The organism is Lentzea sp. NPDC059081 (genome assembly GCF_042738015.1).
Classification (GTDB): domain Bacteria; phylum Actinomycetota; class Actinomycetes; order Mycobacteriales; family Pseudonocardiaceae; genus Lentzea.
Window position 1 is genome coordinate 1 of sequence record NZ_JBHYGW010000032.1, and the last position, 55,727, is coordinate 55,727.

Consider the following 55,727-nt stretch of genomic DNA (forward strand, 5'->3'; position numbering starts at 1 on the left):
CACCCCCTTTCTCTGGGTGTGTTCGTGTGTGGGCGTTGCTCGGGTGCCGCGAGGTGCCCTGCTGAGCGTGGATTACCTCGCCGACGTTCCGAGACGCGCCACTAGTTCGCCGGGGAGCCTTCTTCGCGCGGCGGTTCCGGCGTGGTGTCCGGGACCTCTTCGCGCAGGTCGTGGGCGATCTTCTTGGCCTCGTCGATGAGCTGCTGCGACTCGTCGAGGCGGCTCTCGTCCGGCGGCGTCAGGTGGATCTCGTCCGACGTCGTGCGGCGCGGCTCGTCCGCGGCGGCGCGGTCGGTCTCGGCCGGTGCCGCGAGGTCGTCGGCGGCCGGCGTGGCGAGGTCTTCTTCCGGTGCGGTCACGGCTGGAGGATCACCGGATCCGCCGGTCGCCAAACTCAGGCCAGCAGGCTCCGGACGTGCTCCGCGAGCCGGTGCGCGATCTCCGGGTCCCACTCGTCGTCCTCGGCGGGCGCGGGGGTCTGACCGGCCACGACGCGTTCGCCGAGCAGGCGCCGCTCGGCGGGCGTGAAGTCGGTGATCGCCCGGCGCAGCAACGGCAGGGCGTCGTCGAACGCCTCGCCGCGCAGGCCCGTCAGCCACTCGTCGATGAGCCCGAACAGGCGCGGGTCGGCCGCCAGCAGGGTGGCCGAGCCGCGCAGGAAGCCCGCCACGAACGACGTGGCGACGCTGCGGTGCAGGCGGGCGGCCACGTCGTCGCTGGTCAGCTCCCCCGCCTCCCAGAGCAGCCTGGTCGCCCTGCCCGTCGGCAGGCCGTGCGCCTCGCCCTTGACCACCGCGTGGAGCGCTCGCCACCAGGTCTTCTGGTGGTCCTCGTCGGCGGCGAGGCGGGTGGCCTCGTGGGCGCCGTCGATCGTGGCGAGCGCGTTCTCGGCCGTCTCGTCGTCGATGCCGCGGCAGGCGATCGGGAGGCCGACCGCGCCTCGGGTGAGCAGGCCGTGCAGGGCGACGCGCAGCAGCTCCGGGTCGGTGCCGCGGACCGAGCCGTAGCGGACCGTGCGGGCGAGATCGGGCAGGGCCGCCAGGAGTTCGAGGGCGTCGGTGGCCATGGCGGCGGTCCGGTCGAGCGCGTTGCGAGCCTCGGTGACGGCCTTCGGCAGCTCACAGCCCACGGACCTGGTCAGCGTCGCGGCGGCGTCGGCCACCCGCGCGGCGTCCTTGGCGGCCTGGGTCAGGACGTTCTCGGCGGCCGTGTGGACCGTCGTGCCGTGGCGCGCGGCGACCGCGACGGACACCGCGAAGACCGGGTCCCAGCGCAGCTGCCAGGTCTCGGCGAACGTGCCGAGCGAGTTGGAGCGGTCCTGCTTGCCCCACGGGACGCCGAGAACGTCCAGCCGCTGCAGGAGTTTCGAGCGTTCGCGGTCGGTGTCCTTGCGCAGGTCGAGCTTGAGCTGCTTGGGCTGGACGTCCGCGGGCAGGCGCAGTCGTCGTTGCAGGCGTTGGAGATCCGCCGCGAGCGGGGAGCGCGGGACGGCATCGCCGACCTCGCCGAGGCGTTCGCCGACGACGAGCTTGCGGTGCACCAGCCGGAGGTGGATCTCCTCGCCGCCGCACAGCACCGCGAGCGCGGCCTCGTTCACCTCGCTCAGCCCGGCGCTCGGGCGTTCCCTGAGCGCGGCCAGGGTCTCCGCGAGCCGGACGGCTTCCACGGCGCTCGCGGTCGACGCCGGCAGGTCCTCCTCCCGCAGCACCGCGGCGGCCTTGGCGAACCAGCGCGGCACCACGTCGTCCTGGTGCTGCCACAGATGCGCGTACCAGCCCGGCGAGTCGACGCCCGCGCCGTAGCCCGACTCCGCGGCGAGCTGGCCGTGGCTCCACGGGACCCAGGTGCCGGAGATCTTGCGGCGCCGCAGGCCCTTCAGCAACGCCGTGTCCGCGGCGACGGTCGGTTTGGTCATCAGCGCCGGGACGTGCCAGGCACCGCACACGACCACGATCGGGCCGTCGGTCTCCTTGCGCGCCTTGCGGATCGTCTGACGCATGAACGCTTCCCGTCGCAGGGTGCGTTCGCCGACCTCGGCCTCGAACTCGCCGCGCACCGCCACCATGGCCTCGGCGATGGCGTCGGCGAGGTCGAGCGGGTCGGTCGCACTGTGCTCGACGACGTCCTCCCACCAGCGCTCCGGGTCGTCGAAACCGGCGGCCTCGGCGAGCAGGCCGATGGGGTCGACGTTCCCGCTCGGGCCGTCGTCGCCGATCGACGCCGCGGCCGGCAGGTCGAAGAACCGGGCGGTGGTGCCGTTCTCGTCGGCGTAGCGCAGGGCCTGCCACTCCGGCGAGAACTCCGCGAACGGCCAGAACGCGGCGTTCTCGGGGTCGGTCTCGTCGTGCAGCAGGATCGCGACCGGCGGCGTGAGGGCGTGGACGTGCTCCAGGAGCCCGTCCGCCTCGGGTGGGCCCTCGATCAGGACGAGCGCCGGCCGGGTCTGCTCCAGCGCCCGCCGGACCATCCTGGCCGAGCCCGGTCCGTGGTGCCGGATGCCGAGCAGGACCGGCTCGGTGCCCACGTCAGCGCCCGTTCTAGGCACCGCTGACGTCCAGGCAGGCCCGGTAGAGGTCGCGCCACTCGGCGCGCTCCTTCAGCACCGTCTCCAGGTACTCCTGCCACACCGTCGCGTCCGACACCCTGTCCTTGATCACCGACCCGATGAGCCCGCTCGCCAGCTCGTCCGCGCCCAGCGTGCCGTCGCCGAAGTGCCCGGCGAGCGCCATGCCGTTCGCGATGACCGAGATGGCCTCGGCCGTGGACAGGCTGCCGCTCGGCTTCTTCAGCTGCGTGCGACCGTCCACCGTGGACCCGCCGCGCAGCTCGCGGAAGATCCGCACGACCCGGCGCACCTCGTCGAGCGCGGGCGGTTCGGCTGGCAGCTGCAGCGCCTTGCCGAGCTGCTGCGCGCGCGTGACGACGATCTCGACCTCGGCGTCCTCGGTCGCGGGCGGCGGCAGCACGACGGTGTTGAAGCGCCGGGCGAGCGCCGACGACATCTGGTTGACGCCGCGGTCGCGGTCGTTGGCCGTCGCGATGACCGTGAACCCCGGCACGGCCTGGACCTGCGAGCTCAGCTCCGGCACCGGCAGCGACTTCTCGCTGAGGATCGTGATGAACGAGTCCTGCACCTCGGACGGCATGCGGGTCAGCTCCTCGACCCTGACCACCGACCCCTGCCGCATGCCCTTCATCACCGGGCTCGGCACCAGCGCGTTCTCGCTCGGGCCCTCGGCGATCAGGCGGGCGTAGTTCCAGCCGTAGCGGACCTGGTCCTCGCTCGTGCCGGCGGTGCCCTGCACCACCAGCGTCGAGTCGCCGCTGATCGCCGCCGCGAGGTGCTCGGACAGCCACGACTTGGCCGTGCCCGGCACCCCCACGAGCAGCAGCGCCCTGTCCGTGACGAGCGTGCCGACCGCGACCTCGACGAGCCGCCGAGAGCCGACGTACTTCGGCGTGATCACCGTGCCGTCCGCCAGCGTGCCGCCGAGCACGTACGTCACCACGGCCTGCGGCGACAGGCGCCAGTTCGGCGGCCGCTGCCGGTCGTCCTGCGCCGCGACGGCCTCCAGCTCGGCGGCGTACTGCTGTTCGGCCGTCGGCCTGAGCACGGCGGTCACGGGACCTCCTGGGTCGGTGGTGCGAACGATTCGCGCAGGCGGATCCGGAGTCCGAGGACCTCCAGCTCCAGGGAGCTCTCCGGCCAGCGACGGGTCAGAGCCTCCCAGCTGGCGCCGAGCAGGTCGGCGTCGCCCCGAGCCAGCAGCACGTTGGGCGGCCTGCCGGACCGCCAGCGCGGGTCGGGCAGGGCGGCGTAGCGGTGCAGCAACGCGCGGGTGGTCTCCGGCGACCAGGGCGCCGGCAGCTGGGAGCACGCGTGGTCGAGCAGGTCGTAGTGCCAGTTCTTCGACACGGCCACGACCGCCTGCTCGGCGACCTCGGCCGGCAGCGCCGCGAGCATCTCGAGCTGCTCCATGCCGGTCAGCGTCTCGGCGGCCGCGACGGCCCACGGACGTGGGTCCTGCGCGGCGGCGAGCTGGTCCGCGGCACCTCTCAGCAACGCGGCGGCCCACGGCCCCCTGCGGAGGATGCCGGCGGCCTTGGCGTCGTCGGCCTTGAGCGTCGAGGTCCAGTACGACGGCGGCACGCTCGCGGCCGCCGCCCGGATGCGCCCGGCCACGCCCTTCTCGGACCCGTCGCGCATGAGGTCGCGCTCCTCCTGCGCGTCGGCCGGCCGCGTCCACAGCTCGTCCGGCCGCACGTCGAGACCGTCGGCCGTGAGCCGGAGGCCGTGCCGCAGCCGATGGGCGGCGCGAGCGGCCAACCGCGTGCGCCGCAGCTTGCGCAGGAGCCGCAGTGCCTCGTCGTGCACGGCCGCCGCCCGGTCGTCGAGCGCCGCTTCGAGCAGCCGCTCGTCCTGCTCGTTGAGACCGGTCTCCAGCGCGCTGACCAGCACCTGGCGGTCGGCCGAACGACGGGAGGCCTCGAACTCGCTGACGATGAACCCGCCGACCCCGAGCGGATCGGCCTTGCGCTTGCGGCGCAGCGCCCTGACCCGCTGGGCGCTGGGCAGGTCGAGGATCTCCTCCAGCGGCACCTCGTCGACGAGCGGCGCCTGCCCGCTCGCCCAGGACCAGCCGGGGCGGGTGTTCGCGAGCCAGCGCCCCCGGACGCCCAGCACCTCGACCACGGCGGCACGGAGACCCGGCCGCGCGGTGCCGAGGGCGAGCAGGGCGGGCAGCATGCGGTGCTCGGCGACGACGCCACCGGCCTTGGCCAGCGCGCACCACTCGGTGAGCAGGACCTCGTCGTCGAGGCTCATGATCGCTTCGAGGACGGCCTTCGCGGCCGGGCGCGGGAACACGGCGGTCTCGACCGGGGCGAGCGGCACGGGGTCGGCCTGCGCCGCCGGCGGCAGCGTGGCGCCGAACGCGGCCACGCCGAGGGCGGCGCAGGCGGAGAGGAGCTCGGTCGGGTCGCCGCCGCCCCTCGCCGTGCCGATGAGGAGGTTCTGGACGGTGGCGGACCAGTCGGCCTTCACGCAACCACCTCCGGGGTGCAGAGGACGTGGCAGGGCGACGCGAGGCCGGGGCGGGAGGCGCGGCGGAACCGCGCAACCGGGAGACGCGCCGAGGTGCCGAGCGACGTTGCGGCGCGGGGTGGGGCGAGCGCGACCCGGCGGACACCGCTCGACTCCGGGACCTCGCGGCGGACGCGAGATGCCGGCCCAACCGCGCCTCCTGCCCGGTTCGGCTCGCGAGCGGGGCGAAGCCGCCCGAACGCAGGCGCCGTCGGTGCGCACGGACGCCGGTCGGTGAGAACCCGGCGGGCCGAGGCGGAGCCGCGGGTCTCGACGGCGGTCACGCGACCACCTCCAGCTTGCCGTCCACCGTGATCGCGCCCAGCCGCAGCGCGTGGCCGTCCCACAGCCCCCACGCGTCGAACGGCACGCCGCCCGTCAGCGCCAGCGCCATGTCCAGGCCGCTGTCGTCGCGCACCGGCAGCGCGTGGCCCGAGCCGTCGGCCAGCGAGCCGCCGCAGAGCCGGACGGCGGCGCAGCCGAGCGGGAACAGGCGTTGCCACGGGTCGGCCACCAGCATCGGCTCCAGGGAGGCCAGGGCGGCGCGCCACGAGTCCGGTGCGGGCACCGGGTCCGGGGTCTTCGAGCCCTCCAGATCGCCCAGGGCGACGCGGTCGGACCCCGGGTAGGGGTGGACCAGGGCGGAGGACTCCAGGCCGTGCGGCAGCAGCGGTACGGGGGCGCCCACGGCCGAGTGGCGGATGGCGACCACCCAGTGCCCGGACTCCCGGCCCCAGCACCACTGGCGGACGGTGCGGACGCGGCCATCGTCGGTCTCCAGGCGCAGCAGGGCCACCCAGCGGTCGAACACGCCCGGCGTGGCGCGCACGGTCTCCTCCGGGACCGTCACGCCCAGGCGGGAGCGCGGCTGGACGAAGCAGAGCAGGTGCAGGCCGCCGAGGCGGTCGGCCACGTCGGAGGTCCAGCGCGGGCCCGAGCGCGCCACGATCTCCTGGATCTCGGCCACGGCACCGGCCACGCCGGGGACCTGGGCGTCGATCATGCGCGCGATGAACGCCTGCCACCACGAGGCCGGGCGGCCCGGCAGCGACGCGACGCCCGCCGACGCCACGTCGAGCAGCCAGTCGCGCAGGCCGTCGATGCCCGACGACATCGCCGCGGCCCTGCGGTCGGCGGTCTTCTCCCGAGCGCGCTGCCGCCGGGCGACGGCCTCCGGCGACGAGTCGAGCTCACGCGCCGCGCGGCGCTGGGTCCACTCCTCCACCCAGTCGGGCGGCAGCGCGTCGGGGAGGTCGAGCTCCTGCAGCGAGATGGCGTGCTTGCAGGGGAACTTGCGGGACGGGCAGCTGCACTTGGCCGAGCCCGCGGCCAGGTCGACGCACACGCGGTACGGCACGGAGCCGGAGCCCGTGTAGAGGCCCCACAGCACCGGCAGGGCCTTGCCCAGGCCCTGCCAGCGCGTCGGAACGGCTCGTGTCCTCACGAGACCAAAGTAGCGAGGACCTCCGACAGAAAATCAGGCCGGACCGCGACGGGCCCAAGTCCAGGCGTACGCCGGGTCCTCACAGGCCTCCGCCGCCTCGCCGAGCTCCAGCGGGCGGAAGGTGTCGACCATGACCGCGGTCTCGTCGAAGTAGTCCACGCCCAGCGACGCCTCGACAGCTCCCGGCTGCGGTCCGTGCGTGCAGCCGGACGGGTGCAGCGAGAGGGAGCCGATCCCGATGCCCGACCCCTTGCGGGCCTCGTAGTTGCCGCCGACGTAGAACATCAGCTCGTCCGAGTCGACGTTCGCGTGGTTGTACGGCACCGGCACGGCCAGCGGGTGGTAGTCCACCTTGCGCGGCACGAACGAGCACACGACGAAGTTCGGGCCCTCGAACGTCTGGTGCACGGGCGGCGGCTGGTGCACGCGGCCGGTGATCGGCTCGAAGTCGCGGATGTTGAACGCCCACGGGTACAGGTGCCCGTCCCAGCCCACCACGTCGAACGGGTGGTTGGCGTAGGTGAACCTGGTCAGCCCCGCCCGGTGCCGCACGAGCACGTCGACGTCGGTCCCCTCGACCAGCAACGGCTCCACCGGACCGCGGACGTCCCGCTCGCAGTACGGCGAGTGCTCCAGGAACTGGCCGGCCTTCGACAGGTACCGCTTGGGCGGCCCGATGTGCCCCGTCGCCTCCAGCACCAGCAACGACATCGGCGCTGCCGGCACCACCCGGTACGTGCACGACGTCGGGATCACGACGTAGTCGCCGTCCGCGACCTCCAGCGCGCCGTAGATCGTCTCGATGACGCCCGACCCGCTCTGCACGTACAGCAGCTCGTCGCCGAAGGCGTTGCGGTACAACGGCGACGGCGCGGTGGCCACCACGAAACCGATGGTCACGTCCGGGTTGCCGAACAGCTTCCGCCGCCCGGTCACCGCGTCGACCTCGTCGGAAGCCCAGGTCAGGTCCTGCGTCTTGAACGCGCGCGGCTTCAGCGGCAGGTTCGGGGAGACCACCCCGCGCTCGTCCTTCACCGTCTCCGCGTTCACGATCGCGGTCGGCAAATAACGGTGGTAGAGCAGGGCCGAGTCGGCCGAGAACCCCTCGACTCCCATGAGCTCTTCCGCGTAGAGCCCACCGTCCGGTTTGCGGAACTGGGTGTGGCGCTTCCGGGGGATCTCCCCGACCTGGCGGTAGTGGGCCATGACGTCTCCGAAAACTGTCTCTGGGGCGTCCGTTTATCGGACATCTTTGTTCACTTACCGATACCCGGCTAGCGTGTCAGCCGTGTCAAGCGCTGTCGAACTCCGTGCGCCCGGTCCGCGCGGTACTCCGCCCCTGCTCGCGAGGCTTGTGGACGATGCCGCGCTGTTCCCTCCGGGGAACGCGTCGATGTCCGACGCGGTGCGCGGTCACCTCGACGGACGAGTCGGCGAGTGGTCCGGCGTCATGGGTCTTTTCCTGTGCCCCGCCTCGCGTCTCGCCGAACTGATCACCGAGCTCATCAAGGTCAAACCACCGAAGCCGATCGCGCTGTCCCTCGTGATCGACACGGGTCTCGGCGGCGTGCCGAAGGCCGTGTCCATCGTCGAGAGCCGCAGCGAGCTCCTGGCCCTGCGCATGGTCGAGATGCCCGCACCGTCCGATGTGGACGAGGTGTGGCTCGAGCGCGTGTCGGAGTTCGTCCCCGAGGACGTCATCCGCGTCGTCGAACCCCGCCGCGGTGGAGCCGAGTGGCTCGACGGCGTCCGCAGGGTGATCGAGCACGGCAGCTGGCCCAAGCTCCGCTGCGGTGGCCTGAGCACCGAGAACTTCCCCAGCGTCGAGGAGGTCGCCGACTTCCTGGCCGTCGTGAGCGGTGGCGGTGTCGCGTTCAAGGCGACCGCCGGCCTGCACAAGGCCGTCCGCTACACCGACGAGCAGGGCTTCACCCACCACGGCTTCCTGAACCTGCTCGTCGCCACGGCGCGCAGCCTGAGCGGCCGCGACGTCCGCGAGGCCCTCGCGAGCACCGACGCCGAGGCGCTCACCGCCGAGGCCAAGGCGCTCAGCGACCAGGCGGCGCACGCCGTCCGCGGGGTGTTCGCGAGCTACGGCTCGTGCTCGCTCGCCGAACCGGTCGCCGACCTCGAGGAGCTTGGACTGCTGTGAGCTGGATCAGCGACCCGGACTTCACCGAGGACCAGCCGTTCGGACCGCAGACCCTGCCCTACGGCGTCGTCGACGGGGGCGTGGCCGTCCGCGTCGGCGGCCGGGCGTTGCTCCTGAAGAGCCTCGCGCTGGGCAAGTGCAGCGAGTTCGTCCAGGGCGACTCGCTCGACCCGCTGCTGAACGCGGGCCGGCCGATCTGGAGCGTGCTGCGGGCCAAGCTGCGCGAGATCGTCTCGGCGAGCTCCGCCCCCAAGGGCGCCGAGCTGGTCGGGATCGAGACCGCGAAGCTGCCGTTCACCGTCGGCGACTACGTGGACTTCTACTCGAGCAGGCACCACGCCGAGAACGTCGGCCGCATGTTCCGCCCGGACGGCGACGCGCTCACGCCGAACTGGACGCACCTCCCGATCGGCTACCACGGCCGCGCGGGCACGGTGTACGTCTCCGGCACCGACATCAAGCGGCCCAACGGCCAGAAGCGCGGCAGCGAGGGCCCGAAGTTCGGCCCCTCGGAGCGGCTCGACATCGAGGCCGAGGTCGGCTTCGTCTGCGGTGGCCCCGTGGCCGCGAACGTCTCGACCAGCCGCGCGGCCGAGCACGTCTTCGGCGTCGCGCTGGTCAACGACTGGTCGGCGCGCGACATCCAGGCGTGGGAGTACCAGCCGCTCGGCCCGTTCCTGGCCAAATCGTTCGCCACGTCGATCGGCGCGTGGATCACGCCGCTCGAAGCGTTCTCGGTTGCCCGCGTCCCGACGCCGCCGCTGCCGAACAAGGTGCACGACTACCTGACGTCCGACCAGCCGTGGGGCCTGGACATCACCATCACGGTCGAGCTGAACGACACGATCGTCTCGCGACCCCCGTTCCGGGAAATGTCGTGGTCGTTTGTGCAACAGCTCGCCCACATGACGGTGAACGGGGCTACGGTGCGCCCAGGTGATCTGTTCGCGTCCGGCACGGTCTCCGGACCGGAGAAGGACGAGCGCGGCTCGTTCCTCGAGCTCAGCTGGGGTGGCAAGGAACCGTTCAAGCTCGACGACGGCTCCACGAGGTCCTTCCTGGAAGACGGCGACACGGTCAGGCTGACCGCGACCGCTCCCGGTGAGGGCGGTTCCGTGGTGGGTCTCGCCGAGGTGGTGGGCACGATTCGGAGTGCGTGATGGTCGGAGCGACGAAGGAGAGCTCGCTGACCCTGGAACGGGGTCTGGCGCTCCTCCAGGCTGTCGCTGAGGCGGAGTCCGAGGCACCGTCGATCTCGGAGCTCGCCACGGCCATCGGCGCGTCCAGGGCCGCGGTGTACCGGTTGCTCGTGCCGTTGCAGGCACGCGGGCTGGTGCGCCGCGAGGGCTCGAAGGTGCGGCTCGGCCTGGGCGTGCTCCGGCTCGCCTCGAACGTCCTGCCGCAGCTGCGGATGGCGGCCAACCCGGCTCTGCGCGAGCTCGCGGAGAAGGTCGGCGCCACCGCGCACCTGACCGTCGCGGACGGCAGCGAGGCCCAGGCCGTCGCCGTCGTCGAACCGTCGTGGACCGCGTTCCACGTCGCGTACCGGGTGGGTTCGCGCCACCCGGTGCACCGCGGGGCGGCCGGCAAGGCCATCTCGCAGCCGACGGACACCTGGGTCGCGTCCGCGGGCGAACTGCAGCCGAACGCGTTCGGCGTCGCGGCACCCGTGCGCGGCGTTCCCGGCCTACGCGCGTCCGTGGGTGTCGTGGCACTGGAGAAGCTCGACGCGGACATCGTCGGCCCTCACGTCGTGCGTGCGGCCGAAGAAGTGGCAGCGGCCCTCAAATGACCCCGGAAATGCCCGCTGAACGACTCAGGCGCTGGCGGCTGCTGCTGGGCCCGAGCGCCGAGGACGTGTCCGAGCTGGGCGAGGACGACCAACGGCGCGATGGCGCGCTCACGGGCCTCTACGGCGGCGGTGGCGACAGGGGTGCCGGGCTGGGCGCCAGCTCGCCGCAGTTGCACAGGTGGCTGGGCGACGTCCGCAAGTACTTCCCCACGTCCGTCGTGCAGGTGATGCAACGCGACGCGGTGGAGAAGCTCGGTCTCAAGCAGCTGCTGCTGGAGCCCGAACTGCTGCAGGCCGTCGAGCCGGACGTGAACCTCGTCAGCACCCTGCTCCAGCTCTCCCGCGCCATCCCGGCCCGCACCCGCGACACCGCGAAGGCCGTGGTGCGCAAGGTGGTCGAGGACATCGAGCGGCGTCTGACCGACCGGCTCGTCGAGGCCGTGCGCGGCGCCGTCGACCGCTCGAAGCGCACGCACCGGCCGCAGCTGCCGGACGTCGACTGGGCGACCACGATCAAGGCGAACCTCAAGAACTACCAGCCGCAGCACAGGACGGTGATCGTCGAGGACCTGATCGGCCACCGCAGGCGCAGCCGGACGGCGGCGATGCGGGACGTGGTCCTGCTCGTCGACCAGTCGGGCTCGATGGCGGACTCGCTGGTGCACGCGGCCGTGCTCGGGTCGGCGCTCGCGTCGATCCGCTCGATCTCGACGAAGCTCGTGGTGTTCGACACCGAGGTCGCCGACCTGACCGACCAGCTCAGCGACCCGGTCGACCTGCTGTTCAGCGCCCAGCTCGGCGGCGGCACGGACATCAACCGCGCGGTCGCCTACGCCCAGACGCTGGTCCGCAGGCCGACCGACACCGTCGTCGTGATCATCAGCGACCTGTACGAGGGCGGCTCGGAGTCGGAGCTGCAGCGACGGGTCCGCGAACTGGTGGCGAGCGGCGTCACGGTCGTGAACCTGCTGGCGCTCAGCGACTCCGGCACCCCCGCCTACGACCACGAGCTGGCCGCGAAGCTGCACGCGCTGGGCGCGCCCGCGTTCGCCTGCACGCCGGACAAGTTCCCGGAACTGCTGGCGGCGGCGCTGCGCAAGGACGACCTCACGCAGTGGGCCGAGGCGGAGGGCATCCCGACGGGTCGCTAGGCGAGCGCGTCGGCCAGCGCCGTGACGGTCCTGGCCAGCTCCGGCAGCAGCTCGGGCGGGATCTGGTCGAGCACCCGCTTGCGCGCGCTCGCGAGGTGGGCCGGCTGGGCCGCGCGCATCACCTTCAGCCCCTCGTCGGTCAGGATCGCGTCGTTGCCGCGCGCGTCCTCGCCGTGGCGCTCCTTCTGCACCAGACCGTGCTTGCCGAGCCCGTCGACGACCCTGGTGATCCGCGACGCCGTCAGCCCGGCCTGCGCGGCGAGTGCGGACATCCGCAGCCGGCGGCCGGGCGCCTCGCTCAGCAGCAGCAACACGGCGAACTCGGTCATCGTCACGCCGGTGCGGGACATGTCGTCCTCCAGCGCGCGGGGCAGCGCGTGCACCAGGCGGCCGAGGCTCTGCCAGAGCTGCGTTTCGTCGGACGACAACGGGGCGAGTGCGGTCACGCTCACAGATTACTTGCCTGGTTAAGCAATCGCCTGTATTCGTTGCAGGACAGATTCCTTGCTTAGGCAAGCAAGCTAAGGAGTGATCGCATGACGTCTCCAGCGCAGGCGCCGGAGGGGTTCGAGCACGCGTACGCCGAGGTCAACGGCGTCAACCTGCACTACGTGATCGGCGGCGAGGGGCCGTTGGTCGTGCTCGTGCACGGCTGGCCGTTCAGCTGGATCGAGTTCCGCGCACTGCTGCCGTTGCTGGCGGCGCGCGGTTTCCGGGTCCTCGCACCGGACCTGCGCGGCTCCGGCGACTCGTCGATCCCCGACGGGCACTGGACCAAGCAGGCCGAGGCCGACGACCTGCACGAGCTCCTGCACCACCTCGGCCACGAGAACGCGTTCGTGGTCGGTGCCGATGTCGGCACGATGACCGTCCACGCCTGGGCGCAGCGCCACCCGCGGGACGTGACCCGGCTGGTTCTCAGCGAGTGCTACCTGCCCGGCTTCGGCCTGGAGGAGCACCTGTCGTACCTGTGGCACTTCGGGTTCCACGCGCAGAGCGAGTTCGCGGCGAAGCTCGTCGAGGGTCGCGAGGAGCAGTATCTCGACTGGTTCTACTCGCAGATGGTCCGCGGGGGCATCACCGAGGACGACCACGCCGAGCTGCTGCGCACCCTCACGCGTCCAGGCGGCATGCGTGGCGGGTTCGAGCACTACGCGACGGTGCCGGAAGACGGCCGCAACGCGCGCGCCGGCATCAAGGTCGAGATTCCGGTGCTCGTGCTGCACGGCGAGTACGGCCTGCCATCGGACGTGCTGCTCAACGGCGCCCGTGAGGCCGCCACCGACGTCCGCGCCGAGATCATCCCCGACGCCGCCCACACCTACGCCGCCGACAACCCGCACGCCACCGCCGACGCGCTCACCCGCTTCTTCGCGGCCTGACCAGGGAGCAAGACCATGCAGATCCTCGTCACCGGCGCCACGGGCTATGCCGGGCGCCGCGTCTCGGCCGCCCTCGCCCGCGCCGGCCACACCGTCCTCGGCCTCACCCGCGACCCGTCGACCGCCCACGACCTGCGCGTCGACGAGGTCACGCCCGTCGAGGGCGACCTCGCGAAGCCCGACACCTGGCGCGCCCACCTCGACGGCACCGACGCCGTCGTGCACCTGGTCATGGACCTCGACGACCCGGCGGGCACCGACCGCACGTTGTTCGCCGAGATCGCCCAGGCCGAGCAACGCGACGGCCGACGGCGGCACGTCGTCTACACGACCGGCATCTCCGCCTACGGCCGCACGGGCCTGCCGCTGATGGACGAGAACACGCCCGGCAACCCGGAAAGCCCGATCGGCTTCCGCTTCGCCCTGGAACGCGAGCTGGCGGCATCCGGCTTGGCGCACACGGTCGTACGGCCCGGCTTCATGTACGGCGGACCGGCCACGACCTCCATGACCGCGCAGTGGTTCGCGGCGGCCGAGGAGGGCACGCCGGTGTTCTACGGCGACACGGCCAAGCGTTGGAGCTGGGTGCACGTCGACGACCTCGCCGACGCGTACGTCCGCATCCTCGACCGTGGCGCGGAGAACGAGGTGTTCGTGATCGCCGACGACCAGCGCCTGCCCGCGGCGGAGGTGCAACGGATCGCCGTCTCAGCCGCTGGGTTCACCGGGCAGATCCGGCTGGAACCCGCGGAGGCGGGCGGGTTCATGCAGGTCGCGGCCGACCAGGACGAGCTCGTGTCGAGCGCCAAGGCCCACCGGCTGCTCGGCTGGCGGCCGCGGCACGTCTCGTTCACCGACGATCCCGCGAAGCACCACCGGGCCTGGGTCAGCGGTCGACGACCCGCCCGCGGGTGAGGAACGCGAGTCCCCGCGTCATCGCCACCACGCGTCCGCGCTCGTCCGGCCCCGCGATCCAGATCCGCCCGGTGTGCCGGACGAGCACGCGCGCCCGTTCCGGCAGCTCGGGCAGCCGCAGGTTCTTCTCGGAGTCGGCGACGCGCAGGTAGGCCTGCCGCCCGATGCGCCGGCCGGCCACGAAGTCCACCGACACGGGACGCCACGGGAACCGCTCGATCAGCGCCACCGTGCCGCGCCGCGTGAAGAAGTGCCTCAACCCCGGCGCGGCCAGTTCGAGCACCACCGGCACGGACAGCACGGTGAGCCAGATCCACCCGATCGCCAGCACCAGACCGAGCACGACGAGGGAGAAGAAGATGTGACCGACGGCGCGCCGATCCGCCCGCGCGAGGCAGGTGTCACTCCACGCCGAGGTCACTTGCACGTCCACTGGCATAGCCCGCTACTTGATCATCGAAACACGCGGGCGGAAATGAGCTGGGGCACACCTCGGAACGTGACGACGGTGTTGCCCGCCGCATCCGGCCGCACGAACCAGACCCGCCGGTGCCGAGCGATCCTCCCGCGCAGCAACGGCCCCACGCGCAGGGTCAACAACAACGGCGGCTGCCCCATGACCACGAGCCGCCCGCCCTCCCACTTGGCCTGCGCGAACACCCACGGCTCTCCCTCCGGCAGTCGCACCGGTCGCCGCCGCGTCACCGACCACAGGACGGCCGCGGCGAAGAACAACAGGACCAACGCCACCGGTGACGACCACGACCACGCGAGCACCAGCACGAACTGGAGCAGGAAGGCCGCACCGGCGACCACCGTCCACACCAGGGCACGCCGGCTCGCCCGGTCCACGCAGTGCCGGGTCCACCGATCGTCGAGCGCCGTCACCTCGGTGGACGGCTTGCTGGGCACGACCACCTGTCCGTCTTACACCTGATCGTGTGAAGCGGGTAGTGGCGCGGCCCGGACCGGGCACCGCTCCGAGCCGCATCACTGGTGAGATACGGGGAGCTGATGCTTCCGCAGACGATCGAGCTAAGTTAGCCTTGCCTAACCTTCCGAGGAGGTGGAGCGGTGACCGACACCCAGACCAAGCGCCCACCGGCGCCGCACGCCGCCGAGCGCGCCCGCACCATCGCGGCTCGCGGTGGTCAGGCCGCACTGCTTCCTCAGGCGGGCAACCGCACCAGTCCGCTGTTCCACCACGTGCGCCCGTGCGGCACGACGGTCCTGCTGCTGCCGGACGAGCACCCGTTGGTCGGGCAGCTCTGGCAGGCGCCGCGCACCGAGGTGACGGCGATGCTGGAGATCGCGGACCAGGCGCCGGTGCCGTTGCGCGAACCCGTGCGCGGGCTGCTGTGGCTCACGGGCTGGGTGGCCGCACTCGACGACCGGGAGGCGCGCGAGGAGGTGGTCGCGATCGCGGAGACGCGGCCGGACCACCGGCTGCTCGACGTCGGGCACGGTGTGTCGGTGCTGCGGCTCACGCCCGCGTCGATGGTCATCGCGGATGCCGAGGGCACGTCGTCGATCCGGCCGGAGCAGTTCGCGAGTGCGGCGCCGGACCCGTTCTGCCGCAACGAGGACCACTGGCTGCGGCACCTGGAGATGGCACACCGCGACGTCGTCGGGCAGCTCGCCCGGCACCTGCCGGAGGAGCTGCGGAAGGGACACGTGCGGCCGCTCGGGCTCGACCGGTTCGGGCTGCGGCTGCGGGTCGAGGCGGAGTGCGACGACCACGACGTGCGGATCGCGTTCTCCAAGCCGGTCGACACCGCGCAGGAGCTGGCCGCCGAGCTCCGGCGGTTGATGGGCTGCCCGTTCCTGTCGCAGAGGTAGCGTCACACGGGTGACCTTGATCCCCGCTGCGATCCCCGCCGAAGAAAAGCGCGGTTACCAGCTCGAACTGCTGATCGTCTTCAGCATGACGCTCGGGCTGTCCGGCCTGCGCAGTCTCGTGCGGCTGGTCGACAGCCTGCTCCAGCCGACCCCGCTCAACCAGCAGTCCGTCGCGATCAACGTCCCGCAGGCACGGGCCGACCTGCTGGACCTCGTGGCGCAGCTGCTCGGGGTGCTGCAGCTGGCCGCGTGGGGCGGGATCGGCCTGTACCTGTTGTGGCGCACGGGGATCAAGCTGAAGGTCATCGGGCTCGACGGCACCCGCAAGCTCGCGGACTCGCTGGGCGCGCTCGGGCTGGCCGCGGTCATCGGCATCCCCGGGCTGGGGCTGTACTTCGCCGCGTGGTCGCTCGGGCTGAACCTCGCCGTCCAGCCGTCCACTCTGGACGACCAGTGGTGGATGAGCGTCGCGCTGATCCTCGCCGCGGCCGGCAACGCGTGGGCCGAGGAGGTGCTCGTCGTCGGGTACCTGATCACGCGGCTGCAGCAGCTCGGCTGGCGGCAGTACACGGCTTTGTTCGCGGCGGCCGTGCTGCGCGGGTCGTACCACCTCTACCAGGGCTTCGGCGGGTTCGTCGGCAACCTGGTCATGGGTCTGGTCTTCGGCTTCTACTGGCAGCGCACGAAACGCCTGTGGCCGTTGGTCCTCGCCCACACGATCCTCGACGTGGTCGCGTTCATCGGCTACACAATGTTGCGCGGCAAAGTGAGCTGGTTGCCCTAACGTTTCGACCGTCCAGCCCTCAGACGCCCTCGATTCGTTGCCAATTCCGGGCCGTGAGCGGCGATTTGTGCTGTTCAGCGTTACGCTCGTCCGGTGACTGCGCACACGATCGCCGAGTCCGAAGCTCTCCCGGACGCCGCACCCCGCGTCGACAGCGAGGTCGGCCCGTTGCGCACGGTGCTGCTGCACCGGCCGGGCAACGAGCTCAAGAGGCTCACCCCGCGCAACAACGACCAGCTGCTCTTCGACGGCGTGCCGTGGGTCGGCCGCGCCCAGGAGGAGCACGACGCGTTCGCCGCGACGCTCACCTCGCGCGGTGTCGAGGTCCTGCTGCTGGCGGACGTCCTGGTGCAGGCTCTCGACGACAACCGCGCGCGCATCGCGGGCATCCACAGCGCCGTCAACGAGCGCCGTCTCGGCATCGACCTGGCCGACGCGCTGCGCAGCCACCTCACCTCGCTGCCCGCCCCGCAGCTCGCGCAGGTGCTGACGACCGGCATGACGTTCGAGGAGCTGCCGGCCGCCGAGGGCGCGTCGCTGGTGCGCAAGATGCACCTGCCGATCGACTTCGCCGTCGACCCGCTGCCGAACCTGCTCTTCACCCGCGACTCGTCGGTGTGGGTCGGCGACCGGGTGGCCATCACGTCGCTCGCGCTGCCCGCCCGCGACCGCGAGACGACCCTGACCGACCTGATCTACGCCTACCACCCCCGGTTCCGCCGCACGGGCCGCGCGTACGGCGCGCACTCGGCGCCGTTGGAGGGCGGCGACGTGCTGCTGCTCGCGCCGGGCGTCATCGCCATCGGCGTCGGCGAGCGCACCACCCCGGCGGGCGCGGAGTCGTTCGCGCGCTCTGCTCTCGCGGACGGTCTCGCGCACACGGTGCTGGCGGTGCCGATCAAGCAGGAACGCGCCACGATGCACCTCGACACCGTCTGCACGATGGTCGACCGCGACGCCGTGGTGATGTACCCGGCGATCAGCGACGCGCTCACCGCCTTCCCGCTGCGCGCCGACGGCGACGGTGGCGTGCGGGTGGACGGCCCCGTGCCGTTCCTGGAGGCGGCCGCGGAGGCGATGGGCATCGACCGGCTGCGGGTGATCGACACCGGTCTCGACGTCGTCACCGCCGAGCGCGAGCAGTGGGACGACGGCAACAACACGCTGGCGGTCGGCCCCGGTCTGGTCGTCGCCTACGAGCGCAACGTCGAGACGAACGCCCGTCTCGAGGACGCGGGTGTCGAGGTCCTGCGCATCGCCGGGTCGGAGCTCGGCTCCGGCCGCGGCGGTCCCCGGTGCATGTCGTGCCCGATCGACCGCGCGCCATTGGTGTGATTCCTTAGGAGCGCCTAACCTTTGTTTGGATCACCTTTCCAAACAAAGGTTAGCTTTTCCTGGAATGCAAAAGCCGATCTTTTCGGCTAACGTACTCCACATGGCCTCGAACGTGAAGAAGATCCTGTCCGGCACCAAGTCGAAGTTCCACGAGCTCCTGCAGGCCCAGGTCGGCCACGAGTTCTCCGCTTCGCAGCAGTACATCGCACTCGCGGTGTGGTTCGACAACGAGGACCTCCCGCGACTCGCCGCGCACTTCTACAAGCAGTCCCTCGAAGAGCGCAACCACGCGATGATGATCGTGAAGTTCCTGATGGACAACGACATCGCGGTCACCATTCCCGGTCTCGCGCCGCCCATCAACGAGTTCAAGGCCCCGCGCGACCTCGTCGATCTCGCGCTGCGCCAGGAGCAGCAGGTCACCGACCAGATCGTGGCCCTCGCGAAGGCCGCCCGCGAGGAGGGCGACTACATCGGCGAGCAGTTCCTGCAGTGGTTCCTCAAGGAGCAGGTCGAGGAGGTCTCCTCGATGAAGACGCTGCTCACCGTGATGGACCGCGCGGACGGCAACATGTTCTACGTGGAGACGTTCCTCACCCGCGAAAGCGTCGGCGACGAGGGTGGCGACTCCAGTGCGCCGGCCGCTGCCGGTGGCGCTCTCTGAGTTTTTTCTTCGCACGGCCGAGTGCCTGATCGCAAGGCCCGTCTCCCTCTCCGGGAGGCGGGCCTTTTCAGTTGTTGAGACGAGCCGCCTGACGCGTCAGGTATTCGCGCTCGGCGAGGTTCGACGCTTTCTGCGACGCCTCGACGTAGAACCGTGCCGCCGTTTGCCGGTCGCCGTCCCGCTCGTGGAGGTAAGCCGCCACGGCCGAGTAGCGGGGCAATGTCCCGTCGAGTCCGGCCAATGCCGCCAACCCGGCCCGCGGCCCGTCCGCCTCCCCCACGGCGACGGCGCGGTTGAGCCGGACGACGGGGCTGTCGGTCAGCTTCAGCAGCTCGTCGTACCACTCCACGATCTGCACCCAGTCCGTCTCCTCGGCCCTGGGCGCGTCGGCGTGCAACGCGGCGATGGCGGCCTGCGCCTGGAACTCGCCGAGCCGGTCCAGCGCGAGCGCGGCCTGCAGGATCTCGACGCCCTCGGCGATCAGCGTCGTGTCCCACTTCCCGCGGTCCTGGTCGGCCAGCGGCACGAGCTTGCCGTCGTCCGTCGTCCTGGAGGCGCGCCGGGCGTGGTGCAGCAGCATCAACGCGAGCAGGCCGGCCACCTCGGGGTGGTCGATCGCGGCCGCGAGCTGCCGGGTGAGCCGGACGGCCTCGGCGGCGAGGTCGACGTCACCGGAGTAGCCCTCGTTGAAGACCAGGTAGAGCACGCGCAGCACGGTCGCCACGTCGCCGGGCTGGTCGAACCGCACGTCGCCGACGGTCTTCTTGGCCCGGCTGATGCGCTGGGCCATCGTCGCCTCCGGCACCAGGTAGGCCTGGGCGATCTGCCGGGTGGTCAGCCCGCCGACGGCCCGCAACGTGAGCGCGACCGCCGACGACGGTGTCAACGACGGGTGCGCGCACAGGAAGTAGAGCCGCAGCGTGTCGTCCGCGTCCTGCGCGGGCCCCGGCTCCGGCTCGGCGTCGACGACGTCCTCCCGCCGCCGGCGCGCGGTGTCGGCCCTCGTCGCGTCGAGGAACTTGCGCCACGCCGCCGTGACCAGCCAGCCCTTCGCATCGCGCGGCGGGTCGTCCGGCCACACCCGCACCGCCTCGACCAGCGCGTCCTGCACGGCGTCCTCGGCCGCCGCGAAGTCGGCTCCGCGGCGGACGAGGACACCGATCACAGCCGGCGTGAGGCTCCTGAGCAGCGCCTCGTCGATCATTCGGTGATCGTGGGCGCGTGGCCGTAGAACGGGCGGAGCTCAAGCCACTCGTGGATCGGCTTCCCGTCCTTGCCCGGCGCCGCCGACAGCTCCCCGGCCAGCTCGAGCGCCCGCTCGTAGCTGTCGACGTCGATGATCATCCAGCCGGCGATGAGGTCCTTCGTCTCCGCGAACGGCCCGTCCGTGACCGGCGGCCTGCCCTCGCCGTCGTACCGGACCCAGGTGCCCTCCTGCGCGAGCGCCCGCTCGTCCACGAACTCGCCGCGCTCCCGGAGCCGGTCCGCGAAGTCGTTCATGTACTTGATGTGGGCGGTGATCTCGTCCTGCGACCACTGGTCCATCGGCACGTCGTTCACCGCCGCCGGAGCGCCGCGGTAGTGCTTGAGCAGCAGGTACTTGGCCATCTCGGATGTCTCCCTCTCTGCGGTGGCGACCCCGTCATGGTCACCTTCCACCGCGGGGACGGAGCCGGAACGCCGTTCTCGACACGCCTGCCGGAGAAATTCTGCCGTTCGTCAGGAGATCATCGCCCCTGGGCAGTCCTGCGTGTTCGCCCTGAACGCGATGCCTTCGACGAGATCGGTGTCCGCGACCTGGTGGATGGTGCCGGAGGTGGCGAAGAACACGACGTAGCTCTCGGCGGTCCACTTCGCCTTCAGGCCGGCGCGGTACACCTCGGCGTCCGGATGCGCCTGCCTCACCTCGCCGGCGGTCGACCCGACGCCGACACCGGTCGACGTCTTCGTCCCGGCAGGAAGCCTGATGCTCACCAGGCCGTGCTTCTTCGAGACGACGACCGAGCCGTCTCCCCAGCACTCAGTGTCCGGCGGCGTGCCGAAGTCCGCCGCGACCAGACCGGTGGCCTTGACCTCGGCCAGCGTCATGCCGAGCTCGAGCGGGCCGAACCCCGGCCGGTTGCCCGGCTGGGCCGGCTTGGTGACGGTCTGGGTCACCACCTGCGTGACCACCGACGTGGTGGGCTCCGGAGCAGGCGGGGTCGACGTGGGCCTCACCGGCTCCGGCTGCGGCGTCGCCGTCCAGAACGCCAGTCCGAACAGGGCCGCGACGAGAATGATCGAGATTTTCATGTTTTCGCTCCGAGGATCTCAGATCAGGGCCATCGAACAGTCGGCGTCACGTGAACTCAGCTTGATGCTCAGCACCTTGTCGGAATCGGCGAAGTGCTCGACGGAAGCAGGCCCCACGAACGCGTAGGAAACCTTCTCGTCCACCGGCGCGGAAAAACCGTCACGATATTCCTTGGCGGCGGGGTAGGCCCTTTTCACGTCGGCGAAGGTCGAGCCCACCCCGATTCCGGCCGACGTCCTCGCCTCCGCCGGAAGCGTGATCCGGACCAGGCCGAAGTTCTTCGAGACCAGCACCTGCGAGCTCACCCAGCAGCGGGCCGAGTCCGCCTCGACGAGGGTCGTGCCGACCAGACCGGTGGCCTCGACCTCGGCCAACGTCATGCCCATCTTGAGGGGCCCGTAGCCGATGCGGTTGTCGATCCTGGTCGCGGCCTTCGGCGGGTCGGTCACGACCTTCGGCGGGATGGTCGCGGTGGACGTCACGAACTCGGTGACGACCACGGTCGTCGGCGCCGGCACGTCCACGGACGTCGTCGTCACGGGCGCGGCATTCTGCTGTCCAACGGGTGTGGAAGTGCACGCGGTGACTCCGCCGATGGCAGCGGCCAGAACAACAATTCCGATCTTCTTCTTCATTTCGACTCTCCCCCAAGTGTGTCGACTCGCTGTTAAGACGCCATTTCCGTTTCACGGTTGCCGAGTACGGCATAACGGAAATACAACGCCGGAAATACCGGCTGAAGGGACGCCGAGGTCCCGCCGCACCCCCAGATGCGGCGGGACCTCGGCAAGATCAGACGGTCAGGCGCCCTGGCAGTCGTTGTCGGCCAAGCGCATTCGAACGGCCGTCACCACCGTGCCGTCGTTCTCGAACACGTAGACCCAGCGCGGTGTCGCCGTCATCTGCACGACGAGCTCGGACCCGTTCACGGCGGCCGCCGGGTAGGCGGACTTCAGCTCGGCGACCTTCGAGCCGGTGCCGACGTTCTTCGACGTCCTGGCGGTGCTCGGCAGCTTGATCCGGACGATCCCCCTGGCCTGCGAGATGAGCACGGCCGCGGGATCGGAGTTCGACACCGTGGCATACGGCTTGCACGACCCGATGGCCTCGCCTGGTGTGGTCAGCGACCCGGTCTTCAGCGCGTTCTCCTCCGACATCCCGAGCGCGAGCTTGCCGAAGACACCCGGCGCGCCCTCCGTGCCCTCCGGCGGCGTGACCGTCACCACCACGGTCTGGGTGTACGTGCTGACCAGCGGCGGGGCGGTCGAGGTCGTCGTCGGGAGCACCCCTCCCGCCGAGTCGAGGGCCAGCGGCCGCAGCTGGGACAGCCCGACGCCGGCACCGATGAGGGCCACCAGGGCGAATGTCCCCGCGATCGCGATCCGGCGGCGACGGCGGCGGTGCGCCCCGGCGACCACGGAGCCGGTGGCGTCCGGCGTGACGTGGACGTCCAGCCGATCGTCGCTGAAGAGCCTGCGCAGCTCGTCGTCGATGTCGTCCACCGGTCAGTCCTTTCCCAGGCGTGTTCGAAGACTAGCCATCGCCTTGCTGGTCTGGCTCTTGACGGTGCCGGCCGAGATCCCGAGCGCGTGGGCGATCTCGGCCTCGGAGAGGTTCTCGTAGTAGCGCAGCACGATCACGGCGCGCTGCCTCGGCGGCAACGCGCGCAGGGCCTGCCAGAGCGGTTCGTTGTCGAGCCTGCTCAGCTCAGGTGCCACGACGCCGCGGTCGGGCAGGTCCGCCACGAGGTTCTCGCGACGGCGGCGGCGCCAGATGCTGATGTGCGTGTTGGCCATCGCCCTGCGGACGTACGCCAGCGGGTCGTCACCCTTGCGTTGGACGGACGCCCACCGCGAGCCGACCTTCTCCAGCACGGACTGGACGAGGTCGGCGGCGTCGTGCGGGTTGCCCGTCAGCGCGTGGCCGTACCTCAGCAGTCCGGGCATGGACATGCGAACGAACTCAGCGAAGTCCCCCACGGCTTCCGCTCTTCCCCCACCGCGTTCGGCGGCCCTTCCCAGCTGCAGCACCGCCGTCACGGCACTCCCCCTCCCCGGAGCGCTCACCGGCTCCGGGGACTTCACGTTCGAGCGAACGCGACGGTTGCCCTACTGAATCACAGAACGGCAACAGCTTCCGGCAGAACGAACGAGCCGTCCGCCAGACACGGGAAGTCGTGCACCTCGACGACCGCCTCGGCCGGGATCGGGCCGTAGACGTGCGGGAACCACAACGGCGAGTCGGCCACCGCCTCCCACCGCACGGGCACGTCGAGCCGTGCGGGATCGACGACGAGCAGCAGCAGACCGCTCTGCCCGTGGAAGAACTTCCCGGCCGTCACGTGCACGACGCCCCGGTCGGAGCAGTGCACGAACTCCTCGCCCGCCGCGGGCGCGATGGAACCGGCCGACCGGGCAGCAGCCCAGCCGGCCGTCGTGATGATGTGCAGCAGCACTTATCCACAGCTCCTTGTGGACAACCCTGTGGACAGACTTACCGCAGCGTGATCTGGCGGCCCCGCAGACCCTCACGGGCGCGGCGCTCGGCGTCGGTGAGCTGCTCGTCCGAGGCCAGCGCCTCCTGCAGTCGCTTGCCCAACGCCTCGGCCGGGTCGGCCCACTCGCGGGCGTGCATCTCGCGGTCGAGGTCCCACACCGGCACCAGCAGGCCGTGGGCGCGGAACGACCCGGCGTAGCGCGAGCCCTCGCCCAGGTCCAGCTCACCGCGGGCGGCCAGGCGGGCCATCGCGGACAGGAGCTTCTCCTCGGGCTCCGGGCGGACCCAGCGCAGGTGCGCCTTGTCGCCGGCGTCGACCCAGTACGCGGCCTTCACGCCGGGGGCGTCGAGGCGCTCGGTCGGCAGGATGGCGGCGTTCGCGCGCTCCAGCGACAGCGCCACGTCACCCGTGGGCTCGGTGCCCTCCGGCATCCACCACACGAAGTCGGTGTGCAGCGTCGGCACGATCTCGGCCTCGGGGTCGAGCAGGTCCTGCAACCGGCCGGGGTTCTCGCCGTTGTCCGGGCCGACGACCGCGAGCACCTCACCGGCGCCGGCCTGCTGCGCCCACTGCAGCGCCCGCGCCAGGTCGCGGCTGATGTTGCCGGAGCGCGTCTGCACCTGCAGGCCCACGAACGGCACGTCGTCGCCGCGGATCAGCCCGGCGGCGGCCATCGGCAGCACGGTGGCGAGCGTGACCTCACGCCCGTCCTTGACCGGCAGCTTCGCGACGGCGGACGGCACGAACTCGCGCAGCGCGATCAGCTCGCACTCGGCGGCCAGGCCCTCGAACGGACGGGACACGATCACGTCGGTCGCGCCGCCGGGAGCGCCGTGGCAGGCCTTGTAGCGCTTGCCGGAGCCGCACGGGCAGGGCTGCTTCGGGTTGATCCCGTCCTTCTGGCCAGTCTCCGCTTTCTGGGCGACCTTGACCGCGGTCCGCTTGGCCACCTTGGCCCTCCTCGTGCTCAGGCGTGTCAGGTGGCCAAGTTAGCCGTCAGCAGGCGGCGGGTGTTCGCCGGGGCGTTCGTCGCGAGGTAGCGGACCCCCAGGTCACGGCACAAGGCGACGTCCTCGGCGCTGTCCACCGTCCACACGTACGTCTCGTGCCCCGCACGCCTCGCCCGATCGACGTAACCGGGGTCGTTGCGCAGCACGTGCACGCCGGGCCCGGTGTAGTCGGCGAACGACGGCAGCGCGCCGCTGCGGTACCGGCCGAGGCGGTCGAGCAGCAGCACCGTGCGGATGTCCGGCGCCTGGTCGCGGAACACCTGCACCGCCGTCGGCGAGAACGACATCATGACGATCTGATTGGACAGGTCGTGCTTCTTCAACGCCTCGACGAGCTTGCGTTCGACCTCGTTGCGATACCGGACCGGGTGCTTCGTCTCGACGAAGAGCTGCACGTTCGTGCTCTTGACCAGATCCAGCAGGTCGTCGAGCACCAGCAGTTCGGCGGCCTGCCCGTGCCGGTGCCAGCTGCCGTAGTCGTGCTTGCGCAGCTCTTCGAGCGTGAGCGCGCTGACCGTGCCACGACCGTTCGACGTGCGCGAGAGCGTGCGGTCGTGCACACACACGAGCTCGCCGTCGCGCGACAGACGGACATCGCACTCCAGCCCGTCCGCTCCCTCTTTCAGGGCGAGTTCGTACGCCCCGATCGTGTGTTCGGGACGGTCGGTGGACGCGCCACGGTGCGCGACGACAGAAGGAAGCTGCACAACCAGGAACGTTAGCTGCTGCACAACAATTTGAGTCATCAATCAAATTGACGTGGACGAAACGCGGATCGCGACTTACCGTCCCGCCTTGTGACGTTCGACCAGCGCGATCCCGCGTTCATCGCCGACCCGTACCCGGCCTTCGCCGCCCTGCGCGAAGCCGGTGAGGTGCATCACCACGAGCAGATGGGCGTCGCCGTCGCCGTGTCGCACGCGGCGTGCTCCGCGGTCCTGCGGCACCGGTCGCTGGGCCGCATCTGGTCGGACGTGAAGCCGGTCGAGCAGTTCATGGCGTTCAACCTCCTGCACCGCAACTCGCTGCTGGAGAACGAGCCGCCCACGCACACCCGCCTGCGCCGCCTGGTCGCCGCCGCGTTCGGCCGCGGCCACGTCGAGCGCCTGCGCCCGTGGGTCGCCGACCTCGCCGATCGCCTGGTCGACGACCTGGTCGCGGAGATCAAGGACAAGGGCCAGTCCGACCTGCTCGCCCACGTCGCCGCGCCGCTGCCGGTCGAGGTGATCGCCGAGCTGCTGGGCGTGCCCGGCTCCGACCGCCACCTCCTGCAGCCGTGGTCGAACGCCATCGTGAAGATGTACGAGTACGGCCTGCCTCCCGAGCAGCAGGCGATCGCCGAACGCGCCGCCGCGGAGTTCGTCGCCTACCTTCGCGAACTGATCGCGTTGCGCCGCGTCTCACCCGGCACGGACCTCGTGTCCGACCTCGTCGCCGTGACGGACACCGACGGCGCGAGACTCACAGAGGACGAGCTCGTCGCCACAGCGGTGCTGTTGCTGATGGCCGGCCACGAGGCCACGGTCAACGTCATCGGCAACGGCGTCTACGCCCTGATGCAGCACCGTTCGCAGTGGGAGCGCCTCTCCCCCGAACTGCTGCCCACGGCCGTCGAGGAGCTCATCCGCTACGACTCGCCGTTGCAGCTCTTCGAACGCACCGCCACCGAACGCGTCGAGATCGCCGGCCACGTCATCGAGCCCGGCGAGAAGATCGCCGCACTGCTCGGCGCCGCCGCCCGCGACCCGCTGGTCTTCGAGAACCCGGACAAGCTCGACATCGGCCGCGAGAAGAACCAGCACCTCGGCTTCGGCATGGGCATCCACTACTGCCTGGGCGCGCCGCTCGCCCGCATCGAGGTGGAGGCCGCGCTGTCGTCGTTGCACCGCAAGCTCCCCGGCGCCGTGCTGGCCGAGGAGCCGAACCGGCGGGCGGAGTTCGTGATCCGCGGCCTGCACTCCCTGCCGCTCGCCACCGACTAACGCGCCGGGTACCTGCGCGGCAGCTCGAACCCGCGCTCCCGCAACACCTTCCGCAACCGGTCCGGGTAGTCGGTGATCAGGCCGTCGATCCCGGTGTCGATCACCTCGTGCATCCGCGGCACGTCGTCCACGGTCCACGGGACGACGACGAGCCCCTGCCGGTGGGCGTCGGCGACGAGCTCCTTGGTCGTCATCGTGTGCACCGGGGACAACGCCTTGGCACCGAAGGACTTCACCGCTTTCGCCACGCTGCCACCGAAGTCGGCCAGTTCGAGACCACCGGTCCACGGCGAGCCGGGCACCAGCATCTCCGGCTGCGTCAACGCCACCAGCGGAATCCGCGGCTCGACCTGGCGCATCCGCATCAACGTTCCCCAGTCGAACGACTGGATCGTCACGTTGGGCAGGAACCCGGACCTGCGGATCTCGTGGACCGCCCGCTGCACGAACTGCTCGCGCGGCGCGGTCTCCTGCGGCGCGGCGGCCTCGACCTTGGTCTCGACGTTGAAGCGAATGCCCCACGCCTTGCGGTGGCGCACCAGGTCGAACAGCTCGGCCAGCGTGGGCATCTTCGCGCCCGGCGACAGCTCCTGGTCCGGGTACTGCGACCACCGCGTGCTGCCGCAGTCGAGCGTGCGGACCTGCGCGAACGTCAGGTCCTTCACGTACTTGCCCGCGTACGGGAACTCGGGGTCACCGGGGAACGCGGGCTTGGTGTCCAGGCACTTCGCCGGGTTCGTCTTGCGGTCGTGGGTGATGACCTCACGACCGTCCTTCGTGATCTGGAGGTCGAGCTCCAGCGTGGTGACACCGAGGTCGAGCGCCTTGCCGAACGCCTTGAGCGTGCTCTCGACCGTCAGCCCGATGCCGCCGCGGTGCGCCTGAAGGTCGAAGGTCTTCTGGTGGTGCGCCTGGGCAACGCCGGTCGTGGCCATCGCGATCACCAGAGCCCCGATGAGTGTCCGCATGCCCTCCAACCTGGCAGCCGCGGGTCAGGCCTGGAAGCCCCTCAGGAAGAACGCCCACTGAACAGCGGAGAACACGAGCGTGCCGGCGTCGGGGTTCTTGGAGTCGCGGACACCGACGGACGGGCCGACATGGGCAACTTCGACGCAGGCGGAGTTGTTGCCCCCACTGCTCCGGCTGCTCTTCCGCCACTCCGCCCCAGAAAAGTCCACAGTGGACACCGCTTTCACTCGGCGAGGATCCGCTCGATCAGAGCGACCGACTCGTCGGGGCTGAGCGCCTCCGCTGCCAGTCGACCGAAGACCAGGTTAGCGCCACTCACCTGCTCGGAATCCTCGATGTGAATCGACCCTCCGGTGCCGTACTCGACGTAGAACACCTCCGGGTCCTCGGGATCGGGGAAGTCCAGGATGATGAACGAGCCGGACATCGCGATGTGCAGAGTCGACGTGAGGACCTGGATCTTCACGGTGGGCATGGCGGCCGCCCGCACCAGGTGGCGGAGCTGTCCGCGCATGATCTCGGGGTCACCCACCAGCCTGCGCAGCGCGTGCTCGTCGATGACCACGTGCAGGAAGAGCGGGTTGTCCTCGCTCATCAACCGCTTCTGCCGGATCTGCCGGACCTCGACCTGGTTCTCGAACGCGTTCCCGTGGGTCGCGAACAGTGCGCGCATGTAGTCCTGGGTCTGCAACAAACCCGGGATCAGCGCCAAAGCGAACTCCCGGACCGACGCGGCCTCTGTTTCGACGTCGAGGTACCCGTGATCCTTGATGCCGAACGGGGTCCACCAGCCACGTCTGGCCGCCTCGCGGATCTCGTCCAGCAGCTCGGGGTCGTACGCGTCGTACACGTCCATGACCGAACGCCCGAAGTGAACGTCGACACGGGTCTCGCCCGCCTCGATGCGGTAGAGGGCCTGGACGTCCTTGTCCAGCGCCTTCGCCGCCTCCTGGATGCTCATCCGGGCGCGCAGGCGCAGCTTCCGCAGCTTCTTGGCCAGCTTGCGGCGACGGAAGGGCGGGTGGCGCTTGCGCATGCCTCGATGATCACGATGGAAATCCTCGAAGTGAGAATCTCACGAAAGATCACTCCAACGAGCTACCGCGGCGAACCGGAAGCCCGCACCGCGCGCAGCGGCGGTTCGGGGGCGTCCTTCACCTCGACGACGCGCATGAGGCGCACCGAGGCGGCGTCGACGGGGAGCAGCAGCGTGGTGATGCGGCGAACCACCAGGGCGGTCGTCACGGCCACGCCGGCCAGCACCAGGTCGCTGAGCGCGTGCAGCAGCACGCCGTCGGCCAGTGCCTGCGTGCTGTCGCGGAACGACCAGAGGACCTGCACGACGAACAGCAGTGCCGAGCCCACCCACAGGCCCCACCACCAGCGCAGGAGCTTGGAGGGCGCGGGGCGTTCGTCGGCGGGGCGGCGGGCCACGGCGTGTTCGAGCTCGGCCAGGACCGAGCCGGGCACGACGAGGTTCATGCCGGGCACGACCAGGCCGATCAGGGCGTCGCGGTCGGAGCGGGACGGGCCGTAGCCGACGAGGGTGGCGGCGACGTTGCGGGCGCGGCGCACCCACAGGAGCATCAGGACCAGCGACAACGCGCAGCCCGTGATGGTGATCGCCGCGGACGACACGACCATCGCGTCCGACGCGTTGACCACGCCGGCCGACAGGGCGCCGAAGCGGCTCATCGCCACCAGCACGTAGCGCCAGACCTCGGACAGCGCGCCCCACACCGCCACGGCGCCGAGCAGCCACAGCGAGTTCTGCGCGGTCCTGCCCAGGCGGCGGACGCCGTCGACCGAGTCGCCCTGTTCGACGGTGCCGGGCACCGCCGTCGGCCAGCGCCACGCGAGCAGCGGGAAACCCCAGCGCGGCGGGACGGGGTAGTTCGGCGGACCGCCGTAGCGGAGCCGCTGCGACCGGGACCGGGGCTGCGGGTACGAACCGGGCGGCGGGGTCGCCACCCAGTCCACGCGCATCGGCTGCAGCGGCTGCACGATCAGATGACCTCGGGTTCCATGCCGTCGGCGCCGCCCTCGAGCGGACGACCGGCGGCGTCCCAGTGCTGCATGCCGCCCTCGACGTTGACGGCCTCCCAGCCGTTGGCGTTGAGGTACTGGGTCACGCGGGCGGAGCGGCCGCCTGCCCGGCACACGACGTAGAGCTGCACGTCGTTCGGCACCTCGCCGAGCCGGCCGGTGATCTCGCTCATCGGGATGTGCAGCGCGCCGGGCGCATGGCCCGCGTCCCACTCGTCCTGCTCGCGCACGTCCAGGAGGACGGCGCCGTCGGGCAGCTGGGCGGGAACGTCGGCGATCTCGACGCTGGGAACAGTCACCCCCTGATCGTGCCATGCCGGAGGTTGCACGCACGTGAACCTCCGGCACGGATCCACCTCAGGGCGCTTCCGCGACGGCGGCCCCGAGAGCCACGAGTTCCCCTTCGGTCATCGGCAGCCCATCCTCGCCCGCGCCGTGGACCTGGTCGATCCGGAACGTGCGGCCGTCGACCCGGAAGGCGAACAGGCTCTGGCTGAACGGGCCGGGTTCGTACAGCTGGAACACCGTGCCGTTCAGCTTGATCGTGCGGCGTGGTGGGCTGCACCCACCCGTTGCGTACAGGGCCTTGTCGGCTGCCGCGATCGGATCGCTGTCGAAGCGCCCGGTCGTGAACTGCAGGTAGTTGTAGCTCTGCTCGGTTACGAGGCCGACGCGGTACACCTTCGCCGACTTCTCCGCGGCCGCTGCAGGATCCTGCGCGTCGACCGATCTGCCCGGCGTCATCGCCTTCGCCGCGTTCCGCCAGGTCTGCATCTGCTGCACCGACAGCACGTCGCCGGAGTGGGCCAGGGTGGGCCACGGGGACTCGTCGCGGGCGCAGGCGCGGTCCGGCCGCCGCGGGTCGGCCACAGCTCCCGGTGCCGGTGTCGCCCGCGGCCAGTCCACCGGGCCGGCCAGGACAGGCCGCGGCTCGGACGGCCAGGCGACGGCACCGATGCCGACCACCGCCACGACCGCCAGCACGCTGCCCGCGATCCCCGCCCGACGCCTCAGGACTCTGCGCCTGCCTAGTGCGACCACGTCGTCGAGCCGGGTCGTCGGTGGTGGCACGGGCACGTCGAGAGCTCCGCGCAGCTCGTCTTCGATCCTCATCAGGCACTCTCCGCGTTGAGCGGCTCGCCGTACGCCTCGCGGAGCGCCGCCAAGCCCCTTGCCGACTGACTCTTCACGTTGCCCGTCGAACAGCTCAGCTCCGCGGCCGTCTGCTCGATGGACAGGTCGTGCACGTACCGCAGCACGAGCACGGCCCGCTGTTTGGGCGGCACCCGCTGCAACGCCTGGTGCAGCTGCGAGTCGGGCTCGCCGAAGCCGCCGCCGACGCCGCGTTCCGGCACCTCGGCGACGGGGTGTTCCCGTCCTCTGACCCGGCGTTTCCCGTCGAGGAACAGCCTGGTCAGAATCGTGCGGACGTAGGCGTCCGCGCTGTCACGTCGCACGCGTGGCCACTTCGCGTACGCCTTCACGAATGCGTTCTGCGCGAGCTCCTCCGCCTCCGACCAGTCGCCGCACAGCGCGTAAGCCGTGCGGCGGGCCCAGTCGAACCTGCTCGTGAAGAACTCCGAGAACTCCTCGTCCCGTCGCACTCCGGTCCCCCAAGCTCTGCCGCGTCCCCGTTCAGTACGCAGTCGGGCCGCCCGGAGTTGCACGCACGCGAAAACGGGCCGCCCCTCGTGAAGGGACGGCCCGTATCCGGCAGATACCGCGCTAGTGCGCGATGGCCTTCTCGGCGCCCGCACCGGTGAGGGAGCGGACCTCCATCTCGGCCTGCTTGGCGGGGTCGGCCTGGTCCTTCGAGAGGATCGTGCCGAGGTAGCCGAGCAGGAACGCGATCGGGATCGAGACGATGCCGGGGTTCGACAGCGGGAACAGGTCGAAGTCGGCGTTCTTGAACATCGAGGTCGGCGTGCCGGAGACGGCGGGCGACAGGATGATCAGGGTGATCGTCACGATCAGACCGCCGTAGATGCTCCACAGCGCGCCCGAGGTGTTGAACCTCTTCCAGAACAGCGAGTAGAGGATCGTCGGCAGGTTCGCCGAGGCCGCGACCGCGAAGGCCAGTGCCACGAGGAACGCCACGTTCTGGCCGTTGGCGACGATGCCGCCGCCGATGGACACGAGACCGATGACGATCGCGGTGATGCGGGCGACCTTCACCTCGTCGGTCTTGCTCTCGCCGCCGTTGCCCTTCTTGATCACGTTGGCGTAGATGTCGTGGGCGAACGACGCCGACGCCGTGATCGTCAGACCGGCCACGACCGCGAGGATCGTCGCGAACGCGACGGCCGCGATCAGGCCCAGCAGGATCGGGCCACCCAGTTCCAGCGCGAGCAGCGGGGCGGCCGAGTTGGCCTTGCCGGGAGCCGCGTTGATCTTGTCCGGGCCGACGAGCGCGCCGGCGCCGTAGCCCAGGACCAGCGTGAACAGGTAGAAGATGCCGATCAGCCAGATCGCCCACACGACCGAGCGACGGGCTTCCTTCGCCGTCGGCACGGTGTAGAAGCGCATCAGGATGTGCGGCAGGCCCGCGGTGCCGAGCACCAGTGCCAGCGCCAGCGAGAGGAAGTCCAGCTTGCTGGTGCCGGTCTTGCCGTACTGCAGGCCGGGGCCGAGCAGCTTCTCGCCGGCCTTCGGAGCGGCGTCGACAGCGGCACCGAGCAGGGACGAGAGGTTGAAGCCGTACTTGCCGAGCACCCAGAGGGTCATGACGCCCGCGCCGACGATCAGCAGGACGGCCTTGATGATCTGCACCCAGGTGGTGCCCTTCATGCCGCCGATGAGGACGTAGGCGATCATCAGGGCGCCGACGACCGCGATGACGATCGCCTGGCCGCCGGTGCCCGTGATGCCGAGCAGCAGGGCGACGAGACCACCGGCACCGGCCATCTGGGCCAGCAGGTAGAAGAACGACACGGCCATCGTCGACGTGGCGGCGGCCGCGCGGACCGGGCGCTGGCGCATCCGGAAGCTCAGGACGTCGCCCATCGTGTACTTGCCGGTGTTGCGCAGCAGCTCGGCGACCAGCAGCAGCGCGACGAGCCACGCCACCAGGAAGCCGATCGAGTACAGGAAGCCGTCGTAACCGTTGAGGGCGATGGCGCCCGCGATGCCGAGGAACGACGCGGCGGACAGGTAGTCACCCGCGATCGCGATGCCGTTCTGCGGACCGGTGAACGCGCGACCGGCGGCCAGGTAGTCGGCGGCGGTCTTGTTGTTGCGGCTCGCCCGGATGACCACGAACAGCGTGATCAGGACGAAGACGCCGAAGATGCTGATGTTGAGGATCGGGCTGGACTCGTTCACTTGCCGGCTCCCTCGATGTCCTCGCGGAGCTTCTCCGCCAGCGGGTCGAGGTTCTTGTTGGCGTGCCGCACGTACAGCGTCGTGATGACGAACGTCGACACGAACTGCAGCAGGCCGAAGATGAGCCCGACGTTGATGTTGCCGAACACCTTGGTGGACATGAAGTCGTGCGCGTAGTCCGCCAGCAGCACGTACAGCACGTACCACGCGAGGAACAGGCCGGAGACGGGGAAGACGAACTTGCGCAGACGGCTCTTCAGCTGCGCGAAGTCGTCACTTGCTTGGACGTCGGCCCAACGCTGTGCGTCCGGGGCCGACTCAGACGGGGTGTGTTCGACGCTGCTCACAGTCCCCTCCTCGCGGTACTCGTCGTAGGTGTCAGCAACGTGACGTGCACGTAATGCCTCCTGGTGCGGTCCGTTCTTGGTCGAGAACCGTATGGAGACTTGAGTCACTCAGGTAAGGCTCCGTTCGTGCCGTTGCGCCCAGCAGTCGGGTGATGCGACGAACGGTAGGTATGCGGAGACGAACAGCACTCTGCGTGACCAGATTCACCGTTCACCGATTCGAGTGACCATTTTCACCCATTTGAAACGGTGACTACTCACCGTGCGCGACCGGCTCCTCTGCGCTTGTCCTCGGCCAGCCGGGCCTTCTCCTCCGCGGTCCCGAACCGGGCGATGTCGCGGTCGCGGATGAAGCCGAGCGGGTCTGGCGCGTGCAGGCGCAGCAGGATCTGGTTGACGTCCGCGGGCGCCCGCCTGCGGGTCGCCTTGCTGACGACGATCATCGTCGCGAACGCGAGCGGAACCGTGATCAGCGCTGGTTGGGTGATGAAAGCGGGCGCCCAGCGGCCGGTGTAGGCGCTGACGACGCTCAGGATCTGAGCCGTGATGACCATGCCGCCGCCGACCGTGAGACCGCACACGGCGCCCACCCACGTGAGGCCGCGCCACCAGATCCCGAGGACCAGAAGCGGGCAGAAGGTCGACGCGGCCAACGCGAACGACATCGCCACCGTCAGTGACGCGTCGGAGCGCGGGAGGACCATCGCGAGGCAGATCGCGACGACGCCGGTGAACACGGTCGCCCACCGGAAGTCACGAACCTTGCCCGGCAGGATGTCCGTCGAGACCACCCCGGCGACCGACACCACGAGCCCGGAGGAGGTCGACAGGAACGCCGCGAACGCGCCCGCGGCGACGATCGCGCCGAGGATCTGGCCGCCGAGGTTCGGCACCATCGTCTCCGGCAGCATCAGCACCGCCGCGTCGGTCTTGCCGTTCACGAGCAGCTGCGGCAGGTAGAGCCGGGACAGCACGCCCAGCACCGTCGGGAAGATGTAGAACAGTCCCAGCAGGTAGAGCACGTGCAACGCCGTGCGACGGGCCGCCTTGCCGTCCGGGTTGGTGTAGAAGCGGACCAGGACGTGCGGCAGGCCCATCGTGCCGAGGAACGTCGCGAAGATCAGCGAGTACGTCCTGATCAGCTCGGACACGCCGCCGGTCTGCGGGTGCGTCCAGTCGAAGTTGGTCGTCGGCGAGCCCTCGACCACCGGCACCGGGCTGCCCGCGTCGAACTCCAGGACGGTGCCGGGCGTCAGCTCGTAGACGCCGCGGCTCCAGTACACCGGCCCGTCCGCGTCCCTGCCGTCGATCCGGCCGTGCACCCGCAACCGCAGCGGCTCGTCGACGCGGACCTTCACCACCTGCTCGGCGACGGTGATCCGTTCGGCCTCCGGGAACCGGACCACGCCGTTGTCGCTGATCGGCTGCGTGCCGCGGTCTGGCGAGGCGAGGAACACCACGAACAGCACGAACGTCGGCGCGGCGATCGCGAAGAGCTTGCCCCAGTACTGGAACGCCTGCACCAGCGTGATCGCGCGCATGCCGCCGCCGAGCACGTTGACGACGACGATCACCGTGACGATCAGGCCGCCGAACCACGGCGACAGCCCGGTGATCGTGGTGAGCGTCAGGCCGGCGGACTGCAGCTGCGGCACCAGGTACAGCACGCCGATGCAGACCACGAAGAACGTGCTGAAGTGCCGGACGTTCGCCGACCCCAGCCGTGCCTCGGCGAAGTCGGGCAGCGTGTACGCGCCGGACCGCCGCAGCGGTGCCGCGACGAACAGCAGCAGCGCCAGGTAGCCCGCGGTGAAGCCGACCGGGTACCAGAGCGCGTCGACGCCGTCCTTGAGCACGAGCCCGGCGACACCGAGGAACGACGCCGCGGACAGGTACTCGCCGGAGATCGCGGCGGCGTTGCGGGTGGCGGGGATCGCCCGGCGCGCCACCAGGAAGTCCGGCGTCGTGTTGGCCTTGCGGGACCCCACGTAGCCGAGCAGGAACGTCACGCCCGCGACGAGGACGATGGCGGTGAGGCTCCAGATGGTGGCGTTCACGTCAGCGGTCGACCATGTTCACGAAGTCGCGCTCGTGCCTTTCGGCCTGTCTGCGGAACACCCAGCCGACCGCGTAGAGGATCGGGAAGGGAGCGAGACCGAGCACGAGCCAGGGGACGGGGATGCCGAGCACCTGCAGGTCCCCGATCTCGGGGAAGGCGAAGAAGGCGACCGGCAGCAGGCACATTCCTACCAGCACGGCGAACGCGAGCCCGAAGGCGGACTTCAGCTGCTGCCGGATGAGGTCGCGGACCAGCTTCTCCCCGACGCTGGTCTGCTCCTCCAGCTCGATGATCGTGCGTAACGCCTTGCCCTGCTTCTTGGTCGAGTCGGCGAGCACGACCCGGCGCCGGCGCGGCTTGCGGGCCTGCTCACCGAGCCAGGCCTCGCGGGCGGCCTGCTCGGGCTTTCCCGCGTCGTGCCTGCTCACCAGCCGCTCTTCGGCGGTCGCACGATCCGTTCCTTGAGCTCCTTGGTGTGCCGGCGGCTCACCGGGAGCTCCTTGGCGCCCTCACCGGTGCCGATGACGACCGCGTAGCCGTTCGCCGTCATCCGCAGCTCGCTGACCAGCGGCAACGCGACGAGGTACGACCGGTGGATGCGCACGAACCCCGCGTTGGCCCACCGCTCCTCGAGCTGGGCGAGCGGGATGCGCACGAGGTGGCTGCCGTCCTGGGTGTGCAGGCGGGCGTAGTCGCCCTGCGCCTCGACGTACCGCACGGACGCGCGCGGCACGAGCTTGATGGTGCCACCGAGCTCGACGGGGATGACCTCGTCGTCGGTCGGTTCGGCGGGGTTCTGCGCCGTCTGGGCGGTCTGCGCGGACGGGGCCGCGGTGCGTCCCACCCGGTCGGCGACCCGGGAGATCGCCTTGAGGACGCGTTCCTCGTTGATCGGCTTGTTGATGAAGTCGAGCGCGCCGACGTCGAACGCCGTGACGAGCGCGTCGCGTTCCTCCACGCCCGTCACGAAGACGAGGGCGGGCGGGTACCGGAACGCGCTGAGCACCCGTGCGAGATCCATGCCGGACAAGCCGGGCATGTTGATGTCGGCGAACACCGCGTCGACCGGCGGCAGGCCGGCTTTGGTCCTCGCCATGACCTCCTGCTCGTAGTCACCCCTCAGGATGCGCAGCGCCTCGGCGGCGTCGAAGGCCGTGAGGACGCGCCGGATGTGAGGACTGCTCTCGAGCAGGAACTTGATCTCGCTCAGGCCGGGAGCCTCGTCATCGACTGCGAGGACGAGGAGACCGGCGTTGTCTTGGGTACTCACTGTGTCGGGCATCTTGCCCACCAATGTGCAGTCGTGTCTACGCCGGGGTCGGGCTCGACACGCCCTGCGAAACCGAACTGATGCTCACAGCCCGAATCGGGACCAGCGAGCACGTTCCTCGACACTCGCCAGCACCTGTGCCACGAGATCGCCCGATCGGGTGGAAGTGCTTGCCAGCCCGAGCTTCGCGAGCAACGGCTTGCGCGGCTCGGCCACCGTCAGCTCGGCGTCCGGGAACCGCTTCGCGATGACGCTGCGGATCGTGCCGATGCCGTCGATCAGCCCGAGCTCCTGAGCCTTCGCGCCGGTCCAGATCTCACCGCTGAAGAGGTTCTCGTCCTGGCTGAGCTTCGCGCCGCGACGTTCGACGACCCACTGCTTGAACTGCTCGTGCAGATCGGAGTGCAGCGACTTCAACCACTCGACGTCCTCGGGCTTCTCGGCCTGGAACGGGTCGAGCCGCACCTTGTTCTCCCCGGCCGTGTAGACCCGCCGCTCCACACCGGCCTTGTCCAGCAGCCCGTTGAGCCCGAAGCCCGAGCTGACCACGCCGATGGACCCGACAAGACTCGTGCCGTGCGCATAGATCTCGTCACCGGCGCACGCGAGCCAGTAACCGCCGGACGCCGCCACGTCCTCGCAGAACGCGAGCACCGGCACGTGCTTCTTGGTGGCGAGCTCCCGGATCCGCTCCGCGATGAGCGCGGACTGCGTGGGAGCACCACCGGGCGAGTTGATGAGCAGTGCCACGGCGATCAACCGCTCGTTGTCGAACGCGCGGTTGATGGCCGACTCGACGTTCTGGAGGCTGATCGTGTTGCGGGCGACCGGCGAGGACTGCGGGGTGATGACCCCGTGCAACCGCACCGCGGCGACGACCGGAGGCCGCTCACCCCGGTCCATGACCCTCGGAAGACGGGCCGCGATCTTGTCCGTGACGCTCATGCACTCGACAGTACGTGCGTTTCGCGGTCACGCGGGAGCCGAGATGTGCGGAGGTTGCTCCCGCGTGACCTTGAACACGTAGTGTTCGGCGGGTGACGTTCAACCCGATCCGCTGGCTCGAACGCTACGTCGAGTGGTGGGACGACCGGGGCCGGCAAAACGCCGCCGGGCCCACGCCCATGCACATTTACTGGATGTGGGTCAGCTGGAGCGTGTGCGCCGTCGTGCTGATCACGACTTTGGCGGTGGCGGCGCGCTGACCAGTGGTTCGTTCTTCAGCACTTGCAGCTGGAGAAGCCCTTCGCGGTGCACTTGATGCAGACGCGGACGCGTTCGGGTGCCTGTGGTTCGTGCAATTGATGTTGCCTTTACTCGCGGCCGGCATCTGTTGGTTCAAATACCGGCGTTCATTGGTCACCACCACAATCGGCAGGGTTGTCGGCCGGGTTGAGCCATGGTTGCGCACGCAAGTTGACTCGTGGGTCAGGGATGGGTGCACGGGCGCGCGTTAGCGGTTGGGGGTGGGGTGAAACCACACGTCCGGGGGTGCTTCTGGGGTCGGGTTGGAGGGCGTCCAAGGGTGGGTGGCCGGGGTCGGCGGCGTGTCCGGGCGGGTGGGGTGCTGTGCTTCCGGGCCGGGCCGCAGGTGCCGTGATCGGACCGCGCCGGCGCCAGGCCTGGGTCACCGCTGTCGGGTTGCCGTTACCGGGTTGCTGGGGCCGGGTTGCCGGGGCCGGGTTGCCGGGGCCGGGTGTGGGTCACCGTTGTTGAGTTGGCGCGGATCATCGGCTGACGGCGGGCGTGTTCAGCTCTCTCGCGGGCACACACGGCCGCGCCACCACCACTCAACCCGATAGCCCACCCAGACCGCACACATCCGGCGCTCTCTCGCGGCCGCTCACGGCAAACGGCACGCCGCCGCTCGCCGTCCGCGCTGCCTACCGTCCGCGCCGCGACCCACCAGCCACGCAACCCACCAGCCGCGCCCTGCCAGCCCGCGGCCTCCGCCAGCCAGCGTCCTCCGCCGGCCCGCAGCCTCAGGCGCGGATCGCCGGCTGCTCGTTCGTCATCGGCTCATCCGTCAGCTGCGTCCCGATGTTCAAGTTCGGCAGCACGTTCCGCGCGAACTTCGGCACGTTCAGGATCACCTTGGTCCCCGCGTTCGGCGCCGTCTCCACCACCAGCGCGTACTCCGCGCCGAACACCGTGCGCATGCGGTCGTTGATGTTGCCGATGCCGACGTGCGCGCCGGTCTGGTGGGCGTCCTTGATGTCGTCGAGCCGTTCGGGGTCCATGCCGACGCCGTCGTCCTCGACGCTGATCAGCGCCTCGTTGCCGTTGTCCTCGGCGGTGATGGTGAGCATGCCGCCGCCGGGTTTCTTGGCCAGGCCGTGGCGGACGGCGTTCTCGACGAGCGGCTGCAGGACCAGGAACGGGAGCACGACCTGCAGCACCTCGGGGGCGATGCGCAGGCGGACGTTCAGGCGGGAGCCGTAGCGGGCCTGTTCGATCGTGAGGTATCGGTGGATGTTCGTGAGCTCGTCGGCCAGGGTCGTGAAGAGGCCGTCGGTGCGGAACGAGTAGCGCGTGAACTCCGCGAACTCCTGCAGCAGCTCGCGGGCGTGCGCGGGGTCGGTGCGGATCAGCGACGAGATGGTGTTCAGGGCGTTGTAGACGAAGTGCGGCGAGATCTGGGCCCGCAGGGCCTTCACCTCGGCTTGGGCGAGCTGTTGCCGCTGCTTCTGGACGACCTCCAGCTCCAGCTGGGTCGAGACGAAGCGGGCCGTCTCCTCGGCCATGCGGATCTGGCGCTTCGAGGCGACGCCGGACACGACGATCAACGTGCCGGCCACGTCGCCCTCGACAACCAGGGGCACGACCACGACGCTGTGCAGGGAGCACGGGCCCTGGAGCTCGCAGCCGAGCTTGCGGTGGTCGACGTGTTCCTTGTGGCAGTTGTTGATGGCTCGGGCCACCGTGTCGCGGAGGTACTCGTAGTGGTCGTTGGCGCCGCCGTCCCACGAGAGGACGGTGCCCTCCTCGTCGGTGATGGCGACCGCGACGCACCGCAGCATCTCGCGCAGGTGGGGTGTCGCCTTGTCGGCGGCCTCCTGGGTCAGGCCCGCGCGGAGGTCGCTCGACGCCTTGGACATGCGGTCGAGCATGTCCATCACAGCATCCTCCACGGAGGTGCTGACTCGTCGAGCGCGGCACAGCATCACGAAGAGGCCCAGAACGGCCAGGGTCGCGATGACACCGAGCACGGCGCGCTCGGTCAACAGGTCGCCCACAGCGCACATGCTCTGCTGACCGGACCTGCTTGGCAAGGGGGGCGCCGCGTGTACCCCCGGACGGTCCACTGCCACAGGTAGACATCCGATGATTTTGGGGAGAGGGTGTGCTGGTGAAAGTGGCTCTGTTCGCGACCTGCCTGACCGACACGTTCTTCCCGTCGACGGCTCGTGCGGTGGTGCGTCTGCTGGAGAGGCTCGGCTGTGAGGTCGACTTCCCGCTCGACCAGACCTGTTGCGGGCAGATGCACTTCAACACCGGCTACCGCGACCACGCGAAGCCTCTCGCGCGCAAGTACACCGACGTCTTCCAGAGCTACGACTACGTGGTTGCGCCATCCGGGTCATGTGCGGGCATGGTCAGGGAGATCCATCCCACGCTCGGTGAGTCCCCGCCGCGCACGTTCGAGCTGGCGGAATTCCTCGTGGACGTGCTCGGTGTGATGGACGTCGGCGCGTGGTTCCCCCACCGGGTCACCTATCACCCCACGTGTCACTCGTTGCGCATGCTGGGCGTCGGCGACAAGCCGTTGGCGCTGCTCAGGGCCGTCAAGGCACTCGATCTGGTGGAACTGCCGGACTCGACGCACTGCTGCGGCTTCGGCGGCACGTTCGCGGTGAAGAACGCCGAGACGTCCACGGCGATGCTCGCGGACAAGATGACGTGCGTGCTCTCCACCGGCGCCGAGGTCCTCAGCGCAGGCGACAACTCCTGCCTCATGCACATCGGCGGCGGCCTCTCGCGGCTGCGCGCGGGCGTGCAGCCGGTGCACCTGGCCGAGATCCTGGCTTCGACGGAGGAGGACCCGTGGCGCGCAACCCCGTGACGTGGCTGGGCAGCCCGACGTTCCCCAAGGCGGCCCACAAGGCGTTGGCCGACACGCAACTGCGTCAGAACCTGCGCAAGGCAACCGGCACGATCCGCGGTCGGCGGGCCGCCGCCGTCGCCGAGATGACCGACTGGGAACAGCTGCGGGTCGCCGGCGAGCAGATCAAGAACGACGTCCTGTCCCGCCTCGACACCCTTCTCCTGCAACTGGAGGAGTCGGTCACGGCGCGGGGCGGCGTCGTCCACTGGGCACGCGACGCCGAAGAGGCGAACCGGATCGTGCTCGAACTCTGCAAAGCCGAAAACGCGTCCGAAGTCGTCAAGGTCAAGTCCATGGCCACGGCCGAGATCGGGCTCAACGAAGCCCTCGAAGCCGGTGGCGTGCAGGCGATCGAGACCGACCTCGCCGAGCTGATCGTGCAGCTCGGCGACGACCGGCCGTCGCACATCCTCGTGCCCGCGATCCACCGCAACCGCTCGGAGATCCGCGAGATCTTCCAGCGCCGCATGGGCGTCGAGGTCAGCGACGAACCAGCCGACCTCGCCGAGGCCGCGCGGGTCCACCTGCGGCAGAAGTTCCTCACCACCAAGGTCGCGATCTCCGGTGCGAACTTCGCCGTCGCCGACACCGGCTCGATCGTCGTGCTGGAGTCCGAGGGCAACGGCCGCATGTGCCTCACGCTGCCGGACACCCTGATCACCGTGATGGGCATCGAGAAGCTCGTGCCGACGTGGCAGGACCTCGAAGTCTTCCTGCAACTGCTGCCCCGCTCGTCCACCGCGGAGCGCATGAACCCGTACACGAGCGTCTGGACGGGCGTGACACCCGGCGACGGCCCGCAGAAGTTCCACCTCGTGCTGATCGACAACGGCCGCACGGCGACGCTCCAAGACTCCGTCGGGCGCCAGGCATTGCGATGCATCCGGTGCAGTGCGTGCCTCAACGTTTGCCCGGTCTACGAACGCACCGGCGGCCAGTCGTACGGCTCGGTCTACCCCGGCCCGATCGGCGCGATCCTCACGCCGCAGCTGGTCGGCGACATGCACGACCCGCAGGCGGCCTCACTTCCTTACGCCTCATCGCTGTGCGGCGCGTGCTTCGAGGTCTGCCCGGTTCGGATCGACATCCCGTCCGTGCTCACACACTTGCGCGCCGAAGCAGTGGAAGCCAAGGGGCGCACCGCGGAGTCGATCGCGATGGCGGCCGCGGCGTGGATGTTCAAGGACGCCTCCCGCTACGAGAAGGCGCAGAAAGCCGGTTCCCTGGCCCGTTTCCTCGCGCGGGACGGCCGCATCTCGTCGTTGCCTTGGCCGGGCTCCAAGTGGACGTCGTCCCGCGACGTACCCGCGCCGCCGGCCGAGTCGTTCCGCACGTGGTGGAGGAAGAACCATGGCTAGCGCGAAGGACGAGATCCTCGCCCGCATCCGGAACGCACGCGTGCCCGCCGCCGCTCCGGTCGTCCGCGGCTACCACCGCGAGGGGTCGGGCGACGTCGAGCTGTTCGCCGAGCGGGTCGCCGACTACCGCGCGATCGTTCACATCGTCACGAACGTGCCCGCAGCGTTGGAACGCCTCCAAGGCAAGCGGATCGTGGTGCCCCGAGATGTTCCGGCCGAGTGGCTCGTCGACGGCGTCACGTGGCTGCACGACCCGCTCACGATCGACGAGCTCGACCAGGCGGACGGCGTGCTGACCGGCTGCGCGGTGGCGATCGCGGACACCGGCACGATCGTCCTCGACGGCGGTGTGGCGCAGGGCCGGCGCGCGCTCACCCTGCTCCCCGACTACCACCTGTGCGTGGTGCGCGCGGACCAGATCGCCGCGTCGGTGCCGGAAGCGTTGCAGCGCCTGGAACCGACGCGGCCGCTGACGTTCATCAGCGGCCCGTCGGCGACCAGCGACATCGAGCTCAACCGGGTGGAGGGCGTGCACGGCCCGCGCACCCTGGAGGTGCTGGTCGTCTAACCGCAGTGGCCGCTGCCGCTGCCGAAGCCGACCTCGTCGTAGTACCAGGTGTGGGCGGTCACGTACATGCACTTGCCCTTGCCGTAGACCTTCACAGGACCGGCGTAGTACTGGAACTTCCCGCTGTCCTCGTCGATGTTGTAGCCGGGGCGGTGGTTGTCCTCGGCCCAGTCCGAGTTCATCAGCGTGATCGACGCATCGTGCTTGAACTGCGAGTAGTAGGCCGTCTTCACGTTGGCGGCGCAGTTGTAGCCGGTGCTGGAGTTGTAGTAGAGCCGGATGGTGCTCAGGTGGTTGCCCACGTTCGACTTCACCTTGTAGGTGTCGATCAGCGAACCCGTGCAGCCGTACTCCGCGGCGTTCGCGTTCATCGGCGTGAGCACCGAGGCAGCGGCGGCGACGGACAGGACGGCGAGGGCCTTCCCCAGACGTGTCATGCGTCCGAGGCTCGGCGAGGCCGGTTAAGCGGCGGTTATTTGAGCAGCCGTGACAACCGGCGGTCGGCCAGCGGCTTGCCCCCGGTCTGGCACGTCGGGCAGTACTGGAACGCCTTGTCCGCGAACGACACCTCACGAACCGTGTCGCCGCACACGGGACACGGCAGCCCCGTGCGCGCGTGCACCCGCAGGCCCGACCGCTTCTCGCCCTTCAGACGAGCCGCGTCCTGCCCCACGGACCGTGCGACCGCGTCCGTCAGCGTGGTGAGCATGGCCTCGTGCAACCGGTCGAGCTGCTCCTCGTCGAGCTTGCCCGCCGTCGCGTAGGGCGAGAGCCGGGCCATGTGCATGATCTCGTCGGAGTAGGCGTTGCCGATGCCCGCGATCAGGCTCTGGTCCGTGAGCGACGTCTTGAGCCGCTCGGTCCGCTTGGCGAACAGGTCCTCGAGCTGCGTGCGGGTGATCCCCAACGCGTCGGGGCCCAGCCGGGCGATGCTCGCGATGGTCTTCGGGTCGCGGACGATCCACGCCGCGAGCCCCTTCTTCGTGCCGGCCTCGGTCAGGTCGAAGCCGGGCCCCTGACCGGGCGGACCCAGGTGCACGCGCAACGCCAGCGGGCCGCGGCCCTGCTTGGGCGGCGGCGCGGACATGGTGTCGGCCCAGCGCAGCCAACCGGCGCGGGCGAGGTGGACGACCAGGTGCAGGCCGTCGGCGACCTCCAGGTCGAGGTGTTTGCCGTGCCGGTGCGCGGCCACGACCTCCTGGCCGTGCAGCGCGGTCCACGGCGGGTCGAACGTCTTGAGCACCTGCAGCGAGGCGACGTCGACGCGGTGCACAACACGGCCCACCGCGTTCTCACGCAGGTGGTGGACCAGTGCTTCTACCTCGGGTAGCTCGGGCACCGGTCCAGTGTCGCATCAGTCGACGGGTTGCAACGGACCTTCGACGTCCGGCAGCGAGTGCATCTCGATCGTCCTGGCGACCCGCGACGCCTCCTGGCGCACCGCGAGGGGCCCGCGGACCTGCCCGATCCACCGCTCGGGCGGCAGCTCGTCGGCCGTGGCCTTGCTCTCCGCGACCAGCGTGTGCGGGCGGCGCAGCGCCCAGCGGACCGGGAAGAACAGGAGGAGGAAGATCAGCGCGAGGATCAGCCACGCGGGGATCACGACCTGGGCCGGCGTCCAGGCGATCAGCACGACCACCATGACGACCAACATGCCCGCCATCATGATTCCTGGCAGCGCACCACCGCTGACGTCGTGCTCGAAGTCGTCGGAAATCACCGGGTTGCGCCACTCGACCCGGCTGTGGACCGTCCACATCCGCCCGTCCGCACCGCGCACCAGCCGCGTCATCTGCCCGTCTCCCACGCTCGGTCGGTCTTGGACAAACCGTACCTGGCGAGGGCCGAGCCTTGTGGGTGAACTCGCCCGACCTCGATCGTCACCGTCAGTTCTGGACGGGCTCCGTCGGGTAGAGCGTGGCCGTGGTCTCGGTGGTCCGCGCCGTGGAGCACGGCTTGGACGACGGCGGTGCCGACCCGGACGTGCTGGACTGCGTGTTCAGCGAGTTGATGTCCCGCGAGGTGGTGACGACCGTCGGGTATCCCGTGGGCGAAGAGGACGTCTCCACGACCGTCTCGGACCGTTCGACCGGCGGGTCCTCGTGCTGGGCGGAGGTCGGCGGCGTGGTCGACGACTCGGTCCGCTGCACGGCGCCCTGCTGCGGCTGCCCCGCCGGGTGCGCGACCCGTCCCTGCTGCTGTTGCTCCTGCCGCCGGCCCTGGGGCGGCGGCGCGACCACGACCTCCTGGCTGTGGCCGGAGCTGGACGTGCCCGACGACGTGTTCAGCGCGATCACCGCGGGCTTCTGGTCCGGCTCCAGCACCGCGGTCCCCGGTCCACCGGTGAACACGGCGGCCATCGTCCCGACCAGCCCGACCGTCGCGACGCTCGCCGCCGCCAAGGCCATCTTCGCCTTGGTGAAGAACACCTTCCCGGCGAACGCGAGCCCGAGCCCCGTCGGCACGATCAGGAACGCCGCGTTGGACCGCAGGGTCGCGCAGACCTCGTTCAGCTCGGCGTGCAGCTGCGAGCAGGACGGACAGGTGTCGAGGTGGGCGCCGATCCGCCGTTCCTCGACGCCCTGCACCCCACCGGCCGTGTAGGTGCCGAGCTTCGCGCGGATCGTCGCGCACGACGAACGCCCGTCGTCGGCAGCGAGGTGCGCCTGCAGGTACGCCGCACGCAGTCCCTCGCGCGCACGGCGGGCCAACGCCGACATGGCGTTCGGCGACAGTCCGAAGTGCGGTGCCACGGAGGCGGGGCGCTCGCCCTCCACCTCGACGCGCCACAGCACGACCCGCCACCGTTCGGGCAGGCTGGAGAAGGCGCGGGTGATCAGGTTGTGCTCGACCCGGCGGTTGGCGTTGTCGCTCACCGGTTCGACGCGCCGGCCCAGCTCCTCGTCCTCGACGGGAACGTCCCGGCGCCGCCCGCTCCACTCCCACGCGACCCGGCGGGAGACGGTCAGCAGGTAGGTGCGCACGTGGTCGGTCGGACCGCTGCCGCGGCGGATCGCCTGCAGCATGCGGAAGAACGCCTCCGCGGTGAGGTCGTCCGCCTCGGCGGCCTCCCGCACGTGCCTGAGTGAGAAACGGCGAACAGCGTCCGCATGCCGGGAGAACAGTTCGCCGTAGGCCGAGTCATCTCCCTCGCGCACTCTGGCGAGCAGGTCCCGGTCGACCTCGTTCTCGTCGACCATCACGCGCTTCAACATGCCACAAGGGGCCAGACCTGCCCCGGGATGAGAACAGGTCGATATACAAGACCATCCGTTAGTAGTGGGCTGTTCAGCGCAACGCATCCGGTGACGAAGCGGTCACAGGTGGGCGTCGGACGGTCGGCCGAAGAAGATCCAGCGACTATCGTCACGGGCGTGGTGGACTGGCGAGAACGCGCCTCGGCTCTCGTGCCGGAACTTCGTGCTGTCGCCGAGACCGAGGAGTGGTCCTGCCACGTCTTCTTCTCCGAGCTGTCGCAGCTGGCCCAGGAAGCGCACCGCGAGCAGGACGACGACGTGCTGCGCCGCGCGTACGGCTTCGCGCACTGGTGCTTCCACCAGCCGGAGCAGTTCCTGGAGAACGCGGCGCTCGTGAGCTTCTACGAGCACGTGTTCGACGACTGGGACCTCCGCGAGGAGGTGGCGGCGTGGCTTCCGGTCGACGTGCTGGCGAAGGTGCGGGCGCTGTGGGAGTGGCGGTGGCCGAAGGAGCAGTTGTCCGAGGTAGATCAACTGCTGGCGGGCTTACAGCCCCCCGGTCGGGACGCCGTTTAGAGCTGCTGTATAGTTTTCTCCCGTAAGGCAGTGCGGATGTAGCGCAGTTGGTAGCGCATCACCTTGCCAAGGTGAGGGTCGCGAGTTCGAGTCTCGTCATCCGCTCCACTCGGGGTGGCCCATGCTCATGTAGAGCATGGGCCATTCTCGTTTCGCCATGATTCTGGGGGGACGACCCCCCAAACCCCCCGCGGTCACCGGACTGGTGACCCCACGTCGAGGTCACCGGACTGGTGGTCCGACGGTGAGGGTGCCGGCGTCGGCGTCCAGGTCGGCGATCGGACCCAGCGGGATGGACACCGGGTCGTCGCCGTGGCCTGCGTCGATGCCGCCGATCACCGGTACGCCCAGCGGTTCCAGCCGGTCGCGCAGCACGTCGAGCACGGTCCAGTCGCGGTCGGTGTAGTCCTCGAACCCCGGGAACCGGCCCAGCGCGACACCGCGGAGTCCCCGCAGCGAGCCGGATCGCGCCAGCTGCGTGAGCTGCCGGTCGACGTGGCCCAGCCCGACCGCGCGAGGTGCCTCCAGGAACAGGATCGCGCCGGCCAAGCTCGGCAGTCCGGCGCCGACGCTCCAGGCGAGCGTGCCGAGGTGACCGCCGACGAGGTTGCCCCTCGCGACACCGGAGACCTGCACAGAAGCCGTCAGCGCATCGGGATCCCGGTGCAGGACCACGGGTTCGCCTTCTATCAACAACGACCGCGTCGCCGCTGCCGAGCGGGCACCGACCAGGAACCCGTGGATCCCCGCGATCCGGCAGTGCCGCCACAGCGCCAGGTGCAGGTTGGTGATGTCGCTGAACCCGACCAACGGCTTGGGGTCGGCGCGCACGGCGGCGAAGTCGAGGTCGTCGGCGATGCGGTACGCGCCGGCACCGCCGCGGGTGGCGATGACCGCCCGCACTCCGGGATCCCGATAGGCGTCGTCGAGGTCCGCCAGCCTGTCCGCGTCACGGCCCGCCATGTAGCCGTGGCGGTCCATCGCGTGCTTGCCGACCTCGACGACGAGTCCCCAGCTCTCCAGCACCCGCACGGCGTCGGCCAGCTCGTCCTCGCCGGGGTAGCTGGCGGGCGACACGAGACGCACCCGGTCACCGGCACGGACACGGGGAGGCAGCACGACGTCCACGCCCCGACTCTTCCAGTTCCCGCCCAGTGATTCTCAGGCTCTTCGAGGTGATCTCCGCGCCCACCCGTGAAAGGGTGGTCCCAGCCGCTCGCATCAACCTGATCGAGCTCGTTCGACAAGGACCTGGAGATCATGGCCATCACTCAGACGGCAAACGCGCACTGGGAAGGTTCCCTCGTCGAGGGCAAGGGCAACGTCGCCCTCTCCACCTCCAACAGCGGCAGCTTCGACATCGACTGGAAGGCGCGCGCCGAGGAGGCGGGCGGCAAGACCAGCCCCGAGGAGCTCATCGCCGCCGCGCACTCGGCCTGCTACTCGATGGCGCTCTCGCACGGCCTCACCGGTGCGGGCACGCCGCCCACCTCGATCGACACCAAGGCCGAGGTGCAGTTCCAGGCCGGCAAGGGCATCCTCGGGATCCACCTCACCGTGCGCGCCAACGTGCCGGGCCTGTCCCAGGAGGACTTCGTCGCGGCCGCCGAGGGCGCCAAGGCGAACTGCCCCGTGTCCAAGGCGCTCGCGGCCGTCGAGAACATCACGCTGGACGCCGCTCTCGTCTGAGAACCGCGCTGCCGGCGGGCTGCTCAGCGGAGCGGCCCGCCGCCGTGCGGCCGCGGCCGGTCAGCCATTGGGCGCACGGCCGTTGGGGTGACGTCGTCGCGTACCGGTCCTCAGACCGGACGCGACTGGTATCTCTTGTCGCGGTTCCAGCCTTTGTCGGGGGCTGACGACAGGACGAAAACGTGATCATCCGGCTGCTCGGACCGCTCGAACTCACCGGTCCGAACGGAGCGGTGCAGCTCAGCAGCGCGGGACAGCGGACCCTCGTGGCCCGCCTCGCCGTCAACCCCGGGGAGACGGTGCCGAGGAGCGCGCTCGTCGACGCGCTGTGGTCGGACGAGGTGCCCGCCACCGCCACGAAGACCCTGCACAGCCTCCTCGCGCGGTTGCGCGGCCAGATTCGCGACGCCGGGCTGGGCGAGCTGATCACGACTCGTGAGCCTGGTTACGTGTTCAACGCACCGGCAGAGCACGTGGACGTCGCACGGTTCGAAGCGCTTGTCGCAGCAGCACGCACGAGCGACGAACCGATGGAGTCCGCACGGATGCTGCGCGAGGCTCTCGCGTTGTGGACGGGCGATCCGCTCGTGGACTGCCGGCCCGGCGAGTGGGCGCGCAACGAGTCCGCGCGGCTCACCGAGCTGCGGCTGGGGGCGACCGAGGACCTGATGGACGCCTCGCTGGCGCTCGGGGAGCACGCCGCCGTCGCGCCGCTGGTCAGCTCGCTGGTCGAGCAGCACCCGTTCCGCGAACGGCTGTGGGAGCAGCTGATGATCGCGCTCTACCGGTGTGGGAGGCAGGCCGAGGCGTTGGCCGCGTTCCACCGTGCGCGGAGCGTCCTGGTCGACGAGCTGGGCATCGAGCCCGGCACCCGGCTGCGCGACCTCGAACAGGCGGTCCTGACCGCCGATCCCCGTCTCGACCTGGTCGAACGCCCGCCCGCGCCGGTGCGCGGCAACCTGCCGGCCGACCGGTCCAGCTTCGTCGACCGACCCGAGGCCGCGCAGCTCGCGGACCTGGTCGGACAGCACCGGCTGGTCACGCTGATCGGCGTCGGCGGGGTCGGCAAGACGCGGCTCGCGGTGCACGTGGCACGCCGCGAGCAGCCACCGGACGGCGTGTGGCTGGTGGAGCTGGCGGCGTTGCGCGACCGGGCGCTGGTCCCCCACACCGTGGCCGAGGCGCTGGGCGTGGTCGACCAGACCGGACGCGGGCTGCTGACCGTGCTCACGGAGTTCCTCGCCGACCGCGACGCGTTGCTGGTCCTGGACAACTGCGAGCACGTCGTCGACCACTGCGCCGTTCTCGTCGACACGCTGCTGCGTGTCGCACCACGGCTACGGGTGATCGCCACGTCGAGGCGCGCGCTGCGGGTCTATGGCGAGCAAGTGCTGTCCGTTGCGCCGTTGTCCGTGCCATATCCGGCGGCGACGTTGTTCGCCCAACGTGCCGACGCCGCGATTCCCGGCTCGTTCGTCATCACGCAGGCGAACGAGCAGTCGGTCGCCGACCTGTGCCGCCGGTTGGACGGCATTCCGCTGGCGATCGAGATGGCGGCGCTGCGGGTGCGCGCCCTCAGCCCTGCCCAGCTGCTCGAACGGCTCGACGACCGGTTCAAGGTGCTCACCGACGGCGGGCGGAACGCGTTGCCGCAGCACCAGACCCTGATCGCGACCATGGACTGGAGCTTCGACCTCTGCTCACCGCGCGAGCAGCTGCTGTGGGCGCGCGCGTCGGTGTTCGCCGGCAGTTTCGACCTCACCGCCGCCGAGGCCGTGTGTTCCGATGACGCCCTGACCGCGGACTTCATGTTCGACGCGGTCGACGGCCTGGTCGACAAGTCCGTGCTGCAACGCGAGGAACACGCTGGCGTGGCGCGCTATCGGTTGCTGGAGACCATGCGTCAGTACGGGCAGACGCGGTTGCGTGCGAGCGATGAAGAACCACGGCTGCGGATGCGACATCGCGACTACTACGCAGGTGTTGCCGAACAAGGCGAACGCGCCTGGTTCACCCCACGGCAGGCCGCGACCGTCGACGCGATGACCGCCGAACGCGGCAACCTGCGGGCAGCGCTGGAGTACTCGCTGACGACTCCCGGCGAGGCCGACGCGGGACTGCTGCTGGCGGGAACGTTGTGGTTCCAGTGGGTCGGCTGCGGGCGGCTGGCCGAGGGCCGGCACTGGCTGACCTGGGCTTTGTCGCTGGAGACCGAGCCGTCACGGGCGCGCTGCAAGGCGTTGTGGGTCGCGGGGTACGTGGCGACGTTGCAGGGCAACCGCGCCGCGGTGCCGGAGTTGCTGCAAACGTGCCGGGCCGAGGCGTTGTTGTTGGACGACGAGGACGCCGACGTCTACGCGACGTACGTGCAGGGCGCAGCGGCGGTGTTCGGCGACGACCTGCCGTTGGGCGCGTCACTGCTGGCGGAGGCTGATCGGCGCCACACGGCGTTGGGACACATGGACAGCAACGTGATCATGGCGCGCGTCGCGTTGGCGATCACCGTGGCGTTCAGCGGCGACTATGACCATGCGGCGGCTATCTGTGCCGAGGCACGGGCCGTGTGTGAGGAGAACGGCGAGCTGTGGGCACGCGCGTACGCGTTGTACGTGCTGGCGTTCGTGGAGATGGGACGCGGTGACGTCGCCGAAGCCCGTGAGCTGGCCACTTCTTCGTTGCGCATCAAGGAGAGCTTCGACGACCTGCTGGGCATCGCGGTGTCGGTCGAGCTGCTGGCGGCGATCGCGGTGGTCACGGGGTCCGCGTCGCACGCCGCGCTGCTGCTGGGCGGAGCCGAGCGGGTGTGGCGGTCCGTCGGGCTGCCGCTGTTCGGCTCGGCGAACTTCGCGGCGTCGCACGACCAGTGCGTCGCGTTGTGCCGGCAGGCCCTGGGCGACGAGACCTACGACGAGCACTACGCACGCGGTGCGGCGATGACCGTGGCGGCGGTGGTCGCGGCCGCGCAGTCGTGACGCAGCCTCTGTGCAGCCGTTCGGGTGCAACGTGGTCTGAATGAGCACCAGCGTGCGCACGCCAGACGCGGGAACCGTCGAAGAGGTGCTGAAACTCGCCGCGCGAGCGCCGTCGTTCGGCATCGTGCCACCGTGGCGATGGCGTAGCGGCGATGAGTGCATGGAGCTGCTGACAACGCGCACGGACCAGACGGCGCTGCTCGCGTGTGGAGCCGTCCTTCACCACGTGCGCGTCGCACTGTCGGCCATGGGCTGGGACTGCCACGTGCTGCGGGCGAACTCGGCCGACGGTCAGATCGCCTCGGTGCACCCGCGCTGGGAGCTGGACCCGTTCTCGTGCGAGGTCGCGCCCGCGGCGGCGATCTCGTTGCGCAGGGCCGATCCCCGGCCGTACCTGGCCGACGAGGTGCCGGACTCGGCGCTGACGTGGCTGCTGCACGCGGCCCGCGCCGAGCTGTGCGACCTGGAGCTCGTGGCGCGGCGCAACGGCGTGCTGCTGCGGCTGGTCGGCGAGGACCGGCTGCGGCTGGGCGAGGCGGTGAGCGCCGTGCTGCTGGCGTCGACCGTGTGGGGTCTGGCCTCGGAGCCGCTGCTGCACGAGGGCGAGGTGCTCGTCCGGACCGGCTGGCAGTCGCCCAATGCCGAACCGTTGCCTCAGTCGGCTCGTTAGGCGGCCCGGTTACCGGGACTATGTGCGTGTGGACCGGGACCGCACGCTCGCGCACCTGAGCGACGACGACTGGCGCAGGCCCGACTCGTCGTCCACCCAGCTGTACCGCGACCTGTGCGCGCTGCGGGACCTCCCGGTGGGGCAGCTGACACCGACGTCGCTGCACCTGCTGGTGACGCACCAGGTCGGCCTCGACGTGACCGCGCTGCTGGCGCTCGAACACGTCGAATGCGACCCCCTGCGATCGGTCGCCCTCTACCCCGGCGACCTGCTCGCAGCTCTACTGAGAGTAGATCACTCCTTCTGGTCCGATCACCCGCAGTTACTGGCGAGAATGTCCGCCCTGCTGGACCGCTTGAGGACCCTTCCCGAGGGAGATTGGCGGCTGCTCGTATCAGCGGCCGAACAGTTCCCGGGCTGAGCACGTTCTCGGTGGTCACAGCGCGTATTCTCCGCGCGGTCCATCACTACGTGATTGAGTAGAAAACGCTCGTATTGCTTGACCCAATCGAGTGAACGAGATAGGCAAGCCGAGTGTTGGCGGCGATGAGTGGGCCCGGTCGGCTCGCAACGGGGGCCCTCCTGGGTGCCACCGTAGCCGCGTTTTACGTGCTAGCACCACTCGTCGGATCGCTCGCGTCGAGCGACCAGCCGGCGCCGGAAGGGGACAACAGAGCGCGCGTCTCGCTCATCAACACACCTTCGTTGCTCCCAACGCCAACTGAGACTCCGTCACTGACCGTGTCGTCTTCCTCGTCGTCGTCCGCGCCGTCTTCTTCTTCCAAGACAACGACTACGACCACCACCAAGACGACAACTGTCGTGACGACAACGACCACTCCGCCGCCGGCACCTACTACTACGACGACCACTCGTCAGCGGCCGCCCACCACGACGACGACCACGACCACACGGCCGTGCGGCATCATCTTCTGCTGATGCGCCTCTGGTAGGCCTCGTCGAGCCGGGCCGTGTCGGTCAGGTTGTGCCGCAACAGGTTCGCTGCGTCGATGAGGTTTTTATCGGCCCGTGTCAGGTCTTCGGTGACGTGGTCAAGACACGCGTCCACCAGCTCGTCGGAACCGGGAAGCACCAGCTCCGGATACAACTCATCAAGCCGTGCAACGAACTCAGCCCGCAGGAGCGCGACTTCCGCTGGCGAGTACACGCCTTGAGCGACGCCGTGGTCCCACATCCAGAACGCCAGCTCCACGAACGTTTCCCGGTTGCTCATCGCGTCGTGCGAAGCCGTGCGCCCAGCGGTAAGCCTTGCGCAGTAACGCCACCAGGACCGAAAGTTCTCCTGCCTTCCAGCCCAACGGACGCGTTCGTCCTCGGACATCACGGCAAGCGCTTTCACCTGCTGCCACACGGCCCGATAGTCGCCGTCGAACGCGATGGTGAAGTCCTGTCCGAACGCCGTGAAGACCTTCTGCACACTGCCGTCCTCACCGACGTGCACGGTGACCTGGGCGTCCGGCTGCCAATACTGCCCGGGCTCGACCTCGACCAGCTCGACCCGCCGCCGCACGAGCTCGGCCTGGAGCTCCTCGAACATCAGCAACCCGCCGAACCGCCCGTACCGCGCGGCCACGGCGTCGTCCAGGAACTCCTCGCCGTACTTCAGCCGATGCGCCTGAACTGCCAGGTGCACGCCCTTCCACCCGAGACCGCGCTCCCGCTCGTACCAGCTGATCTCGACCAGCCCGTGGGACTGCGTGTACGAACGACCGAAGCGGTTCTCGCCACCCTTGCCACCCATGACCTGGGCCGCGAGCTCCGGACCCAGGTTGGCGTCGAGACCGAGGACGGTCCCGGTCTGCACGACGTCGGCGACGAACTCGGCCTTCACCGCTGCTCGGTGACCTTCAACCCCGCCGGGCACGACACCCCCGTCCCGCCCAGACCGCAGTACCCGTACGGGAACTTGGCGTCCGACAGGTACTGCTGGTGGTAGTCCTCCGCGTAGTAGAACTCCCCCAGCGCGGCCACCTCGGTCGTGATCCGCCTCTTCCCGGCCGCGCTCAACGCCTGCTGGTACACCTCCAGCGAGGCGGCGGCGGTGATCCGCTGGCCCTCGTCGCCGACCAGCACGAGCGACCGGTACTGCGACCCGATGTCCGCGCCCTGCCGCATGCCCTGCGTCGGGTCGTGGCCCTCCCAGAACACCCGCAGCAGCGACGCGAACGGCAGCACGGCCGGGTCGAACACGACCAGGACCACCTCGGCGTGCCCGGTCCGTCCCGAGCACACCTCCTCGTAGGTCGGGTTGGGCGTGAAGCCTCCCGCGTAGCCGACGGCGGTGGTCCACACGCCAGGAACGGACCAGAAAAGGCGCTCCGCTCCCCAGAAGCAGCCCATGCCGAGGACAGCGGTCCGATGACCGGACGGGAAGGGTGGCTGGAGCGGCCGGTCGGGGAACACCATGTGCGACGGCGACACCCAGATCTGCTCAGAACGGCCGGGCAGTGCCTCGGAAACGTCCACGACCTGCGGTTTCTTCGAGGAGAACCACGCCATGCGGCCAATATATCGGTGCGAAGCACCACAACCAGGTCACGACTTGAGAGGCCAGCACGAAGGGATTATCGGGCACGGGCACAATGTCCGAGTCTCATGTTCGCGCGGAAGGGGGTGCCAGGGGTGACCTGGCAAGACGAGCTGCAGAAGCTCGACAACGAACTCGCCTCTGGTCGGATCTCGGCTGACGACTACCGACGCCGCCGGGACGAGGTCCTCTCCGGGTCGGCCGGCGGTGGGCCCGCCCAGAATCCTCAGAGCGGGCCTTTTGCCCCGCCGTTCAAGTGGGAGGCGCAGCCGCCCAACGCGGCGCAACCGCCCAACACCTCGGACCGCACTCAGGTCGTGAACGTCCAGGGCCAGCCGCCTCAGCAGCAGCAGAACCCGAACCCCGACGCCACGCAGGTGGTGCCCGGGAGCCCGCGCGGTGGTGGCGGCGACGCGGACCGCACGCAGTTCGTGACGCCCGTCCAGCCGCAGGGCGGGTGGGGTCAGCCCCAGCAGCAACAGCAGTCGGCGCCGCCGCCCTGGCTCGGCGGTGACTTCGACCAGATCAACCAGCCGCCCAGCTGGAGCCACGGCCCCGAGGTCTTCGACGAGTCCGGTGGCGGCGGGGGCAAGGGCAAGATCTTCGCGATCATCGGCGTCGTGCTGGTGCTCGCGCTGATCGGTGGCGGCATCTGGTGGTTCACGGCCGGCAGCAAGTCCAACACCACGACCACGGCCACCAGCACCACGACGACCCCGCCCACCACGTCGTCGAGCGCCGGCCCGAAGCTGCCGCTCAACGGTCTGTCGGGCAAGGTCGACGCCGCCAACACCGGTCCGGTGACCGTGGAGAAGGCGGCCAAGGAGAAGTCGCAGTTCAGCCCGGACGAGGCGGCGCTGCTGACCACGTGCGGCGCCGACGACGGCATGTCGCAGGTGCTCTTCGCGGACGACTGGTTCACCCAGGTCCACATCTTCGCCTGCACGGACGGTGCGGCGGCCAAGACCGCGGCCGACGCTCTCTCCGAGCTGCAGAAGGGCTACGGCTTCACGGCCTCCACCGGCCCGAAGCAGCTGCCGTCGATGGTGTCGGAGAAGGCGACGGACGTGCCGGACGCGCCGTTCGACTCGCGCATCTTCTACGTCTCGGACAAGTCCGTCGTCCGGGTCGAGGTCCGCGGCAAGACGAAGGCCGCCATGGACGGAGGCGCCGACAAGGTCGTCGCCGCGATCCAGAAGAACTACCCGTCCAAGTGAGAGGTGCCGGCGTGCCACCGCCACGCGGTGGCGAGGATCTCGGTCAGTCCGAGCCTGGCACGCCAGCCCAGCACGTCGAAGGCACGGGCCGGATCCGCCCACACCACGGGCGGGTCCCCCGGCCTCCGGTCGCCGAAGGTCACCGGCAACGGCCTGCCCGCGACCTGCTCCAGCCCCTTCACGACCTGCAGCACCGAGTACCCGGTGCCGGTCCCCAGGTTCAGCGCCGCCGAAGAGCCGCCCGCCCGCAGATGCCCCAACGCGAGGACGTGCGCCTCGGCCAGGTCCACCACGTGCGTGTAGTCCCGCACCGCAGTGCCGTCCTCGGTCGGGTAGTCACTGCCGAACAACGTCACCGGTGGACGCGCTCCCAGAGCGGCCTTCGCCAGCAGTGGCACCAGGTTGTGCGTCGGGCCCCAGTCCTCGCCGATGCTGCCGTCGAGCGCCGCTCCGGCCGCGTTGAAGTACCGCAACGACATCCAGCGCAGCCCG

62 protein-coding genes and 1 tRNA gene (1 of these 63 running past the window's edge) are annotated in these 55,727 nt (G+C 70.1%); 22 read left to right on the forward strand and 41 right to left on the reverse strand.

Translation table 11 applies throughout. The features are described from left to right. Positions 1-101: 101 nt before the first annotated feature. The 6 genes from ACFWV3_RS39285 to ACFWV3_RS39310 form a co-directional block, all read right to left on the reverse strand. Positions 102-359, reverse strand: coding sequence for a hypothetical protein (locus tag ACFWV3_RS39285; protein WP_382419017.1), 258 nt, complete (start codon positions 357-359; stop codon positions 102-104). A gap of 35 nt (positions 360-394) precedes the next feature. Further along, on the reverse strand, positions 395-2,524 hold the full coding sequence (locus tag ACFWV3_RS39290; protein WP_382419018.1) for a DUF5682 family protein: 2,130 nt from the start codon (positions 2,522-2,524) through the stop codon (positions 395-397). Between the two features lie 13 nt (positions 2,525-2,537). Continuing rightward, complete coding sequence (locus ACFWV3_RS39295; protein WP_382419019.1) at positions 2,538-3,623, reverse strand: AAA family ATPase; 1,086 nt, start codon at positions 3,621-3,623, stop codon at positions 2,538-2,540. Beyond that, positions 3,620-5,044 (reverse strand): DUF5691 domain-containing protein, encoded by a 1,425-nt coding sequence (locus ACFWV3_RS39300; protein WP_382419020.1) that lies wholly within the window; start codon positions 5,042-5,044, stop codon positions 3,620-3,622. The genes ACFWV3_RS39295 and ACFWV3_RS39300 overlap by 4 nt, the downstream gene beginning before the upstream one ends. A gap of 319 nt (positions 5,045-5,363) precedes the next feature. After that, complete coding sequence (locus ACFWV3_RS39305; RefSeq protein WP_382419021.1) at positions 5,364-6,527, reverse strand: SWIM zinc finger family protein; 1,164 nt, start codon at positions 6,525-6,527, stop codon at positions 5,364-5,366. 33 nt (positions 6,528-6,560) lie between these two features. Beyond that, positions 6,561-7,733, reverse strand: a complete 1,173-nt coding sequence (locus ACFWV3_RS39310; protein WP_382419022.1) for a homogentisate 1,2-dioxygenase — start codon at positions 7,731-7,733, stop codon at positions 6,561-6,563. Between the two features lie 82 nt (positions 7,734-7,815). Between ACFWV3_RS39310 and ACFWV3_RS39315 the strand changes: the two genes are divergently transcribed. The 4 genes from ACFWV3_RS39315 to ACFWV3_RS39330 are packed head-to-tail and all read left to right on the forward strand — an operon-like array spanning position 7,816 to position 11,622. Further along, entirely contained in the window at positions 7,816-8,679 is an 864-nt protein-coding gene (locus tag ACFWV3_RS39315; protein WP_382419023.1) for a hypothetical protein, read from the forward strand. Next, on the forward strand, positions 8,676-9,839 hold the full coding sequence (locus tag ACFWV3_RS39320; protein WP_382419024.1) for a fumarylacetoacetate hydrolase family protein: 1,164 nt from the start codon (positions 8,676-8,678) through the stop codon (positions 9,837-9,839). Before ACFWV3_RS39315 ends, ACFWV3_RS39320 begins: the two co-directional genes overlap by 4 nt. Then, the gene (locus ACFWV3_RS39325) at positions 9,839-10,471 is read left to right on the forward strand and encodes an IclR family transcriptional regulator (RefSeq protein ID WP_382419025.1); all 633 of its coding nucleotides are present in this window, start codon (positions 9,839-9,841) and stop codon (positions 10,469-10,471) included. Before ACFWV3_RS39320 ends, ACFWV3_RS39325 begins: the two co-directional genes overlap by 1 nt. An 8-nt stretch (positions 10,472-10,479) precedes the next feature. Continuing rightward, a complete protein-coding gene (locus ACFWV3_RS39330; RefSeq protein ID WP_382419026.1) occupies positions 10,480-11,622 on the forward strand; it encodes a VWA domain-containing protein in 1,143 nt (380 codons plus the stop codon). Here ACFWV3_RS39330 and ACFWV3_RS39335 read toward each other — a convergent pair. Further along, entirely contained in the window at positions 11,619-12,068 is a 450-nt protein-coding gene (locus tag ACFWV3_RS39335; protein ID WP_382419027.1) for a MarR family winged helix-turn-helix transcriptional regulator, read from the reverse strand. The genes ACFWV3_RS39330 and ACFWV3_RS39335 overlap by 4 nt on opposite strands. A gap of 90 nt (positions 12,069-12,158) precedes the next feature. Between ACFWV3_RS39335 and ACFWV3_RS39340 the strand changes: the two genes are divergently transcribed. Together ACFWV3_RS39340 and ACFWV3_RS39345 are read left to right on the forward strand one after the other, a co-directional pair. After that, entirely contained in the window at positions 12,159-13,004 is an 846-nt protein-coding gene (locus ACFWV3_RS39340; protein WP_382419028.1) for an alpha/beta fold hydrolase, read from the forward strand. A 15-nt stretch (positions 13,005-13,019) separates the two neighbouring features. Beyond that, positions 13,020-13,919, forward strand: a complete 900-nt coding sequence (locus ACFWV3_RS39345) for an NAD-dependent epimerase/dehydratase family protein (RefSeq protein WP_382419029.1) — start codon at positions 13,020-13,022, stop codon at positions 13,917-13,919. On the opposite strand, the gene ACFWV3_RS39350 is transcribed toward ACFWV3_RS39345, so the two are convergent. Both ACFWV3_RS39350 and ACFWV3_RS39355 read right to left on the reverse strand, forming a co-directional pair. Continuing rightward, positions 13,891-14,346, reverse strand: a complete 456-nt coding sequence (locus ACFWV3_RS39350; protein WP_382419030.1) for a hypothetical protein — start codon at positions 14,344-14,346, stop codon at positions 13,891-13,893. The genes ACFWV3_RS39345 and ACFWV3_RS39350 overlap by 29 nt on opposite strands. 26 nt (positions 14,347-14,372) lie before the next feature. Then, positions 14,373-14,837 (reverse strand): hypothetical protein, encoded by a 465-nt coding sequence (locus ACFWV3_RS39355; RefSeq protein ID WP_382419031.1) that lies wholly within the window; start codon positions 14,835-14,837, stop codon positions 14,373-14,375. A 156-nt stretch (positions 14,838-14,993) separates the two neighbouring features. Between ACFWV3_RS39355 and ACFWV3_RS39360 the strand changes: the two genes are divergently transcribed. The 4 genes from ACFWV3_RS39360 (at position 14,994) to ACFWV3_RS39375 (ending at position 18,541) form a co-directional block, all read left to right on the forward strand. Next, positions 14,994-15,758 carry a DUF2470 domain-containing protein gene (locus ACFWV3_RS39360; protein WP_382419032.1) on the forward strand — a complete coding sequence of 255 codons (765 nt, stop codon included), beginning with the start codon at positions 14,994-14,996 and terminating at the stop codon, positions 15,756-15,758. Positions 15,759-15,843: 85 nt separating this feature from the next. Then, complete coding sequence (locus tag ACFWV3_RS39365; protein WP_382419097.1) at positions 15,844-16,542, forward strand: CPBP family intramembrane glutamic endopeptidase; 699 nt, start codon at positions 15,844-15,846, stop codon at positions 16,540-16,542. Positions 16,543-16,635: 93 nt separating this feature from the next. Further along, on the forward strand, positions 16,636-17,877 hold the full coding sequence (locus ACFWV3_RS39370; RefSeq protein ID WP_382419033.1) for an arginine deiminase: 1,242 nt from the start codon (positions 16,636-16,638) through the stop codon (positions 17,875-17,877). A gap of 100 nt (positions 17,878-17,977) precedes the next feature. Beyond that, positions 17,978-18,541 (forward strand): ferritin, encoded by a 564-nt coding sequence (locus tag ACFWV3_RS39375; protein ID WP_382419034.1) that lies wholly within the window; start codon positions 17,978-17,980, stop codon positions 18,539-18,541. A gap of 67 nt (positions 18,542-18,608) precedes the next feature. Here ACFWV3_RS39375 and ACFWV3_RS39380 read toward each other — a convergent pair whose 3' ends face one another. The 9 genes from ACFWV3_RS39380 to ACFWV3_RS39420 all read right to left on the reverse strand — a co-directional run bounded on the left by ACFWV3_RS39380 (position 18,609) and on the right by ACFWV3_RS39420 (position 25,048). Continuing rightward, positions 18,609-19,742: an RNA polymerase sigma factor gene (locus ACFWV3_RS39380; RefSeq protein ID WP_382419098.1), complete on the reverse strand. Its 1,134-nt coding sequence runs from the start codon at positions 19,740-19,742 to the stop codon at positions 18,609-18,611. Further along, on the reverse strand, positions 19,742-20,149 hold the full coding sequence (locus ACFWV3_RS39385; RefSeq protein ID WP_382419035.1) for a YciI family protein: 408 nt from the start codon (positions 20,147-20,149) through the stop codon (positions 19,742-19,744). Before ACFWV3_RS39385 ends, ACFWV3_RS39380 begins: the two co-directional genes overlap by 1 nt. A gap of 111 nt (positions 20,150-20,260) precedes the next feature. Continuing rightward, positions 20,261-20,833, reverse strand: coding sequence for a hypothetical protein (locus ACFWV3_RS39390; RefSeq protein WP_382419036.1), 573 nt, complete (start codon positions 20,831-20,833; stop codon positions 20,261-20,263). Positions 20,834-20,851: 18 nt separating this feature from the next. After that, positions 20,852-21,469: a hypothetical protein gene (locus ACFWV3_RS39395; RefSeq protein ID WP_382419037.1), complete on the reverse strand. Its 618-nt coding sequence runs from the start codon at positions 21,467-21,469 to the stop codon at positions 20,852-20,854. A gap of 165 nt (positions 21,470-21,634) precedes the next feature. Then, a complete protein-coding gene (locus ACFWV3_RS39400; protein WP_382419038.1) occupies positions 21,635-22,336 on the reverse strand; it encodes a hypothetical protein in 702 nt (233 codons plus the stop codon). Between the two features lie 3 nt (positions 22,337-22,339). After that, entirely contained in the window at positions 22,340-22,864 is a 525-nt protein-coding gene (locus tag ACFWV3_RS39405; RefSeq protein ID WP_382419099.1) for a SigE family RNA polymerase sigma factor, read from the reverse strand. A gap of 86 nt (positions 22,865-22,950) precedes the next feature. Next, positions 22,951-23,289 (reverse strand): DUF952 domain-containing protein, encoded by a 339-nt coding sequence (locus tag ACFWV3_RS39410; RefSeq protein WP_382419039.1) that lies wholly within the window; start codon positions 23,287-23,289, stop codon positions 22,951-22,953. A gap of 38 nt (positions 23,290-23,327) precedes the next feature. After that, on the reverse strand, positions 23,328-24,281 hold the full coding sequence (locus ACFWV3_RS39415) for a DUF5926 family protein (RefSeq protein ID WP_382419040.1): 954 nt from the start codon (positions 24,279-24,281) through the stop codon (positions 23,328-23,330). Between the two features lie 26 nt (positions 24,282-24,307). Further along, positions 24,308-25,048 carry a glycerophosphodiester phosphodiesterase family protein gene (locus ACFWV3_RS39420; RefSeq protein ID WP_382419041.1) on the reverse strand — a complete coding sequence of 247 codons (741 nt, stop codon included), beginning with the start codon at positions 25,046-25,048 and terminating at the stop codon, positions 24,308-24,310. Positions 25,049-25,138: 90 nt separating this feature from the next. Between ACFWV3_RS39420 and ACFWV3_RS39425 the strand changes: the two genes are divergently transcribed. Beyond that, positions 25,139-26,323 (forward strand): cytochrome P450, encoded by a 1,185-nt coding sequence (locus ACFWV3_RS39425; protein ID WP_382419042.1) that lies wholly within the window; start codon positions 25,139-25,141, stop codon positions 26,321-26,323. Here ACFWV3_RS39425 and ACFWV3_RS39430 read toward each other — a convergent pair. The 13 genes from ACFWV3_RS39430 to ACFWV3_RS39490 form a co-directional block, all read right to left on the reverse strand. Beyond that, positions 26,320-27,291 carry a glycerophosphodiester phosphodiesterase gene (locus tag ACFWV3_RS39430; protein WP_382419043.1) on the reverse strand — a complete coding sequence of 324 codons (972 nt, stop codon included), beginning with the start codon at positions 27,289-27,291 and terminating at the stop codon, positions 26,320-26,322. The two genes, ACFWV3_RS39425 and ACFWV3_RS39430, sit on opposite strands and share 4 nt — an antisense overlap. Before the next feature lie 24 nt (positions 27,292-27,315). Beyond that, the gene (locus ACFWV3_RS39435; RefSeq protein WP_382419044.1) at positions 27,316-27,501 is read right to left on the reverse strand and encodes a DUF397 domain-containing protein; all 186 of its coding nucleotides are present in this window, start codon (positions 27,499-27,501) and stop codon (positions 27,316-27,318) included. Between the two features lie 14 nt (positions 27,502-27,515). Continuing rightward, on the reverse strand, positions 27,516-28,328 hold the full coding sequence (locus ACFWV3_RS39440; RefSeq protein ID WP_382419045.1) for a helix-turn-helix domain-containing protein: 813 nt from the start codon (positions 28,326-28,328) through the stop codon (positions 27,516-27,518). Between the two features lie 62 nt (positions 28,329-28,390). Further along, entirely contained in the window at positions 28,391-29,296 is a 906-nt protein-coding gene (locus tag ACFWV3_RS39445; protein ID WP_382419046.1) for a DUF4328 domain-containing protein, read from the reverse strand. Positions 29,297-29,298: 2 nt separating this feature from the next. Next, complete coding sequence (locus tag ACFWV3_RS39450) at positions 29,299-29,637, reverse strand: rhodanese-like domain-containing protein (protein WP_382419047.1); 339 nt, start codon at positions 29,635-29,637, stop codon at positions 29,299-29,301. Between the two features lie 58 nt (positions 29,638-29,695). Further along, the gene (locus tag ACFWV3_RS39455) at positions 29,696-30,451 is read right to left on the reverse strand and encodes a hypothetical protein (protein WP_382419048.1); all 756 of its coding nucleotides are present in this window, start codon (positions 30,449-30,451) and stop codon (positions 29,696-29,698) included. Further along, on the reverse strand, positions 30,451-30,942 hold the full coding sequence (locus tag ACFWV3_RS39460; RefSeq protein ID WP_382419049.1) for a SigE family RNA polymerase sigma factor: 492 nt from the start codon (positions 30,940-30,942) through the stop codon (positions 30,451-30,453). The genes ACFWV3_RS39455 and ACFWV3_RS39460 overlap by 1 nt, the downstream gene beginning before the upstream one ends. 121 nt (positions 30,943-31,063) lie before the next feature. Further along, complete coding sequence (locus ACFWV3_RS39465) at positions 31,064-32,659, reverse strand: cation acetate symporter (protein WP_382419050.1); 1,596 nt, start codon at positions 32,657-32,659, stop codon at positions 31,064-31,066. Continuing rightward, entirely contained in the window at positions 32,656-33,006 is a 351-nt protein-coding gene (locus ACFWV3_RS39470) for a DUF485 domain-containing protein (RefSeq protein ID WP_382419051.1), read from the reverse strand. Before ACFWV3_RS39470 ends, ACFWV3_RS39465 begins: the two co-directional genes overlap by 4 nt. A gap of 257 nt (positions 33,007-33,263) precedes the next feature. Further along, the gene (locus ACFWV3_RS39475; protein ID WP_382419052.1) at positions 33,264-35,063 is read right to left on the reverse strand and encodes a cation acetate symporter; all 1,800 of its coding nucleotides are present in this window, start codon (positions 35,061-35,063) and stop codon (positions 33,264-33,266) included. Position 35,064: 1 nt separating this feature from the next. Beyond that, positions 35,065-35,493, reverse strand: a complete 429-nt coding sequence (locus ACFWV3_RS39480; RefSeq protein ID WP_382419053.1) for a hypothetical protein — start codon at positions 35,491-35,493, stop codon at positions 35,065-35,067. Continuing rightward, positions 35,490-36,347, reverse strand: coding sequence for a LytR/AlgR family response regulator transcription factor (locus ACFWV3_RS39485; protein WP_382419054.1), 858 nt, complete (start codon positions 36,345-36,347; stop codon positions 35,490-35,492). The genes ACFWV3_RS39480 and ACFWV3_RS39485 overlap by 4 nt, the downstream gene beginning before the upstream one ends. 72 nt (positions 36,348-36,419) lie before the next feature. Then, the gene (locus ACFWV3_RS39490; protein WP_382419055.1) at positions 36,420-37,280 is read right to left on the reverse strand and encodes a S49 family peptidase; all 861 of its coding nucleotides are present in this window, start codon (positions 37,278-37,280) and stop codon (positions 36,420-36,422) included. A gap of 92 nt (positions 37,281-37,372) precedes the next feature. Here ACFWV3_RS39490 and ACFWV3_RS39495 point away from each other — a divergent pair, with 92 nt between their 5' ends. After that, on the forward strand, positions 37,373-37,540 hold the full coding sequence (locus ACFWV3_RS39495) for a hypothetical protein (protein WP_166048541.1): 168 nt from the start codon (positions 37,373-37,375) through the stop codon (positions 37,538-37,540). A 777-nt stretch (positions 37,541-38,317) separates the two neighbouring features. On the opposite strand, the gene ACFWV3_RS39500 is transcribed toward ACFWV3_RS39495, so the two are convergent. Further along, positions 38,318-39,580 carry a histidine kinase gene (locus ACFWV3_RS39500; protein ID WP_382419056.1) on the reverse strand — a complete coding sequence of 421 codons (1,263 nt, stop codon included), beginning with the start codon at positions 39,578-39,580 and terminating at the stop codon, positions 38,318-38,320. 110 nt (positions 39,581-39,690) lie between these two features. Here ACFWV3_RS39500 and ACFWV3_RS39505 point away from each other — a divergent pair, with 110 nt between their 5' ends. The 3 genes from ACFWV3_RS39505 to ACFWV3_RS39515 are packed head-to-tail and all read left to right on the forward strand — an operon-like array spanning position 39,691 to position 42,366. Next, entirely contained in the window at positions 39,691-40,398 is a 708-nt protein-coding gene (locus tag ACFWV3_RS39505) for a (Fe-S)-binding protein (protein WP_382419100.1), read from the forward strand. Further along, positions 40,380-41,798, forward strand: a complete 1,419-nt coding sequence (locus ACFWV3_RS39510) for a LutB/LldF family L-lactate oxidation iron-sulfur protein (RefSeq protein ID WP_382419057.1) — start codon at positions 40,380-40,382, stop codon at positions 41,796-41,798. The genes ACFWV3_RS39505 and ACFWV3_RS39510 overlap by 19 nt, the downstream gene beginning before the upstream one ends. Then, positions 41,791-42,366, forward strand: coding sequence for a lactate utilization protein C (locus ACFWV3_RS39515; RefSeq protein WP_382419058.1), 576 nt, complete (start codon positions 41,791-41,793; stop codon positions 42,364-42,366). Before ACFWV3_RS39510 ends, ACFWV3_RS39515 begins: the two co-directional genes overlap by 8 nt. Here the strand turns inward: ACFWV3_RS39515 and ACFWV3_RS39520 are convergent. From ACFWV3_RS39520 to ACFWV3_RS39535, 4 genes are all read right to left on the reverse strand, one after another. Further along, on the reverse strand, positions 42,363-42,803 hold the full coding sequence (locus tag ACFWV3_RS39520; protein ID WP_382419059.1) for a hypothetical protein: 441 nt from the start codon (positions 42,801-42,803) through the stop codon (positions 42,363-42,365). The two genes, ACFWV3_RS39515 and ACFWV3_RS39520, sit on opposite strands and share 4 nt — an antisense overlap. Positions 42,804-42,838: 35 nt before the next feature. Continuing rightward, positions 42,839-43,705, reverse strand: coding sequence for an Fpg/Nei family DNA glycosylase (locus ACFWV3_RS39525; protein ID WP_382419060.1), 867 nt, complete (start codon positions 43,703-43,705; stop codon positions 42,839-42,841). 15 nt (positions 43,706-43,720) lie between these two features. Beyond that, positions 43,721-44,158 carry a DUF983 domain-containing protein gene (locus ACFWV3_RS39530; protein ID WP_382419061.1) on the reverse strand — a complete coding sequence of 146 codons (438 nt, stop codon included), beginning with the start codon at positions 44,156-44,158 and terminating at the stop codon, positions 43,721-43,723. Positions 44,159-44,252: 94 nt separating this feature from the next. Beyond that, the gene (locus ACFWV3_RS39535; RefSeq protein WP_382419062.1) at positions 44,253-45,581 is read right to left on the reverse strand and encodes a sigma-70 family RNA polymerase sigma factor; all 1,329 of its coding nucleotides are present in this window, start codon (positions 45,579-45,581) and stop codon (positions 44,253-44,255) included. A 159-nt stretch (positions 45,582-45,740) separates the two neighbouring features. Here ACFWV3_RS39535 and ACFWV3_RS39540 point away from each other — a divergent pair, with 159 nt between their 5' ends. Both ACFWV3_RS39540 and ACFWV3_RS39545 read left to right on the forward strand, forming a co-directional pair. Next, positions 45,741-46,139 (forward strand): hypothetical protein, encoded by a 399-nt coding sequence (locus tag ACFWV3_RS39540; protein ID WP_382419063.1) that lies wholly within the window; start codon positions 45,741-45,743, stop codon positions 46,137-46,139. Between the two features lie 32 nt (positions 46,140-46,171). Next, a tRNA-Gly gene (locus ACFWV3_RS39545) sits at positions 46,172-46,247 on the forward strand. 114 nt (positions 46,248-46,361) lie between these two features. Here the strand turns inward: ACFWV3_RS39545 and ACFWV3_RS39550 are convergent. After that, positions 46,362-47,267 carry an LD-carboxypeptidase gene (locus ACFWV3_RS39550; protein ID WP_382419064.1) on the reverse strand — a complete coding sequence of 302 codons (906 nt, stop codon included), beginning with the start codon at positions 47,265-47,267 and terminating at the stop codon, positions 46,362-46,364. A gap of 132 nt (positions 47,268-47,399) precedes the next feature. Here ACFWV3_RS39550 and ACFWV3_RS39555 point away from each other — a divergent pair, with 132 nt between their 5' ends. The 4 genes from ACFWV3_RS39555 to ACFWV3_RS39570 all read left to right on the forward strand — a co-directional run bounded on the left by ACFWV3_RS39555 (position 47,400) and on the right by ACFWV3_RS39570 (position 51,891). After that, complete coding sequence (locus ACFWV3_RS39555) at positions 47,400-47,828, forward strand: OsmC family peroxiredoxin (protein ID WP_382419065.1); 429 nt, start codon at positions 47,400-47,402, stop codon at positions 47,826-47,828. A 182-nt stretch (positions 47,829-48,010) separates the two neighbouring features. Continuing rightward, on the forward strand, positions 48,011-50,800 hold the full coding sequence (locus ACFWV3_RS39560; RefSeq protein ID WP_382419066.1) for a BTAD domain-containing putative transcriptional regulator: 2,790 nt from the start codon (positions 48,011-48,013) through the stop codon (positions 50,798-50,800). A gap of 40 nt (positions 50,801-50,840) precedes the next feature. Further along, the gene (locus ACFWV3_RS39565; RefSeq protein WP_382419067.1) at positions 50,841-51,470 is read left to right on the forward strand and encodes a hypothetical protein; all 630 of its coding nucleotides are present in this window, start codon (positions 50,841-50,843) and stop codon (positions 51,468-51,470) included. Positions 51,471-51,492: 22 nt separating this feature from the next. Further along, positions 51,493-51,891, forward strand: a complete 399-nt coding sequence (locus ACFWV3_RS39570; RefSeq protein ID WP_382419068.1) for a contact-dependent growth inhibition system immunity protein — start codon at positions 51,493-51,495, stop codon at positions 51,889-51,891. A 184-nt stretch (positions 51,892-52,075) separates the two neighbouring features. Here the strand turns inward: ACFWV3_RS39570 and ACFWV3_RS39575 are convergent, their stop codons facing one another. The 3 genes from ACFWV3_RS39575 to msrA all read right to left on the reverse strand — a co-directional run bounded on the left by ACFWV3_RS39575 (position 52,076) and on the right by msrA (position 53,990). Next, positions 52,076-52,309 (reverse strand): hypothetical protein, encoded by a 234-nt coding sequence (locus ACFWV3_RS39575; RefSeq protein WP_382419069.1) that lies wholly within the window; start codon positions 52,307-52,309, stop codon positions 52,076-52,078. An 86-nt stretch (positions 52,310-52,395) separates the two neighbouring features. Beyond that, positions 52,396-53,322, reverse strand: a complete 927-nt coding sequence (locus ACFWV3_RS39580; protein ID WP_382419070.1) for a hypothetical protein — start codon at positions 53,320-53,322, stop codon at positions 52,396-52,398. Next, on the reverse strand, positions 53,319-53,990 hold the full coding sequence (gene msrA, locus ACFWV3_RS39585; protein WP_382419071.1) for a peptide-methionine (S)-S-oxide reductase MsrA: 672 nt from the start codon (positions 53,988-53,990) through the stop codon (positions 53,319-53,321). Before msrA ends, ACFWV3_RS39580 begins: the two co-directional genes overlap by 4 nt. Positions 53,991-54,113: 123 nt before the next feature. On the opposite strand from msrA, the gene ACFWV3_RS39590 reads away from it, so the two are divergent. Then, positions 54,114-55,235 carry a hypothetical protein gene (locus ACFWV3_RS39590; RefSeq protein ID WP_382419072.1) on the forward strand — a complete coding sequence of 374 codons (1,122 nt, stop codon included), beginning with the start codon at positions 54,114-54,116 and terminating at the stop codon, positions 55,233-55,235. On the opposite strand, the gene galE is transcribed toward ACFWV3_RS39590, so the two are convergent. Beyond that, on the reverse strand, positions 55,220-55,727 hold the 3' portion of the coding sequence (gene galE, locus ACFWV3_RS39595; protein ID WP_382419073.1) for a UDP-glucose 4-epimerase GalE. 476 nt of this gene lie beyond the right edge of the window; the window shows 508 of its 984 coding nt (coding positions 477-984); its start codon lies off the right edge, out of view — the gene reads right to left on this strand; it ends in the stop codon at positions 55,220-55,222. The two genes, ACFWV3_RS39590 and galE, sit on opposite strands and share 16 nt — an antisense overlap.

What these genes read in the sequence shown, in the direction of transcription:
- ACFWV3_RS39440 (WP_382419045.1), bottom strand. Translation starts at nt 28,328, where the DNA reads ATGCGCAAGCGCCACCCGCCCTTCCGTCGCCGCAAGCTGGCCAAGAAG.
- ACFWV3_RS39330 (WP_382419026.1), top strand. Translation starts at nt 10,480, where the DNA reads ATGCCCGCTGAACGACTCAGGCGCTGGCGGCTGCTGCTGGGCCCGAGC.
- ACFWV3_RS39555 (WP_382419065.1), top strand. Translation starts at nt 47,400, where the DNA reads ATGGCCATCACTCAGACGGCAAACGCGCACTGGGAAGGTTCCCTCGTC.
- ACFWV3_RS39485 (WP_382419054.1), bottom strand. Translation starts at nt 36,347, where the DNA reads ATGCCCGACACAGTGAGTACCCAAGACAACGCCGGTCTCCTCGTCCTC.
- ACFWV3_RS39535 (WP_382419062.1), bottom strand. Translation starts at nt 45,581, where the DNA reads ATGTTGAAGCGCGTGATGGTCGACGAGAACGAGGTCGACCGGGACCTG.
- ACFWV3_RS39325 (WP_382419025.1), top strand. Translation starts at nt 9,839, where the DNA reads ATGGTCGGAGCGACGAAGGAGAGCTCGCTGACCCTGGAACGGGGTCTG.
- ACFWV3_RS39455 (WP_382419048.1), bottom strand. Translation starts at nt 30,451, where the DNA reads ATGAGGATCGAAGACGAGCTGCGCGGAGCTCTCGACGTGCCCGTGCCA.
- ACFWV3_RS39395 (WP_382419037.1), bottom strand. Translation starts at nt 21,469, where the DNA reads ATGAAGAAGAAGATCGGAATTGTTGTTCTGGCCGCTGCCATCGGCGGA.
- ACFWV3_RS39530 (WP_382419061.1), bottom strand. Translation starts at nt 44,158, where the DNA reads ATGACGCGGCTGGTGCGCGGTGCGGACGGGCGGATGTGGACGGTCCAC.
- ACFWV3_RS39340 (WP_382419028.1), top strand. Translation starts at nt 12,159, where the DNA reads ATGACGTCTCCAGCGCAGGCGCCGGAGGGGTTCGAGCACGCGTACGCC.
- ACFWV3_RS39565 (WP_382419067.1), top strand. Translation starts at nt 50,841, where the DNA reads ATGAGCACCAGCGTGCGCACGCCAGACGCGGGAACCGTCGAAGAGGTG.
- ACFWV3_RS39385 (WP_382419035.1), bottom strand. Translation starts at nt 20,149, where the DNA reads ATGGCCAAGTACCTGCTGCTCAAGCACTACCGCGGCGCTCCGGCGGCG.
- ACFWV3_RS39515 (WP_382419058.1), top strand. Translation starts at nt 41,791, where the DNA reads ATGGCTAGCGCGAAGGACGAGATCCTCGCCCGCATCCGGAACGCACGC.
- ACFWV3_RS39390 (WP_382419036.1), bottom strand. Translation starts at nt 20,833, where the DNA reads ATGAAAATCTCGATCATTCTCGTCGCGGCCCTGTTCGGACTGGCGTTC.
- ACFWV3_RS39430 (WP_382419043.1), bottom strand. Translation starts at nt 27,291, where the DNA reads ATGCGGACACTCATCGGGGCTCTGGTGATCGCGATGGCCACGACCGGC.
- ACFWV3_RS39345 (WP_382419029.1), top strand. Translation starts at nt 13,020, where the DNA reads ATGCAGATCCTCGTCACCGGCGCCACGGGCTATGCCGGGCGCCGCGTC.
- ACFWV3_RS39490 (WP_382419055.1), bottom strand. Translation starts at nt 37,280, where the DNA reads ATGAGCGTCACGGACAAGATCGCGGCCCGTCTTCCGAGGGTCATGGAC.
- ACFWV3_RS39520 (WP_382419059.1), bottom strand. Translation starts at nt 42,803, where the DNA reads ATGACACGTCTGGGGAAGGCCCTCGCCGTCCTGTCCGTCGCCGCCGCT.
- ACFWV3_RS39375 (WP_382419034.1), top strand. Translation starts at nt 17,978, where the DNA reads ATGGCCTCGAACGTGAAGAAGATCCTGTCCGGCACCAAGTCGAAGTTC.
- ACFWV3_RS39365 (WP_382419097.1), top strand. Translation starts at nt 15,844, where the DNA reads ATGACGCTCGGGCTGTCCGGCCTGCGCAGTCTCGTGCGGCTGGTCGAC.
- ACFWV3_RS39310 (WP_382419022.1), bottom strand. Translation starts at nt 7,733, where the DNA reads ATGGCCCACTACCGCCAGGTCGGGGAGATCCCCCGGAAGCGCCACACC.
- msrA (WP_382419071.1), bottom strand. Translation starts at nt 53,990, where the DNA reads ATGGCGTGGTTCTCCTCGAAGAAACCGCAGGTCGTGGACGTTTCCGAG.
- ACFWV3_RS39500 (WP_382419056.1), bottom strand. Translation starts at nt 39,580, where the DNA reads ATGTGCGCTGTGGGCGACCTGTTGACCGAGCGCGCCGTGCTCGGTGTC.